35 protein-coding genes, 2 pseudogenes and 2 riboswitches are annotated in these 42,150 nt (G+C 65.2%); of the genes and pseudogenes, 21 read left to right on the forward strand and 16 right to left on the reverse strand.

Annotated features, from left to right (window positions below; all coding sequences use genetic code 11):
* The 8 genes from AB4Y43_RS34690 to AB4Y43_RS34725 all read left to right on the forward strand — a co-directional run.
* On the forward strand, window positions 1-1,036 hold a 1,036-nt coding region (locus tag AB4Y43_RS34690), incomplete at its 5' end, for an MFS transporter (protein WP_368729836.1).
* A gap of 74 nt (window positions 1,037-1,110) precedes the next feature.
* Window positions 1,111-2,091, forward strand: coding sequence for a quinone oxidoreductase (locus tag AB4Y43_RS34695; RefSeq protein WP_069263134.1), 981 nt, complete (start codon window positions 1,111-1,113; stop codon window positions 2,089-2,091).
* Window positions 2,092-2,101: 10 nt separating this feature from the next.
* Entirely contained in the window at window positions 2,102-2,950 is an 849-nt protein-coding gene (locus AB4Y43_RS34700) for a TauD/TfdA dioxygenase family protein (protein WP_368618292.1), read from the forward strand.
* Window positions 2,951-2,972: 22 nt separating this feature from the next.
* Entirely contained in the window at window positions 2,973-3,533 is a 561-nt protein-coding gene (locus AB4Y43_RS34705) for an alpha/beta hydrolase (RefSeq protein ID WP_342948618.1), read from the forward strand.
* A complete protein-coding gene (locus AB4Y43_RS34710; RefSeq protein ID WP_368729837.1) occupies window positions 3,520-4,230 on the forward strand; it encodes a DsbA family oxidoreductase in 711 nt (236 codons plus the stop codon). Before AB4Y43_RS34705 ends, AB4Y43_RS34710 begins: the two co-directional genes overlap by 14 nt.
* A 31-nt stretch (window positions 4,231-4,261) precedes the next feature.
* Complete coding sequence (locus AB4Y43_RS34715; protein WP_368729838.1) at window positions 4,262-4,594, forward strand: Rieske (2Fe-2S) protein; 333 nt, start codon at window positions 4,262-4,264, stop codon at window positions 4,592-4,594.
* 190 nt (window positions 4,595-4,784) lie between these two features.
* Window positions 4,785-5,936: a porin gene (locus tag AB4Y43_RS34720; protein ID WP_368729839.1), complete on the forward strand. Its 1,152-nt coding sequence runs from the start codon at window positions 4,785-4,787 to the stop codon at window positions 5,934-5,936.
* Between the two features lie 33 nt (window positions 5,937-5,969).
* Entirely contained in the window at window positions 5,970-6,350 is a 381-nt protein-coding gene (locus tag AB4Y43_RS34725) for a BON domain-containing protein (protein WP_069263139.1), read from the forward strand.
* Between the two features lie 234 nt (window positions 6,351-6,584).
* Here AB4Y43_RS34725 and AB4Y43_RS34730 read toward each other — a convergent pair whose 3' ends face one another.
* Both AB4Y43_RS34730 and AB4Y43_RS34735 read right to left on the reverse strand, forming a co-directional pair.
* Window positions 6,585-7,394, reverse strand: a complete 810-nt coding sequence (locus AB4Y43_RS34730) for a DUF2182 domain-containing protein (RefSeq protein WP_368729840.1) — start codon at window positions 7,392-7,394, stop codon at window positions 6,585-6,587.
* Window positions 7,395-7,402: 8 nt separating this feature from the next.
* Complete coding sequence (locus tag AB4Y43_RS34735) at window positions 7,403-8,167, reverse strand: DUF899 domain-containing protein (RefSeq protein ID WP_368729841.1); 765 nt, start codon at window positions 8,165-8,167, stop codon at window positions 7,403-7,405.
* Between the two features lie 149 nt (window positions 8,168-8,316).
* On the opposite strand from AB4Y43_RS34735, the pseudogene AB4Y43_RS34740 reads away from it, so the two are divergent.
* Together AB4Y43_RS34740 and AB4Y43_RS34745 are read left to right on the forward strand one after the other, a co-directional pair.
* A pseudogene (locus AB4Y43_RS34740) lies at window positions 8,317-9,535 on the forward strand (helix-turn-helix domain-containing protein).
* Window positions 9,536-9,570: 35 nt separating this feature from the next.
* Complete coding sequence (locus AB4Y43_RS34745) at window positions 9,571-10,212, forward strand: glutamine cyclotransferase (protein WP_368729842.1); 642 nt, start codon at window positions 9,571-9,573, stop codon at window positions 10,210-10,212.
* 57 nt (window positions 10,213-10,269) lie between these two features.
* Here AB4Y43_RS34745 and AB4Y43_RS34750 read toward each other — a convergent pair whose 3' ends face one another.
* Window positions 10,270-12,228 carry a TonB-dependent receptor gene (locus AB4Y43_RS34750; protein ID WP_368729843.1) on the reverse strand — a complete coding sequence of 653 codons (1,959 nt, stop codon included), beginning with the start codon at window positions 12,226-12,228 and terminating at the stop codon, window positions 10,270-10,272.
* A 102-nt stretch (window positions 12,229-12,330) separates the two neighbouring features.
* A riboswitch (cobalamin riboswitch) is annotated at window positions 12,331-12,513 on the reverse strand.
* A gap of 90 nt (window positions 12,514-12,603) precedes the next feature.
* A riboswitch (cobalamin riboswitch) is annotated at window positions 12,604-12,738 on the forward strand.
* A gap of 56 nt (window positions 12,739-12,794) precedes the next feature.
* Here AB4Y43_RS34750 and AB4Y43_RS34755 point away from each other — a divergent pair.
* Window positions 12,795-13,889, forward strand: a complete 1,095-nt coding sequence (locus AB4Y43_RS34755) for a porin (protein WP_368729844.1) — start codon at window positions 12,795-12,797, stop codon at window positions 13,887-13,889.
* Between the two features lie 57 nt (window positions 13,890-13,946).
* Here the strand turns inward: AB4Y43_RS34755 and AB4Y43_RS34760 are convergent, their stop codons facing one another.
* Both AB4Y43_RS34760 and AB4Y43_RS34765 read right to left on the reverse strand, forming a co-directional pair.
* Window positions 13,947-15,908, reverse strand: a complete 1,962-nt coding sequence (locus tag AB4Y43_RS34760; RefSeq protein WP_368729845.1) for a phosphatase PAP2 family protein — start codon at window positions 15,906-15,908, stop codon at window positions 13,947-13,949.
* Between the two features lie 158 nt (window positions 15,909-16,066).
* A complete protein-coding gene (locus tag AB4Y43_RS34765; protein WP_368729846.1) occupies window positions 16,067-17,650 on the reverse strand; it encodes an MFS transporter in 1,584 nt (527 codons plus the stop codon).
* A 317-nt stretch (window positions 17,651-17,967) separates the two neighbouring features.
* On the opposite strand from AB4Y43_RS34765, the pseudogene AB4Y43_RS34770 reads away from it, so the two are divergent.
* From AB4Y43_RS34770 to AB4Y43_RS34780, 3 genes and pseudogenes are all read left to right on the forward strand, one after another.
* Window positions 17,968-18,324, forward strand: a pseudogene (locus AB4Y43_RS34770) (DUF305 domain-containing protein); the annotation flags it as partial.
* 71 nt (window positions 18,325-18,395) lie between these two features.
* Entirely contained in the window at window positions 18,396-19,871 is a 1,476-nt protein-coding gene (locus AB4Y43_RS34775; protein ID WP_368729847.1) for a YncE family protein, read from the forward strand.
* 164 nt (window positions 19,872-20,035) lie between these two features.
* Window positions 20,036-20,431, forward strand: coding sequence for a hypothetical protein (locus tag AB4Y43_RS34780; RefSeq protein WP_368683134.1), 396 nt, complete (start codon window positions 20,036-20,038; stop codon window positions 20,429-20,431).
* 16 nt (window positions 20,432-20,447) lie between these two features.
* Here the strand turns inward: AB4Y43_RS34780 and AB4Y43_RS34785 are convergent, their stop codons facing one another.
* Window positions 20,448-21,359 (reverse strand): CHAD domain-containing protein, encoded by a 912-nt coding sequence (locus tag AB4Y43_RS34785; RefSeq protein ID WP_069263150.1) that lies wholly within the window; start codon window positions 21,357-21,359, stop codon window positions 20,448-20,450.
* 232 nt (window positions 21,360-21,591) lie between these two features.
* On the opposite strand from AB4Y43_RS34785, the gene AB4Y43_RS34790 reads away from it, so the two are divergent.
* Complete coding sequence (locus AB4Y43_RS34790; RefSeq protein WP_069263547.1) at window positions 21,592-21,960, forward strand: NUDIX hydrolase; 369 nt, start codon at window positions 21,592-21,594, stop codon at window positions 21,958-21,960.
* A 110-nt stretch (window positions 21,961-22,070) separates the two neighbouring features.
* On the opposite strand, the gene AB4Y43_RS34795 is transcribed toward AB4Y43_RS34790, so the two are convergent.
* Entirely contained in the window at window positions 22,071-22,559 is a 489-nt protein-coding gene (locus AB4Y43_RS34795; protein WP_069263151.1) for a hypothetical protein, read from the reverse strand.
* A gap of 229 nt (window positions 22,560-22,788) precedes the next feature.
* Here AB4Y43_RS34795 and pstS point away from each other — a divergent pair, with 229 nt between their 5' ends.
* Window positions 22,789-23,814, forward strand: coding sequence for a phosphate ABC transporter substrate-binding protein PstS (gene pstS, locus AB4Y43_RS34800; protein ID WP_368618276.1), 1,026 nt, complete (start codon window positions 22,789-22,791; stop codon window positions 23,812-23,814).
* An 81-nt stretch (window positions 23,815-23,895) separates the two neighbouring features.
* On the opposite strand, the gene AB4Y43_RS34805 is transcribed toward pstS, so the two are convergent.
* Genes AB4Y43_RS34805 through AB4Y43_RS34815 form a run of 3 tightly spaced genes read right to left on the reverse strand, consistent with a single transcriptional unit; the run spans window position 23,896 to window position 26,191 of the window.
* The gene (locus AB4Y43_RS34805) at window positions 23,896-24,024 is read right to left on the reverse strand and encodes a DUF3562 domain-containing protein (protein WP_368618361.1); all 129 of its coding nucleotides are present in this window, start codon (window positions 24,022-24,024) and stop codon (window positions 23,896-23,898) included.
* Window positions 24,025-24,744, reverse strand: coding sequence for a response regulator (locus AB4Y43_RS34810; protein ID WP_368618275.1), 720 nt, complete (start codon window positions 24,742-24,744; stop codon window positions 24,025-24,027). It lies immediately after the preceding gene.
* A complete protein-coding gene (locus tag AB4Y43_RS34815; RefSeq protein ID WP_368618274.1) occupies window positions 24,737-26,191 on the reverse strand; it encodes an ATP-binding protein in 1,455 nt (484 codons plus the stop codon). The genes AB4Y43_RS34810 and AB4Y43_RS34815 overlap by 8 nt, the downstream gene beginning before the upstream one ends.
* A gap of 231 nt (window positions 26,192-26,422) precedes the next feature.
* Here AB4Y43_RS34815 and AB4Y43_RS34820 point away from each other — a divergent pair, with 231 nt between their 5' ends.
* A complete protein-coding gene (locus AB4Y43_RS34820) occupies window positions 26,423-27,172 on the forward strand; it encodes a response regulator (protein ID WP_368618273.1) in 750 nt (249 codons plus the stop codon).
* Here the strand turns inward: AB4Y43_RS34820 and AB4Y43_RS34825 are convergent.
* The 3 genes from AB4Y43_RS34825 to AB4Y43_RS34835 form a co-directional block, all read right to left on the reverse strand.
* Complete coding sequence (locus AB4Y43_RS34825; protein ID WP_368618272.1) at window positions 27,159-28,061, reverse strand: transglutaminase N-terminal domain-containing protein; 903 nt, start codon at window positions 28,059-28,061, stop codon at window positions 27,159-27,161. The two genes, AB4Y43_RS34820 and AB4Y43_RS34825, sit on opposite strands and share 14 nt — an antisense overlap.
* A complete protein-coding gene (locus AB4Y43_RS34830; RefSeq protein WP_368618271.1) occupies window positions 28,058-30,691 on the reverse strand; it encodes a circularly permuted type 2 ATP-grasp protein in 2,634 nt (877 codons plus the stop codon). The genes AB4Y43_RS34825 and AB4Y43_RS34830 overlap by 4 nt, the downstream gene beginning before the upstream one ends.
* 77 nt (window positions 30,692-30,768) lie before the next feature.
* Complete coding sequence (locus AB4Y43_RS34835; protein ID WP_368729848.1) at window positions 30,769-34,218, reverse strand: DUF2126 domain-containing protein; 3,450 nt, start codon at window positions 34,216-34,218, stop codon at window positions 30,769-30,771.
* Window positions 34,219-34,391: 173 nt separating this feature from the next.
* Between AB4Y43_RS34835 and AB4Y43_RS34840 the strand changes: the two genes are divergently transcribed.
* Window positions 34,392-35,465 (forward strand): putative zinc-binding metallopeptidase, encoded by a 1,074-nt coding sequence (locus AB4Y43_RS34840; RefSeq protein WP_368729849.1) that lies wholly within the window; start codon window positions 34,392-34,394, stop codon window positions 35,463-35,465.
* Window positions 35,466-35,502: 37 nt separating this feature from the next.
* Here AB4Y43_RS34840 and AB4Y43_RS34845 read toward each other — a convergent pair whose 3' ends face one another.
* Together AB4Y43_RS34845 and AB4Y43_RS34850 are read right to left on the reverse strand one after the other, a co-directional pair.
* The gene (locus AB4Y43_RS34845; protein ID WP_256094612.1) at window positions 35,503-36,951 is read right to left on the reverse strand and encodes a circularly permuted type 2 ATP-grasp protein; all 1,449 of its coding nucleotides are present in this window, start codon (window positions 36,949-36,951) and stop codon (window positions 35,503-35,505) included.
* Window positions 36,952-37,108: 157 nt separating this feature from the next.
* Complete coding sequence (locus tag AB4Y43_RS34850) at window positions 37,109-37,768, reverse strand: glutathione S-transferase family protein (RefSeq protein WP_368729850.1); 660 nt, start codon at window positions 37,766-37,768, stop codon at window positions 37,109-37,111.
* A 265-nt stretch (window positions 37,769-38,033) separates the two neighbouring features.
* Between AB4Y43_RS34850 and AB4Y43_RS34855 the strand changes: the two genes are divergently transcribed.
* Window positions 38,034-39,374, forward strand: a complete 1,341-nt coding sequence (locus AB4Y43_RS34855; protein WP_368729851.1) for a polyhydroxyalkanoate depolymerase — start codon at window positions 38,034-38,036, stop codon at window positions 39,372-39,374.
* A gap of 19 nt (window positions 39,375-39,393) precedes the next feature.
* On the opposite strand, the gene AB4Y43_RS34860 is transcribed toward AB4Y43_RS34855, so the two are convergent.
* Window positions 39,394-39,831 carry a cupin domain-containing protein gene (locus AB4Y43_RS34860; protein WP_342948642.1) on the reverse strand — a complete coding sequence of 146 codons (438 nt, stop codon included), beginning with the start codon at window positions 39,829-39,831 and terminating at the stop codon, window positions 39,394-39,396.
* Window positions 39,832-40,038: 207 nt separating this feature from the next.
* Between AB4Y43_RS34860 and AB4Y43_RS34865 the strand changes: the two genes are divergently transcribed.
* Window positions 40,039-41,151 carry a BMP family ABC transporter substrate-binding protein gene (locus AB4Y43_RS34865; protein WP_069263165.1) on the forward strand — a complete coding sequence of 371 codons (1,113 nt, stop codon included), beginning with the start codon at window positions 40,039-40,041 and terminating at the stop codon, window positions 41,149-41,151.
* A gap of 26 nt (window positions 41,152-41,177) precedes the next feature.
* Window positions 41,178-41,714, forward strand: a complete 537-nt coding sequence (locus tag AB4Y43_RS34870) for a nucleoside deaminase (protein WP_368729852.1) — start codon at window positions 41,178-41,180, stop codon at window positions 41,712-41,714.
* Window positions 41,715-42,150: the final 436 nt, after the last annotated feature.

Here is a 42,150-nt window from a genome sequence, read left to right on the forward strand (position 1 = left end):
GTGGAGTCTCGCGACGCTTGGTTGCGCGCTCTCGACGAACTACGGCGAAATGCTGCTTGCACGCGCCTTCGTCGGCATCGGCGAAGCGGCTTATGGCAGCGTGGGGATTGCCGTTGTCCTCAGTATTTTTCCGGTGCGCCTGCGTTCCACGATTACGGGCGCATTCATGGCGGGTGGCGCCTTCGGCTCGGTGCTGGGCATGGCGCTGGGCGGTGCGGTGGCTGCGCAGCATGGCTGGCGCGCGGCGTTTGGCGCGATGGCAGCCATGGGGATCGTGCTGGTCGTGATCTATCGCATCGTCGTCACGGAGAAGCGCATTGCCTCGCTGCAGCCGGCGAGCGTGAGCCGCGAGGTGAATGGCCTCGGGATGCGCATGAGCCTGCGCGCGCTGCTCAAGGGCCTGTTTTCCACGCGCTCCGTGGTGTGCGCGTATGTGGGCAGCGGCGTGCATCTGCTCGTGCCGGCGGCCGTGTGGAGCTGGCTGCCGAGCTTCCTGAACCGCTACTACGGCATGGCCACCGGCAAAGCGGCCGGGACCGCCGCAGTGTTCGTGCTCGTGACGGGCGTTGGCATGGTGGTGTGCGGCAATCTCGCGGACCGCTTCAGCAAGGATAACGGCGCGCGCAAATGGAGCATCGCGATTGCGTACTGCCTGATCTGTTTCACGCTGCTCGCGGTCGGCTTGCGCATGCCGGCCGGCCCCGCGCAACTGGTTCTGATCGGCGCGGCCATGTTCTTCTGTGCAGGCGCAGCGGGCCCCTCGGGCGCGATGGTGGCGAACCTCACGCCGCCCTCGATCCATGCCTCGGCGTTCGCCACGCTAACGCTGGCGAACAACCTGCTCGGCCTCGCGCCCGCCGCGGTGCTCACGGGTATTGCCGCCGACCATATCGGCCTGCTTGGCGCGCTGCAACTCGTACCGTTTGCGCCGCTCGTGGCGGCAGTGGTTTTCCTGATCGGCAAGCGCAACTACACCGTCGATCTGGATCGTGTGAATGCCCTGCGCGAAGAAGCCGGTGGTCACGCACAACGATGAAATTGTACAAGTAGTTCTTGTCGGCTTGACTGAGTTCGAGTCAATGCGTTCGAGTAAAGGATAGGAGATTGAACATGGCGAAAGCAGTGCGCTTCCACGAAACCGGCGGTCCCGAAGTCTTGCGCTACGAGAGCGTCGAAGTGGGCGATCCCGGCCCCGGACAGGTCCGCCTGCGCCATGAGGCAGTCGGCCTGAATTTCGCGGATACCTACTTCCGCTCGGGCCTGTACCCCGTTCCGCTGCCTGCCGGCATGGGCGTGGAAGCCGCGGGTGTGGTCGAGGCCGTGGGCCCCGAAGTGAGCAACGTGGCGGTGGGCGAGCGCGTGACCTACACCGGCTTCATCAACACGCTCGGCGCGTACAGCACCGAACGCCTGATTCCGGCGGCCCCGCTCATCAAGCTGCCCGACGCGATCGCATGCGAAACGGCGGCCGGCATGACCATGCGAGGCCTCACCTCGTCGTACCTCATGCGCCGCATTCACGACTTCAAGGCCGGCGACACGATCCTGCTGCATGCCGCTGCGGGCGGTGTCGGTCTGATCGTCTCGCAGTGGGCGAAGCTGCTGGGCCTCACGGTGATCGGCACGGTGTCGAACGAGGCGAAGGGCGAAGTGGCGCGCGCGCATGGCTGCGACCACATCGTGTACTACGGCCGCGAGGATGTCGCGAAGCGCGTGCGCGAACTGACGAACGGCGCGGGCGTGAACGTGGTGTTCGACAGCGTGGGCAAGGATACCTTCGAGGCGTCGCTCGACTCGCTCAAGCGCCGCGGCCTGATGGTCTGCGTCGGCACGGCTTCCGGTCCGATTCCGCCGTTCAATCCGCAGATCCTCGCGATGAAGGGCTCGCTCTATCTCACGCGCCCGGCGCTGGCGGACTATATTGCGGACCCCGCGGAGAAGAACGAGCTGGCCGGCGAGCTGTTCGGGCACGTCGCTGCGGGCCGCATCAAGATCGAACTGAACCAGCGTTACGCGCTGGAAGACGCGGTGCAGGCGCATCGCGACCTCGAAGCACGCAAGACGACGGGGTCGTCGGTCTTCGTCATCTGAGGAGCGCAGCATGCAAGTCGAACAATTGACCTATGCCATCGGCGCGGAACTGACCGGCGTGAATCTCGCCGATGCCGTTCACGACGACGCGCTCTTTGCCGAGATTCGCGCGGCGCTGCTCAAGCACCGCGTGCTGTTCCTGCGCGACCAGAACATCACGCGCACCGAACACGTGGCATTTGCGCGCCGCTTCGGCGAGCTGGAGGATCATCCGGTGGCGGGCAGCGACCCTGAGCATCCCGGCCTCGTGCGCATCTACAAGAATCCGGAGCAGCCGAACGACCGCTACGAAAACGCGTGGCACGCGGACGCCACGTGGCGCGAGGCGCCGCAGTTCGGCGCGGTGCTGCGCTGCGTGGAGTGCCCGCCCGTGGGCGGCGACACGATGTGGGCGAACATGGCGCTCGCCTACGATAAGCTGCCGGAACACGTGAAGGCGCAGATCGCCGGGCTGTACGCGCGCCACAGCATCGAGGCGAGCTTCGGCGCGGCCATGCCGATCGAGAAACGCCATGCGCTGAAGGCGCAGTTTCCCGATGCGGAGCACCCGGTGGTGCGCACGCATCCGGAGACCGGCGAGAAGGTGCTGTTCGTGAGCGCATTCACGACGCACTTCACGAACTATCACACGCCCGAGCGCGTGCGTTTCGGGCAGGACGCCAATCCGGGCGCGGGCGACCTGCTGCGCTATCTCGTGAGCCAGGCCTACATTCCGGAGTACCAGGTACGCTGGCGCTGGAAGCCGAACAGCATCGCGATCTGGGACAACCGCAGCACCCAGCACTATGCGGTGATGGACTACCCGCCGTGCCACCGCAAGATGGAACGCGCCGGCATTATTGGCGATAAGCCGTACTGAAGCGCGCAGGAGACCTGGACGAATGACGCTGAAGACCACACCGACCATGCTGATGGTCCCGGGGTTGCGCGACCACGTGGCGGAGCACTGGCAAACGCTGCTGCAGCAAAAGCTGCCCAACGCGGTCTCGGTGCCGCCGCTCGAGCACGACAAGCTCAGCCGTGCAGCGCGCGTGGCGGCGCTCGACGCGGCGCTCGCGAAGATCGACGGTCCCGTCATTCTCGTGGCGCATAGCGCGGGCGTGATGATCACGGTGCATTGGGCGCAGCAGCACGGCCGCAAGATTCACGGCGCGCTGCTGGCCGCGCCGGCCGACCTCGAAACGCCGCTGCCGCCGGGTTACCCGCCATTCGAAGCACTGGCCGAGCACGGCTGGAACCCGATTCCGCGCAAGCCGCTGCCGTTTCCGAGCATCGTGGGCGCGAGCCGCAACGATCCGCTCGCGCGCTTCGAGCGCGTGGAGGCCATGGCGAAGGACTGGGGCAGCAGCCTCGTCGACCTGGGCGAAGTCGGTCATCTGAATCCCGCAGCGGGTTTCGGCGAATGGCCCATGGCGGAGATGTTGATTCATGAACTTGTCTGATCAAAAGTGGGCGGCGCAGGCGAGTCGCGACGCGGGCGAGCCGCCCGTGCTGACGATCGAAGCCTTCTTCGACTTCATCTGCCCGTGGTGCCTGATCGGCAAGCGCAATCTGGACGAAGCGCTTGCGCGTTTCGCAAATTCGCGGCCCGACGTGCGTGTGCGTGTGCAGTGGCGCTCACACCAATTGCTGCCGTGGACGCCGCTCGAAGGCATGCCGTATCAGATGTTCTATCGCGACCGCCTGGGCAGCGACGAAGCGGTGGCCGCGAGGCGCGCGCAGGTGCAGCGCGCGGGGCGCGACGCGGGTGTCGAGTTCGCATTCGATCGCATCGAAGTGCTGCCGAACACCGCGGCCGCGCACGACCTCGTCACGTTTGCCGCGAGTCGCGGCATGCGCGAACAGAGCGCGGTGCTGATCGACCGAGTGCTCGAGGCGTACTTCATGGAAGGCCAGAACATCGGCGATTACGCGGTGCTCGAGCGTCTGGGGCTCGAATGCGGCCTCGAGCGTGAGCGGCTGGCGGCTCACATTGCCGCATCGAAGCGCCTCGCGGACCCGACCGGTCAGCGCGCGCCGTACGCCGATCCACAGGTGAACGGCGTGCCGTATTTCGTGTTCAACACGGGGTATTCGCTCTCGGGCGTGTACTCGCCGGTCGCGATGGCCGGCACGATGGCGCTGGCGGTCGCGCACTGAGGCAAGCTGAAGGAAGTCGAGGGGAACGGGAATGACACGTGAAGTATCGGTCGGTAGGGCCGACGAACTTGCGCCGGGCGAGCGCAAGCTGGTTTTCGTCGACGGCCGCAGCATCGTTTTGTTCAACATCGAAGGACAGCTGCACGCGATCGACAATTCGTGCCCCCACAACGGCGCCTCGCTCGCGAGCGGCCCACTCGAAGGATGCATGGTGCGCTGCCCCGCGCATGGACTGCGCTTCGACGTGCGCAGCGGCTGTATGCCGGGCGCGGGCGGGCTGAAGGTCACGACATTTCCTGTGCGGACTGCGCAAGGAAAGCTGCTGGTGAGTGTCATGGAAACGCCGGCTCCGAGCCAGGCATAGCCGCGCGCCATCGCACTCAAGAACCGCATACGTACCGAAGTCACTTAGGATAGCAAACCATGCAGGGTCTGATGATGGAGCAGCGGCTTCATGCAGATCATGGATCGCCGCAAGGACGTCATGTAATCCCCCCCAGGCAACAACAAAAGGCGCCGGGACCACCCGGCAGCCACACACACGGAGAGAGGCAATGAAAGTGAAGTTCGGCAGCGTGGCAGCGCTGGTCCTGTTCGCCAGCGCGGCGCATGCGCAATCGTCGGTCACGCTTTATGGCGTGGTCGACACCGGTGTGCTGTACCAGAGCACTTCGGCCGCAAACTTTTCGGGGACTGCGAAGAATCTGGGGAGCGTCTGGCAACTCAAGGACGGCGGCATCTTTTCGAGTATCTGGGGTTTGAAGGGGACCGAGGACATCGGCGGCGGATACAAGATCAACTTCAAGCTTCAAGGGTCGTTCACGTCGAACAACGGCAAGCCGGGCCTGTCCGACACGCCGGGCGTGACGGCGCTGTTCAACCAGATCACGACCATCGGCGGATCGGGTTGGTTCGGTTCGATCGACGCAGGCCGGCAGATCATCCCGATGATCTACGCGATGGCGGACACGGACGTACGCGGCGCGCAGTACTTCGGCAGTATTCTCACCGCGTGGCTGGGCCTCAATCAGGCCGCCGGCTGGCCGGGCACGAGCACGAATGCGCCGATCGGCGCGCTCTATGACAGCAACGCGATCGTCTATAACTCGCCAAAGTTCTATGGCGCATCGCTCGCGCTGGAATACGCGCCGGGTGGTGTGCCGGGGCAGTTCCAGGGCGGCACGCGCGAGTCGGCCGTGCTCAAGTACTCGAACTACGGCCTGAACCTGGCTGGCGTTTACTACAGCGGGCACGACACCAACCCGTACGCGGGCACCTATCCGACGACGCCGGCCGCGCCGGCGACGGGCCGCAACAACAACAATTTCTATTATGTCGGCGCGATGTACACGATCAGCGGATTCTCGATATCCGGCTCGTTCAGTTCGTCCAATTCGTCCAGCCTGTTCACCAAAGCGACCTACAACTTCGAAATGATCTCGGCTGGCCTGGGTTACCAGTTCAGCCCGGTCTTCAAGGTCACTTCGGGCTACTACTATTTGAAGGACCGCAACAACTCGGCGAATCATTCGAGCGAAGTCGCCGTGGGCGCCGAATACAACCTCTCGAAGGCAACCAGGGCCTACGCCCAGGTCGGCTACGTCAGCAACAAGGGGACCATGAACCAGACGATCATCTACGGAGCGCCGGTCGCGCCGGGCCAGTCGACGACGGCGGCGATGGTGGGTATTCGTCACGCGTTCTGATCCTCATAAACTCAAGAAAGAACGGAGCAATTCATGAAGAGAACTACGGTAGCCGGATTGGCGATCGCGACGCTCGTCGCGGCGGCTTCCATGAGTGCGTGGGCGCAGGGTGACGCGAGCGCGGCTGCGGGGGCGCAGGCGGCGTCGACAACGGCTGCTCCTGGCGCGGCAGTTCCCACGGACAGGCAGGCGAATCGTGCCATGCGCCGCAAGGTGTATGCGGCCATCGGGAAGGACAAGTCGATCAACGCGGGCAACATCAGCGTCGGGGCCAGAGGTGGCGCGATTACGCTGAACGGGACCGTTTCGGACACCGCGCAGATCGCCAGGGTCGAGGAGATCGCGAAGGGCGTTCCCGGCGTGGCGTCGGTGACCAACAAGCTGACGGTCAAGAAGTCTTTCGGCGGCATGTAAGCCGCCACAAGAGGCGCGGAGTGCGGCGAGGCCGGGAGTCCCCCTGGTCGCGCCGCGCTTCGCCCGGCAGCACAGAGGTGGAATTCAGCCGGCCTCTTGCTGCTACTCCGGACTGCCAACAACAATCCGGAGCGTCGATCAGACTCGTGTGCAGGCGCGAGTCTGGAGGCGTGAGTTCGACCTTAGAGTCGGAGCGTTTTATCGCCGTTTCGCGGGTGCGGAACGGCGATTTTTTTATGCAGCTACCGCCCGCACCACCATCACAACGCCCGCCGCGATCGCAGCCGCGCCAATCCCGCGTGCGACTCTTGTGCCGCCCGGCATCCACCGCTCCGCTGCGATCGCCGCCGCGACCAGCGCCATCGCAGGCCGATCCATCACGCCTGCCGCAAGCAGCGCCGCCATCAAATTTCCGCAGCAGTACAGGCAATGCCGGCCGAGCCTCGAACCGTGCCGCAGCGCGGCCTGCACGTCGAGCCGCGCATGCCCGCACGACGGCAAGTTCCCGCAGCACGCAAGCCACCGCGCTTTCCACGCAGAGAACTGCAACACGCCCGCCATCACGACGACGACACCGGCCACGGCTGGCGCGGTGTGCGCCAATGCAGGCGCATCGACGGCTAGCGCGGTAAGTTGCGCCCCCGCCGCGAACACGAGCACTCCAACCACGAGCCACACAAAGAAGTAACCCGCCCCAGCCATCACCGTCATCCCACCCGCGCGCGCCGCGCGTGCGTCGCCCAGCGCCTCGAAATATCGCCACAAAGCGGGCGTGACCGCAGGCAACATCATCGCGACCATCATCACATTCCACATGCCGGCAAACGATACGGCGGCGTCGAACCAGGTGCGTCCGCACATGGGCGTCCAGAGCGTGGACATCGTCCAGCCGCCGGGCATCGGCGTGCCGCCCATCGCCTGCATCGAAGCGCACCGGACGAACGTTGCCGCCGCGCTCGCCGCGAAGACCAGCGACGCAACGCCGAAGAAAACCGCGCGCGGTATACCGCCGCGCAGCCGTACCGTCATGCCGACGTTATCCATGATGCGCCTCAGCTCTGTGCGTACTCGTCATGCCGGTGCCACCAGATGCCGGCCTCGTTACGTCCCTTCGGCGCGCGGTCGAGCCACTGGTACATGCCCCACACGCCATCGAGACCGCGGGCATAGGTCGAGTACGTGTGATAGACCACGCCGTCCTCGAGCACGAATGCGCTCAGGCCCGGACGGTCGCGCGTATAGGTCGCCGCGTCGGTGCCGCAACTCGCCGCGAACTCGGCGACGGGCGCGGGCGGCGGATTCATGTCCATGGCGTGGCCGCTGCGCGCATAGTTGTATTCGATGTCGCCCGCGCGCTGCTGCGCCGTGGTGAACGCCACGTTGAAATCGAAGTTGAAGTCGTTGCCGTTCGACGAGGCCCACGGAAAATGCCATCCCATGCGCTTGCGGTAGGCGAGCAGCTTCGCGAGCGGCGCGCGCGACACCGCCACGAGCCGCACGTCGTGATTCGCGAGATGTACCGCGATGCCGTCGAAACCATCCGCAATCGAGGAACACGACGGACAGCCCGCCGCATAGTCCGGCCCGAACATGAAGTGATAAACGAGCAGTTGCGAGCGCCCCTTGAAGAGATCGGCGAGCGTGGCGCCGCCCTCTTCGGTTTCGAAGCGATACATCTTGTCGACGCGCACCCAGGGCAGCGCCTGGCGCTGCTGCGCCAATGCGTCACCGCGCCGTGTGTGCTCCTTTTCGGCCGCGAGCAGTTCGATGCGCGCCGCGAGCCAGTCTTCGCGTGTTCCTGTGGTATGGGTTGCCATTGCCTGGTCCTCCTATGGGTTGACTACGGTGGCGGCGTGCTGGGGGTACTGCCGCGTCGTTCGATCGATGATTCATTTGATCGCCGTGTTAGATTAGGTCCGGACCGAGAAGGAGGGGGAGTGACAAGTGTGGCGGGATTCCCATGACCATGGATTCGCTGATCACGGCTGCCGCGCGCGCGCTCGCGGCCGGTGATCCGCTCGGCGCGCTGAACCGGGTCGCGTTGCGCGACGACGCGCCCGCGCTCGCTGCGCGGCATCGCCATGGCGCAGCTCGGCGACTTCGCGCGCGCCAAAGCGCTGCTGCGCAGCGCGGCGCGCGGCTTCGGCGCGCGCGAGGCCGTCGCTCGCGCGCGCTGCGTCGTCGCCGAGGCCGAAATCGCGCTCGCTTCGCGCGATCTCGGCTGGCCGACCGATACGCTCGCTGCGGCGCGGCAAACGCTCGAAGCCCATGGCGACCGCCTCAATGCCGCGCACGCGCGCTACCTGGAAATTCGCCGTTTGCTGCTGATCGGCCGGCTCGACGAGGCTGGGGGCATGCTTTCCGAAGTCGATCCCGCGCCGTTGCCGCCCGCTTTGCGCGCGGCGCATGAGCTGATCGCCGCCGGCATTGCCATGCGGCGCATTCAAACGCAAGCGGCGCGGCAAGCGCTCCGCGCGGCCGCGCGCGCCGCGCGTGAGGCGGGCATCGCGGCGCTGAGCGCCGAGATCGAGAGCGCAGCGCTGCTGTTGACCTCACCGGCGGCGCGCCTCATCGCGCGCGGTGAAGAGCGGGTGTTGCTGCTGGAAGACGTCGAGGCGCTGCTCGCCTCGAAGGCCCTCGTCGTGGACGCGTGCCGCTACGTCGCGCGCGAGGGTCCAACCGTCATCGAACTCGCAAGACGGCCAGTGCTGTTCGTGCTCGCCCGCGCGCTTGCGCAGGCGTGGCCCGCCGACGTGCCGCGCGATGCGCTCATCGCCCGCGCCTTTCGCACGAAGCACGCCGACGAAACGCACCGCGCCCGCCTGCGCGTGGAAATCGGCCGCTTGCGCACGCTGATGCGCGACGTGGCCGAGATCGGCGCGACCCAGCAGGGCTTCGCGCTGGCGCCGCGCCACGCGAGCGAAGTGGTGGTACTGGCGCGGCCCGTGGAAGAAAAGCACGCCGCCGTGCTGGCTTTTCTCGCCGATGGGCAATCGTGGTCGAGTTCGGCGCTGGCGCTCGCGCTCGGCGCGAGCCAGCGCACCGTGCAGCGCGCGCTCGATTCGCTCGCGGCGGCGGACAAGGTGCAGTCGTTCGGCTACGGCCGCGCGCGCCGCTGGACCACGCCGCCCGTCCCCGGATTCGCGACGACCTTGTTACTCCCCGCCCCGCTGCCAGGCGATTAGGATGAACGCCTGTCCCTTCATTCAACGAGGAAACCATGAAACGAACGACTGCCGAAATCGTCCGCGAGTACGGCCCTTTTCCCGGCATCGAGAAGGTGGGCGGGGTCACGTACGACGGCAAACGGGTGTGGTTCGCCGTAGGCGAGCGCATCGCGTCGCTCGATCCGCAGAGCGGCGAGACGCAGCGCTCGATCGACATCGCGGCGCACGCGGGCACGGCTTTCGACGGCCGGCATCTGTTTCAGATCGCCGAGGATCGCATCCACAAGATCGACCCCGAAACGGGCCGCGTGCTCGCGACGATTCCCGCGCCCGGAGGCGGCGGCGACTCGGGGCTCGCGTGGGCGGACGGGACGCTCTGGGTCGGGGTGTATCGCGAGCGCAAGATCCATCAGGTCGATCCGCAGACGGGCGCGATCCTGCGTACGCTCGAATCGAGCCGCTTCGTCACCGGCGTGACGTGGGTGGACGGTGAACTGTGGCACGGCACCTGGGAAGGCGACAAGAGCGATTTGCGGCGTATCGATCCGGGCACGGGCGAACTGCTGGAACAGCTCGACATGCCGCCCGGCACCGCCGTTTCGGGGCTGGAGTCCGATGGCGGCGAGCAGTTTTTCTGCGGCGGCGGGAACAGTGGGAAGATTCGCGCGGTGCGGCGTCCGAAGCGCGAGGGCTAGGCGAGCGGGTGCGCAAGAAACTTATGAGCACCCGCTCGAGCGCAACGCTCAGAACGCTCAGAACGTATAGGTCACCTTGCCAAACGCCGTGCGCCCCAGCGTGTTGTACCCGTAGGCGGTCACATACTGCCGGTTGAACACGTTTGCCAGCGTGGCCGATAGCGCGAGATGCGCATTGACCTTGTACGACGCGCGCAGGCTCACCGTCGTCCACGAGGGAAGGTAGATCGTGTTGAGCTGGTCGTCGAACGTCGAGCCGTTATACAGCAGCGAAACGCCGGTGCTGAGCGCGTGGAGCTGGAACTCGTCCCACGTGTGATCCACGCTCAGGCTCACCGTCTGGCGCGGGCGGCGATTGAGCCAGGTCTGGTCGGTCACGTCCTGCGGATTCAGAATCCCCACCGTGAGGCTCACCGGCGTGTACTGGCCGAGCGTGCCCTTGTACGAGAGGTCGAGACCCTGAATGTGCGCGCGGCCCACGTTCACGGGCAGGAAGGTATGCGAGTTGTACGTGATGAGATCGTGCACGCGCGTGTCGTACACGGCCGCCGTGAACGTGCCGATGGACGTGGTGGCATCGAGCGCGGCTTCGACCGAGTCGCTGCGCTCGGGCAGCAGGTTGGGATTCGAGTAGCCCGGATAGTAGAGGTCGTTGAACGTCGGCAGGCGGAACGCATTGCCGTACGAAACGCGCGCCGTGTAGACCGGCGTGATGGCCCACGAGAGCGCGACGTTGCCCGTATTCACCGATTGCCCCTGCACGATTTCGTGCCGCCCCGCCAGAAACAGCGTGACGGGTCCGAGCGTGGACGACTGATGCATCGACACGGCCGAATCGTTGCGCGCGGGCAGCCCGCCCGGCACATCCACGGGCAGGAACGCCAGCTCGCGCGTGTAGTCGTAGGCGAGCTTGGTCTCGCCGTCGAGCGGCATGCCGAAGAGCGTATGGCCTCTTTCCTGATGCGTGATCGAGGTGGAGGTGGAAAAGCGCGTCGAGTCGATTTCGTCGGTCGGGATCGTCGGGTCGTTCGAATAGAGGAACTGACGGTCCGTCGCGTAGCCCACCGACTGGTCGAGCTGCGTGGTCGGCGTGATGTCGAGGTGGAACGCGAGACCGGTCGTGAGCTGCGTGTCGCGCTGCCGGTCGTTGCCTCCCGCGTTGTCGTAGGAGAGATCGGAGCGGTGGTAGAGCGCGAAGGTCGAGATCGACCAGTTGTCGTGCGCGTAGCCAAGGCGCGCGTCGAGGTTCTGCGCGTGGTATGGATTGCGGCCGTCTTCGTGGCCGTAGGCCCCGGGCTGCGTCGCGTCGATGCCCGCTGTGTTGTAGTCGTGCAGGCCCAACGAGTAGGTGAGGCCGCTCAGTGCGGAAAGCGGCCCTGTCGAGCCGATCGAGCCCGAGGTGCGCACCTGCGAGTCGAAGGTCTTGTTCGATCCGCCGCCGAACGAGACGGTGGTCTGGTTCGGCTGGTTCGACGCATGGCGCGTGAACAGTTGGACGACGCCGCCCACGGCATCCGCGCCGAACGAGGCGGCGGCGGGACCGGAGATCACCTCGACCCGGTCGAACGAGGCAGTCGCAAGATCGGCCCATTCGGCCGTGCCCGTGGTGACGGAGCCTATGCGTATTCCGTCGATGAACACGGCCACCTGGTCGGCCGACGAGCCGCGGATGCTCACCCCCGTGTACGACCCCGGGCCGCCGGTCTGCGAGACGGTGACACCCGGCAGCGTGGCGAGCGCCTGCGCGATGCTGGGGTCGACGGGGGACACGCGCTCGAGGTCTTCGCGCGTAAGCACCTGGGTGGTTGCATAGCGCTGATCGAACGATTGTGGCAGATGCTGCGCGTCGCCCACGACGAGGATATTGGGCAGCGTGGTGTCGCCGCCGGCTTGTTGCGGCGCCTGGGCGGACGATGCATTGGCGGCATTGGCGGCATTGGCGGCGTCGGCGGCATGCGCGGTTTGCCACGCCCAGGCGAGCGCGGCGGAAGTCAATACGAATTGGCGAAAGTTCATGATGCGGTGGCTGGAAACAGCTCCTGAAATACGGGCTGTCCGTGCAACGGGCGATCGCCACGCGGGCGGTGCTTGCGCATTGGGGATCCCCGCCCGCTGCGGCTGCTGGACTCGGTTGATGGCAGGTCTCCTGGCTCGCGGGTCGACATCCGCAGCCGGCCTTCCCGGTTTCCCAGTGGCCTTCTCTGGCATGGACTCGCCGCTTACAGTTGCGGGGGCAGCCGCAGTCTTGCACTGCGTTCCCTTTTGATCCCGTCGCCGGGAACCATCAGGGCGCAAGGGTAAGGGCCGCGCAATCGGTGCGTCAACCTTTGACGAGCGTCGTGTGGCAAAAACACCCGGTTTGGCTGCTTCCGCAACTTACGCTATCCTTGCGGCTGTTTTTCGCGCGTAGGCGCTGCACAAGCGAAACGCAGCAGGGAAGCCGGTGAGAATCCGGCGCGGTCGCGCCACTGTGACCGGCGGTCAATCGAGCCAGAAGTCAGACCTCGCTACGTCCTCGCCGCATCGAGCGGGGGCGGACGGCGCTCGTCCACGCAATCCCACCTACACAAACAAGAAGACTCATGAACAAGAACATTCTCGCCGTCCTGGGTGGGACGGCATTGGCATTCACCGGCGCTGGCGCCTCGGCGCAGCAGGTCACGTTGTACGGTGAGATGGACGCGAGCGTCGACTATGTCAGCGACGTTGGCGGCCGCACCCAATATCGTGCAGGCTCGGGTCTTGTCGACGGCAGCTTCTGGGGCCTGCAGGGCACTGAGGACCTCGGCGGCGGCAACGCCGCGATCTTTCGCCTCGAGCGCGGCTTCTCGTCCACCTCTGGCGAAGCCTTCAACGACCATCCGTTCTACGTTGGTCTGCAATCCGAACGACTCGGCACGATTACGCTGGGCCGCCAGTACGACACGATGCACGACTACTTCGCCCCGTTCACACTAACGGGCGGCGCAGGCGGCACGGCATTCGCGCATCCGTTCGACAACGACAACGCCAACAATTCGTGGCTCGCCTCGAACGCCGTGAAGTACGCGAGCGCAACGTACGGTGGTTTCAGCGCCGGCGCGATGTACGCGTTTTCGAACGAGGCGGGGCGCTTCGCGCAAAATCGCGCTTACGGCTTCGGCGTCCATTACGAAGGCGGCCCGTTCAGCGCAGGCGTGGCGTGGATGCACATCAACGGACGCGGCGCCTCTTCGGTGGGTGCGTACGATACATCGGTGCTGCCGGGTGCGGGCCTCGTGCCGACCGAGGTCGCGGTGCAGCGCGAAGACACCATCGGCGCGGGCATGAGCTACGCGCTCGGCGACGTCACGCTTGGCGCGGCCTGGTCGCGTTCCATTCATACCCGTGTCAGCGAGGCCGACGGCGGCGCGCCCTTGCCTTCGGTCGCATTCAGCAATTACGAAGTGAATGCGCTATGGCAGGTGACGCCCGCGTTCTCGCTGGCGGGCATGTATGCCTACACGGGCGCGACCTCCGCGCATTGGCATCAAGGCGCGCTGCAGGCCGGCTATCAACTGTCCAAACGCACGGACGTTTATACCGAGGCGATCTATCAGCGCGCGTCGTCCGGTGCGCTTGCGATGATCAACACCTGCGACCCGTCGGGCGGCCGCAACCAGGTGCTCGTGGCCGCGGGCATCCGGCATCGCTTCTGATGCGTAAAAAAGGCCCCGAACCGTTGCGATTCGGGGCCTTTATACTGCGTGGCTACGTCACGAAGCCGAGAGCTTCACCGAAACGCCGGTCGAAGAATAAACCGGCGTGGCCTTGAAGCCATCGACCGTGACCGTCGCGAATTTCACCGATGCGCCGTTGCCGTCGATCACGTCGATCGTGTCGCCCGCTTTCGGCGTATAGCCGTTCACGAACTTCACATGCAGCGTGCCGCCCGCCACCGTGAGCTGGCCGCCCACACGCAGGCGTCCGCCGCCGTTGCCGTCGATATCGAGTTCGAGCGTCGTGCCGTCGAGCTGCGTGTACTTGCCCGCCACCGTCAACGGTGCGCTCGTCGCCACGGTCACGCCGCCGCCGGACCCGACGTACACGTCGCCGTTGCCGAAGGCCGTGGTCGACGCTGCAGCGAGCATGCCGCCGCTCACCTGTGAGCCGCCCGTGTAGCTGTTATTGCCCGCAAGCGTGAGCGTGCCGCTGCCCTGCAGCGTGAGCTTGCCCGTGCCGGCGATGTCGTTGCGCCAGGTGTCGGCGGCGTTGAAGCCGCCCTGGGTCGCGTCCATCGCCACGATCACATTGCCGTTGAACGCACCATAACCATCTGCAGCACTAAACATGTTCAGACGGCCCCAGCCCTCGGCGTCGTCCATGACCGGATAGCCCGAGACGACTTCGGTCGTCTTCAGCACGATGCGGCGCTGGTCGGCGCTCAGGTACGGGAAGCGCGTTTCGAGCAGTACCTCGGCGCCCTTGGGCACGACGGGCTGCGCTTCGGTGGATTCGATCTGGCTGAAACCGAACGTCATGCGGCGCGCGAACTCCGACTTGTTGGTCGCATAGTCGGCAAAGCGGTCGGTCGCGGTCGTGGACGAATGCGCGAAGGCGGGGAAGGTCGTGGCGCTCGTGCCGGTGGCCTGTTCGAGCGCGCTGTGCGCCTGCGCATAGGCCGCGCTCTTGAGCGTGGCGTTCGCGGGATCGTAGAGATTCGCGGCAGTGGCGGCCAGCGCGAACATGCGGCCGCCGATCACGTCGAGCGGCGAATGCATGCCCGCGAGAATGCGGTTTTCGCCGAGCTCGAGGCCGCGGCTCGCCATTTCCTGGTAACGCTCGGGCACGAGGTATGCCATGGTCATCGCGTCGCGCATGGCTTCGGCTTCGTGGCCGCTGATGAAGCCGCCGTCTGTGGACGGCGTCGTGCTGATGGCCGGCACTAGCGTGGGGTCGACCACGACGCTCGTGCTCCATCGGAACGGCCGCGCGTATTTGTAGAAGCGCTTGGCGGGCTCGGTGGAAGCATTGTTGCCCATCGTGTTGAGCAGGTCGACCACCTTGCCGAAGGTTGCGTTGCTCGTGCTGCCCACGCCCGTGTTGTTGCCCGAGTCGTTGTAGAGCGTCGTGGTCGCGTCCGCGGGAATCGACGTGATGCTCGTCGTCTGCTGCGCAGCCGAGCGCCAGGCGGCGGTGAGCGGCCCCATGCCGTCGGTCACGCTGTAGCCCTTGCCGCGGCGATCGTCGTAATAGGCCGCGTCGGCCTGCGCCTGGCTGCGCTGGGTCGTCGCGGTCACGACATACTGGATGTTCGCGTTCAGCACGGTGCTGTTGAGGATCGTGCCGTTGGGCGTGCCGTCGGTGGGGACGCCCGTCCACGTCGACTGCACGACCGCGGGGAATGTGCCGTTGGCGGGCGCGGAGACGCCCGCGTCCACCAGCTGCGTGAGCGGCTGCCAGAGATCGAGAAAGCGCGCCACCACGCGCACGCCCGCATTCGTCGCGAGCGTGGCGTAACGCGCGTCGCCGCGCTGGTTGGTCGCGATGTTGTCGACAAAAGCCGGTACGTCGGGAATCGGTGCGTTGTCCACGAAGCCGGGGTCGGCTGGCGGCGCGGGAATCGCGGCGGTGGTGGCGGGATCGCTATTGCCGCCTCCACAGGCGGTCAGCGCGGCAACGCTGGTAAGCACTGCCAGGTAGACCGGCAGTGCAATTCGGTGGCGTGATGCGGGCATGCTGAGGGCTCCGTCGTCGTGATTGATGCTGTGTGGTTATTTCTACTGACGGCGGCGAATTATGCTTACCCTCGATTACTCCCTAATTACCAATTTATTACGCAGATGTTAAACGGCAATGGAAATGAAGTGCGTATGAAGTATTTTGCGGCGTCCATTTACGGCTGCGCCTCGAGATAACCGACCCGCACGGGCGGCACGAACCACGCGAGACACAGGCCGGCCAGCGCGGCTACGGCAGCGACGAGTAGGCCAATGTGGATCGAATCCACGAGCGCGCTGCGCGCGGAGTTCATCATCGCGTCGCCGGCATGCCCGGCGCTCACGAGGCGGCTGATCAGCGCGGCCTGGTCGGCGCGGTCTACGAGCAATTCGGGACTCGCAAACGACCTGAACCATTGCGTCGCCTGATACGAGTCGAGTGAGCGATTCACGCCCATGGTGTAGACGTGGCCGAGCAACGCGCCCGTCATCGCCGTGCCCAGCATGCCGCCGAATGTGCGCAGCGATTGCAGCATCGCCGTGGCGGCGCCGAGATGGTCGCGCGAGACGATCTGCTGCGAGCAGACCGTGAGGCTCGTGCCCACGAGGCCCAGCCCCAGGCCGCTCGCGCCCATGCACGCCATCCACACGAGATGCGGCTCGTTGCCTCGCAGCACCACCACCGCCAGACTCGCGAATGCCGCCAACGCGAAGCCGACGTAAAGGATCGCATTGGCGCGCCGGATGCGCGTGACCACGCGATTGTTCACGAAACTGCCGACCGTTGTGCCGAGCAGCAGCGGCGTGATCAGCATGCCCGAGGCGCGCGGCGACATCGCATAGCCGCCCTGGAACAGCAGCGGCACGTAGAAAACGAGCGAGAACAAGGCAAATCCGCCGAGCACCGACATTGCAAAGAGCGGGCGGAGTTTGCGGTCGAGCAGCATGTCAACGGGGATGATCGGATAGCCCATGCGCTTTTCCCAGAAGAAAAGCGTCAGCGAACAGACCACCACGATCGCGGCCAGCACGATCGTCGAAGTCGTCCAGCCTTGCCTCGGCAGAAGCTCGATGCCGAGCTGCAGCGCGCCGAACGTGACGGCGACGACGCAAGCGCCGAGCCAGTCGAGACGCAGCCGCGCGCCTTCGCGGGCATGGTGCAGATGCGGCAGGAAAGCATTCACGAAGAAGAGCGCCGCCACGCCCACCGGCACGTTGACGAAGAACACGAGGCGCCAGCTGCCGTGCTGGGTCAGCATGCCCCCGAGCGTAGGCCCCACCACGTTCGCCAGGCCAAACGCGGAGGAGACGAATACCAGCCAGCGCAGGCGTAGCCGCGGATCGGGAAACAGGTCGGCGACGGTCGCGAATACCGTCCCCATCATGATGCCGCCGCCGATGCCTTGCAGGCCGCGCGCGAGCACGAGAAACAGCATGTTGGTCGCGATCCCGCAGAGCACCGAGGCGAGGGTAAAGAGAAGGATGGCTGCCAGCATGAAGGGCTTGCGGCCGAACAGATCGCCCAGACGCCCGAAGATCGGAATCGTGATGACCGACGCCAGCATGTAGGCCGTCGCGACCCATGCATAGAGTTCGAAGCCCTTGAGCTCCGCGACGATGCGCGGCAATGCGGTGCCGACGATGGTCTGGTCGAGCGCGATCAGCATCGAAACCGAAGCGACGCCGAGCATCGCCAATACCGACTCGCGAAACGGCAACAGTTGCCGTCCTTGATCGTGAAGCCCAATGCTCGTGGCCATGTAACGCTCCTTACTGCTGCGACGCGGCTAATCTGCTATGCGGCGCCCGGCAAATAATGAATGGGTCGGGCCCGCGCGTGCGACCTTCATGCGTTGTGCAATGATGGTACGCCCGCATACGCGAATGTCACGGGACGAACACGTCATCGACGAAGTTATTCCACACGACCCGCGCGAGACAGGGGAGATGCGAAGCGTTTGCCAACGTTTCGCGGCTCGTCGCTCTGCAAATCGATTTCGCCCGGCATGGAGTAAATCGGCCAGTCCGTTGTTTGCCTTCATGTCGAATGAGATTCGACCAAAACGGAGGGGACGTCATGAACGCTGCAATTCGACTCGTTTTGCGGGCAACGGCAAGCGTTGCGGCCACGCTTTCCCTGGCCGGTCTATGCGCCGCGTCGGCGAGTGACGCGGGATCGTCTCGCAGCGATGACGAAGCCTCGTTTCTCTCAGAGAACGATGCGGCCATGACGAAGATGATGGCCGGGATGGCGGCCAGGCCGACAGGCGATACCGATCGAGATTTCGTCGCAACAATGATTCCCCATCACCAGGGTGCCATCGACATGGCCATGGCGGAATTGCGGCACGGACACAACGAACAGCTACGCAGGATCGCCCAGGAGATCGTGGTCGAGCAACAGCAGGAGATCGTTGCCATGCGTCTCGCGGTGCATGACCCGAACACGCCGCCGGCGCCGATGTCCCACTGACCCGCTCGCATCAAGACGCAGGAGACAATGTCATGAAATACAACGCCATGCTTGGTGCGGCCCTGACTGCCGCTGCGCTCGCCGCCACGACACTCGCCGAGGCGGGGCAGGTCCCCGGCTCGCTAGCGGCGGCCGATATTGCGGTGAGCCATCGGGACCGGGTGTATTCGTCTGATCAGTTTTCGAATACCGTGTCGATCATCGATCCGGCGGCCAATCGTCTGGTCGGTGTCATCCGCCTCGGGGAGCCCACCCCGGCCAACTTCAGCCCGCTCTATCACGGTCAGTTGCTCGTGCATGGGATGGGCTTTTCGCCCGATCACCGCACACTGGCCATTGTGTCGATCGGCTCGAACTCGGTGACCTTTATCGATACCCAAACCAATGCGGTCAAGCACGTGACCTATGTGGGCCGCTCCCCGCACGAGGCGTTTTTCACGCCCGACGGCAACGAAGTGTGGGTGAGCGTGCGCGGCGAGAACTATGTCGATGTGCTCGACGGCAAGACCTTCGAAGAAAAGACGCGCATTGTCGTGCCGGCCGGGCCGGGCATGCAGATCTTCTCGCCCGATGGAAAGTACGGGTATATCTGTTCGTCCTTCAATCCGGAAACCGACGTCGTTTCGGTCGCCGATCACAAGATCGTGGCCCGCGTCACGCAGGCGAGCCCGTTCTGCCCGAACATCGCAGCGACGCCGGATGGCCGGCAGGTCTGGTTCACGTTGAAGGATGTGGGCAAGACGCAGGTATTCGACGCCCGGCCGCCGTTTGCGCTGCTGAAAACGCTCGACACGGGGCCGATCACCAATCACGTGAACATCGTGCAGAACGCCCACGGGATGTTTGCGTACGTGACGGGGGGCGGCCTGAACCAGATCAAGGTGTTCCGCACCGACGACTTTTCGCAGGTAGCGACGATTGCGGTCGGCAGCCTGCCGCACGGCATCTGGCCGTCCGGCGACGGCACGCGTGTCTACGTGGGCCTCGAAAACGGCGATGCGATGACGGCAATCGACACGCTGACCAACAAGGTCATCGCTACGGTTGCGGTCGGCCAGGCGCCGCAAGCCGTGGCGTATGTACCCGAAGCCGTGCCGGATGGCGACGGCACGGCCAACACGCAGCCGCTCGGCGCGGCGGGGGAGGCCACGCATGTCATGCTGATCCCGGTGGGTGGCGCCGCAGCCGACCATGGCGCTGCGCCGACTTCGGTAGCGTTGTTCGACCAGGGAGTGCTGCAGGTGCTGCAGGCGGCGGTGACGGGATTGCAGGCGGGCCAGCCGTATTTCCTCGGACTTTCGGACCACGCCGACGGCAGTGGCAAAATCGACGTCCTCGCAAGCTTCAAGGCCAACCCGGCCGGCTCCGCAATCGTCAACACGCTGGGCCAGATTCGACAAGTCGTCGCGCCTGGCACGCCCGGCGTGTCCGACCGCCGACGATATCTCGTGATCGCGCCAAGCGTGGGCGGTGCGCCCGGACCCGTAGTGCAGGTGCAAGCCTTGTGAGGATCCCGGGCATCGTCCCGGTCATTTCGAATTCCTTAGTAAAAACTTGCGGCTCGGGGGCGACACTGTTTGTTTGCCCACGTACGCAGGCGCCTGACGCTTGACGCCTGCCTCTGCGGGAAGCTAACTGACGGTGATCGGCACCCGAAAGCGAGGTGGAAGAAATGAGCGCTTCCCGCAATCTGGCTAACAGCCAGCTTACCGTCCTGTTCCTGATCCTTCTGGTGCATGGCACGGCCCACGCCGCCGACGATCGTGCGGTGTCGGCCGCCTCACCCGGCTTCGAGCCGAGCGAGCTTTCGACAGACTGCATCGACCGGGAATATCGCGGGAAAAATGCCAAACTGGGTCTCGACTACACCGACCTGATCAACAACTGCGGTGCATCGGTCATCATCACGTGGCAGTCGTTCAACCACGGCGCGCCGCAAACGGAAGGCGGCGGGGGAATGGGGCAATCGGCATGCATACCGCCGGGCGGTACCATCACCACCGCATCGCGCGAGCGGCTCGGCACGGCGAGTGAGAACCTGCCCGTTAGCGTCGTGACCTGCCAGTGACGGCGGCGCAGCCGGTTCAGCCGGAAATGGCTCTCACCCTCCGCGAGGCAACGTCTATTCGCTGGCACTTCCTTTCTTCCAGCCACTGCAACGACTTCTCGACGACGTCGGCAGGCACCTCGTCGAATGTGGTGTTGCGGATCAAGGTTTCGCTCGCGGCAATGTCGTTGAATTCCCCCAGCGTCTTTTGCACGGAGGTCAGTTCCTTGATGGTGCGATCGTGGTCGCCTTTGATGACGGGTTGAAAAAACTCGAGCAGATAGCGCAGCTTTTTGCCGGCCTTGCGCACGTCATGCAGACTTTCCTCGTGGCCAGCCTCGCTTCGCGCGGCGCGTCTGCTGCGTTTTCGAAGCGTGCGCTGCGCCATACGGACCCGTTGCCTGGCAAACGCGCGGATTGGAAGATCACTGCAACGCGACTGCAGCGTGGTTTGCGCGCGAAGCACCGCGTCGTTCAGAAATGCTTCGACGGCTTCGCTCTTGATCATGGCCTGGCTATGCGCCACCGCTTGCGCGCGTTTCTCGCGCGCGGCGGTCACCAGCAGTTCGATGGATGCGTCTGACTTCTGCGCGGTTTCCAGGAGGTCGCCGGCGATGTCCCAGTCGCGCGTTCCGCCCGCTACGGCGGCCAGACGCTTGAATTCTTCGCTGGCCTGCGCGGTGGCTTCCTCGCCGAGCCAGGGCGAGTACGCCCAATACAATGCACGAAGCTTTCTGAAGGCCACCCGAAGCTGATGAAATGCTTCGGGGTCGACGCCTGAAGACAGGGCTTTCGTCCTTTGCACCGCTTCGATGACCACTGGCATGGCCAATGATGAGAAGGTGCTGGCGATGGAGGTCTTGCTGGTGAGTGACGCATCGGAGCGTCGCCGATCGATTCTGAAGCGAGTGCGCGGCCGTGGTAAAGGCCAGTCACCGTCCATATCCATTCGAGCCTCGAGTCTGACGAAAACAGGTTGCCCCAAACCATACCATACGGCCGGTTGGCAACCTGATCTTCGTGACGATTTGATGAAGTGTGCAAATTCTGACAAGTTGACAGCCTTTGCGTCGCCAGCAGGTTGACCTTCTGATTTTCTGTATTACGATGCTTACCTACGTCAGGCGTTGCTGTGCGGATGCATCGAGAAGCGCCTCCCGGGAACGAAGTGGGAGTTCGAGTTGAAGAAACGGGCCACCGTGATCTGCCGTAGAGGTAAGCGAATTCTCCTGGTAGCACGCAGTCAGTCGAAGTGGGCACTACCGGGTGGCATGTTGAAGCGCGGTGAGCATCTTACGCAGGCCGCGCTTCGAGAACTCAAGGAGGAGACGCGGCTCCTGGGCAAGTCGGCCAGGTACCTGTTCGACATTCGCGGCAAGCAGAAACACCATCACGTGTTCTCCTGTGAAATACCCAGGCAGGCCAAGGCACGGCCGAGCAGCGAGATAGCCAGGTGTCGATGGGTCCACCTCGACGACATCCCGCGCCTGCTCACCAGCGGCCCGACGAACGATATCGTGCGGCTGATCAACCAGCGGCGCAGGAAGTAACACCACGGCCCTCGTGGTGACGGATTGAACGCCCACGGCGTTCAATCCCGATGCATCTGCCTTCCTCAGGCAGCTATCCCAAGCCCAACATCTTCAACGCTTCGCGCCCATCACGCGTTTTCGTCGCCTTTGGCCGGACGCCCCGTCTTGACGGTTTCAAGTGCTTCGATCGCAGCCAGCAGTCGCTTCTGCGGCGCCGCTTCGAGCAATTGAAGGCCGGCGCGCAATAGTTCGCTCTTTCTCACCGCAACGCCGGCCTCCAGGCACTTGCGTTTGAGGAGCGCGATGCGCTGGTAGTCCGTCTTGGGCATCGTGAAGCTGTCGCGCACGACCTTATCTTTCTTCACGCGCTTGGCCTTGACCTTCTCCGCGGGTGCGGCTGCAGGTGCAGGCGCCGGTGCCTGTGCGGCGCCGTTAGCGGGCTTCGCAGGCGCTTTGGGCACGGCCTTCTTGCGCCTGGACTTAACCGCCGCTTCCGCTGGCGCTGCCGCAGCGGGCTTTGCCGTTTCGCTTTGGGCATCCGCGGCTGCCTCGGTTGCCGCGGACTTCGGGAAGTGGAACGCCTTTCTGGTGGGTTTGCGTGTGGTCGCTACAGTCATGTCGATCTCCGGTCTGAAAACGGTATAAACAGTATATCCGGTTTATTGCGACATTCCACTCTGCCGCGAGCCACCTTCGAACCTGCTCAGTGAGTCCTTGCTAACACGTCTTCTGAATGGTGACGCCGGCATCCATAAGCTCTCTTTTGCGATCGATTCCAGTGTCACCCAATCGTCACATTGCGAACGTAACGTCCAGCGCATCAAGAACGATTTGAAGGAGTACGGGATGAGAGTCAGTCTCTTTGCGATTGTCATTCTCGCGCTGGGCTCGGGCATCGCCCAGGCTGCGGATATCACGGGCGCCGGCAGCACCTTCGCTGCGCCGATCTACACGAAATGGGCGGACGCCTATCAGAAGTCGGGCGGCGGCAAGGTGAATTACCAGGGCATTGGCTCGTCGGGCGGCATCAAGCAGATTCAGGCCAAGACTGTCGACTTCGCGGGCTCGGACGCTCCGCTGAAGGATGACCAGTTGGCGAAGGACGGCCTGTTCCAGTTCCCGACGGTGGTCGGGGGCGTCGTGCCGGCGATCAATGTGCCGGGCGTAAAGCCGGGCGAGATCACCCTGTCGGGCCCGGTACTCGGCGACATCTACCTCGGCAAGATCAAGAAGTGGAACGACCCGGCCATCGTCGCCCTGAACCCGAAGGTCAAGCTGCCTGATCTCGACATCGCCGTGGTGCGCCGCGCCGACGGTTCGGGCACCAGCTTCATCTGGACGAACTACCTCTCGAAGGTCAGCCCCGACTGGAAGAGCAAGGTCGGCGAAGGCACGACCGTGAACTGGCCGACGGGTACGGGCGGCAAGGGCAACGACGGCGTGGCCGCTTTCGTGCAGCGTCTGCCGGGCGCGATCGGCTACGTCGAATGGGCGTACGCCAAGCAGAACCACATGGTCTACGCCGCGATGAAGAACGAAGCGGGCACGGTCGTTCAGCCGAGTACCGAAACGTTCAAGGCAGCGGCCGCTGGCGCGGACTGGAAGAAGTCGTTCTACCAGATCCTCACGAACGAGCCGGGCAAGGACGCGTGGCCGGTGGTCGGCGCGACCTTCGTGCTGCTGCATACGGCACAGGACAAGCCTGAGCAGGGCAAGGAAACGCTCAAGTTCTTCGACTGGGCTTTCAAGAACGGCTCGTCCGCCGCCGATAGCCTCGACTACATCTCGCTGCCCGAGTCGGTCGTCAGCGAAATCAAGTCGCAGTGGAAGGAGAAGGTCAAGGACGCGAGCGGCAAGCCGATCGTACCTTGATCGGAAACGCAATCCAGGTGCGCGCATGCATTGCGCGCGCTTGCCTCTCCTGCCACTCAGAGCGTTCGGGGCTTCACGAGCCTAGTGTGCGTCGCTGCGCGAACTCCGAAGATTTTCGCGCACGCGCCGCGCGACCAGCACGCTCAGGTAATCCATGATGCGCGCGCCGTCGCTGAATGCCGCCCAGGTTTCGGGTACAGGCTGTCGAATTCATTCGCCGGCAGGCGCGATCTCCAGGCGATAACCCACACCGTAAATCGAGCGGATCATGTCCTGCTCGGGCCGGATCGACTGGAGTTTGCGCCGCAGGTTCTTGACGTGCGAATCGATCGTGCGGTCGGCCACGACGCGGTGATCGTCGTATAGCGCACGCAGAAGAAAGTCGCGCGCGTAAATGCGGCCCGGGCCCGAATGCAGCAACGCGAGCAAACGAAATTCGATGGGTGTGAGGTGCAGATCCCGACCATCCAGGCGCGCGGCGTGTTGCGCGACATCGATCGAAAACGGCGAGGCCACGCTGCCTTCCGCTTCCTGGTGCGCCCGCGCAAGCAGTTCGGCCCGGCGCAGGATCGCCTTGACGCGCGCGACGACTTCACGCGGACTGAACGGCTTGCACACGTAGTCGTCGGCACCCAGTTCGAGCCCGAGCAAACGGTCGATTTCGTCCACGCGCGCCGTGATGATCATCACGGGAATGGCGGAGAACGTGCGCAGTTCGCGGCACACGTCGAGGCCGCTGCGCCCGGGCAGCATCAGGTCGAGCAGCACCATCGACGGTTGGTGTTCGCGCACGTACGGCACGACCTCGCGGCCGTCCGCCAGGATCGTCGTGGCGAAATCCTCTTTCGCGAGATAGTCGGCGAGCAGGGCCGCGAGCTTCGGCTCGTCTTCGACGATGAGGATGGACGGCCGCATGGTCGGATCAATCATGATGCGTGTGCAGGCGAGGAAGTTGGACCAGGATCCGCAGCCCGCCGAGCGGCGAGCGCGATGCCTCGATCGTGCCGCCGTGTTGCTCCACGATGTGCTTGCACAATGCGAGCCCGAGACCCGCGCCGCCGCTTTGACGGCTGCGCGATGGATCGACGCGGAAAAACCGGTCGAACAGATGCGGCAGTAGCGGAGCAGGAACTGGCGGAAACGAATCTTGAACGTCGACATGGATGTCGTTGTCGTTCGACGTGACCGAGAGCCTCACGCGGCCGCCGGCGTTGGTGTAGCGCAGCGCGTTTTCCAGCAGGTTTTTCCACAGCTGCGTGAGGCGATAAGGATCGCCCGAGAGCGTGGCGTGAGCGTCGTCGGGATCGAATTCCAGCGTGATGTCCTTGGCGGCGAGGCGCTCGCGAAATACGTCGCATGCGGCCTCCACGATGGGTACGAGGTCGAGCGGCACTGTTTCGAACGAAAGCTGGCCGATGTCGGCCAGCGAAAGTTCATAGAGATCGTCGATCAACTGGCTGAGCATCGCTACTTCGGACTGCAGAGAAGTGATGGTCGCCGCGTCGGGCCGGCGCACGCCGTCCTCGATCGCCTCGAGTTCGCCGCGCAGCACCGAGAGGGGCGTACGCAACTCATGCGAAATGTCGGCGATAAAGTCGCGCCGGTCGCTTTCGGCTTTTTCGAGCGACGCCGCAAGCCGGTTGAAATCGCTCGCGAGCATCTGCAACTCATCGCTGCCTTTGGCCGGCACGCGCGTAGCGTAGTCGCCGCCCGCGAGGCGATGCGTGGCCGTGACGATCCGCTTGATTGGTGTGAGCAGCGTGCGCGCGAGGATGATCGACATGGCGGCGGAGAGCAACGCCGTAAAGCCCACGATGATCCACGTCGCCTGCAGCTGGCGGTCCTTGAAGCGCTGCTCCGCCTGATTGATGAGCGAGGTGGGTCCCCCCACCGCGATCCAGCCGACCGTTTGACCCTCGACGCGCAGCGGATGGCGCACGGCGTCGGGCGGCGGGGGCGGGCCCGCGCTCGTGACGAGTTTCATGTTCGCGTCGTAAAGCGTGTAAGGCGGGCGAAACGGCCGCGAGTGCCCGGTAGCGCCGGGGCCGAAGGGGCCACCGTTGCCGTCGTTGCCGTGGAAGCCGCCCGGCGCATCGGGCGGGCGGCCGTCGTCCGGCGGCGCGCCTGGCGGCGGCCCGCCGTCGAATGGAGGCCGGTCTGGCGCGGTCTCACGAGCGAAATCCCAATTGCCATGCTGGGCGTATGAGGCTTCGAGTTCCTGCTGGAGCGCCGCCAGTTCGCTTGCACTTTGTTCCTGCAGAAAATCCACGAAACCGAATTCGAAACTCGTCCGGATCGCGACGCCCATGGCCACGGCGGCGAGCACGCAGGCCGAAAGAATCGCGAGGAAGAGCTTGGAGGTGACGCTGACTTTCATGACGGGTTCAGCAGGGAGCAATAAAGGCGAGTGCGAATTTATTCGGCACTATTTTCGCCCGAAGCGTACCGTAAGGTGTACGTGGCCCGTCCGAATCCACACTTTCTCCAGATTTCCCTTCTTTTTCCTGCACCGTTGTTCCGTATGATCCGCTGCAGATCGAAGCGCATCCCTGCGTTCGTGCGCGGGATCGGAATGGAAGACGCGCATCTCAGAGGAAGGGACAGGTCGATGGACATCCACGTGCTGCTTGTCGAGCCCGATCAGGCGTATCGGGACGACCTGCGTACTTATTTGCAGCGTCAGCAGATCGCGGTGTCGGTGCTGTATGGTGTCGAGCGGCTGGAGCAGCGTCTCGCGCGAGAAACGCCCTCGCTCATCATTCTGCGGCACGATGCGCTCAAGATCGACGGCATTGCAGCGCTGCGCACGCTGCGTGAACGCGGATGGCTGACGCCCGCCATCATCGTGAGCCAGTCCGCCGACGTGGCCGACAAGGTGCTCGCCTTCGAATTCGGCGCCAACGACTACATGGTCGATCCGTTCGACCCGCGCGAACTGCTCGCACGCCTGCACCATGCATTGCGTTGCAAGATCGATTACCCCGCGTCGCCGCGCAGGGAGACGAAGTACGTCTTCGACGGATTCGAACTCGACGCCATCGATAATCAACTGTTCAGGGACGGCCTCAAGATTCCTGCCCCGCCGCTGGTGCTCGCCGTGCTCGCGGTGTTCGCTGCGAACCGCCTGCGGCCGCTTTCGCGCGAGCGCATCGTGAGCATGATCGATCGCAATTCGTCGCTTCACGCGCGCAGCGTCGACGTTGTCGTCTTTCGTCTGCGCAAGCTGCTTGGCCTGTCGCCTTGCGGCCGCCAATATATTCAAACGCGTTACAGGGATGGTTATGTTTTTTGCCCTGACGACGCGCTTGCCGATCTGGACCTCGCTGCCAGCGTAAGCGCGGCAGTCAATCCGCGCTGACATTGACCGCGACATCCACCTGATGCGCGCCCCCGCCGAGGATGACGCCGCGCAGGAGCGACACGTCGGTGTAATCGCGGCCGATGGCGAGCGTGACGTGGCCCTGGTCGGCGAGCACGTCATTGGTCGGATCGAGGTCGATCCAGCCGGCAGAGGGCGCAGACGGCACCGAAGGCACGTAGAGCGACACCCACGCATGCGAGGCGTCCGCGCCGATCATCGGTTGGGCGCCTTCAGGCGGGTCATTGCGCAGATAGCCGCTCACGTAGCGCACGGCTAGCCCGATCGAGCGCAAGCAGCCGATCATCACCTGGGCGAAATCCTGACACACGCCATGGCGCAGTTCGAAGGCGCGCGCGGCGGGCGTGTCGAACGACGTTGCCGAGGGGCGGTACGCGAAATCGGCGTGGATGCGATGCATCAGGTCGATCGCGCCGGCCAGAACCGGGGCGTCGGGCCCAAAACTCTCCAGCGCGTAGGCGCGCAATTCCGGCAGCAACGCGATATTCGGCGAGGCGAAACAAAATTCGGACTCCGCATGGAAGGCTTCCCCCGCCGTGTAACGCAGCATGTGCGCGACGTCTTCCCAGGCCGGCGTGCCGTCTGCGTCGAGCGTCGCGTAGCGCGGCGAGAGCAGCACGCTCGTTTCGCTCGTCATCTGCAGATAGTCGTGCGGCGCGTCGAACGAGAAGTAGAGCACCTCGTTGCCGAAGGCGTCGCGGCGGCTCGTCTGATACGACGGTGCGGGTTCGATACGCTCGCGGTGCGCGAGCACGCGCTGCCAGGGAAGGTCGAGCGGGCGGATGGTCGCGAGATGCTGGGCGGTCTCGACGAGCGTCGAATAGCGGTAGGTCGTGCGGTGCGTGACCGCGAGGCGGGTGCCGTTCATGACCAGACCTGCGCGGCGAGCGGCACGGCGTGGCTGAACCAGCGCGCGCTGATCTCGTTCGACATCGCGGCCATACGCTCGGCGAGACTGTCGCACAGTGCGGTGAGCGCGGGGTAGCGGCCGTCTTCGCCGGGCTCGCAGAGCGCCTCCAGCGTCGGCAGTGCCTCGATGGGCGCGAGCTGCGAGGCGAACGGCTCGCGCTTCGGGCCGCGCGCCGCCTGGGCGATTTCGTCGAGTCGCGCGCGCAGCCGCGCGTAGACGCCGTAGAGGCCGCGCGGATTGGTCGGGTCGGTCACGATCACGTCGAGCAGGGCCGGCACTTCGAGTCGCCCCGGATACAGCGAGCGATACGTGAGCGTGCTGTCGAACAGTTGCAGCAGCACGTCGAAGCCCGCGGGCGTGGCGAGCGTGCGTTCGTGCGCGGCGATGCGAAGCATGGTGGCCAACGCGGCCACGCGCTCGATATGGCGCCCCGCGAACAGCAGGCGCCAGGCTTCGTCGCGGGTCATGCGGTCGCCCTGGCAGCCGCTGATGGCGCTCAACTGTGTTGCGAGCGCATCGAGCGCGCCCATCAGCGCCATGCGGTCGTACGGCGTGGGACGCCGGAATTCGATCGCCGCTCCCTGACGCGCGGCCGCAGGCACGAGTGAAAGCGCCTGAAGCGCATCGCGGAAGTCGTTGCGCGAGGCAAGCACGGTACGCCAGTGATCGTTCGACAGCCGGCCGCGAATCTCACCGCACGCATACGCCTGGCTCGCGAGCGTGCGGCCGATGCCCGTTGCGCCGGCATTTTCGTGCAGATTGGCCACGAGTGAGCGCTCGAAGTCGTCGAGGCTGCGCCGGGCTTCGCTGACTGTGGCGGGCACGAGTCCGTTGGCGGCGGCCAGTTCGACGAAGGTGCCGAACAACTCTTCGGCGTCGCTGCCTTCGAGCGAGCCGAGAATCAGCCGGCACAGGCGCACGCCGTTTTCGGCGCGCTCGCCGTAACGCCCGGCCCAGAACAGGTTCTCCGCCGAACGGCTCGGCACGCGGCGGCGCTCGCGGCGCAACTCGCCGGGCTTGATGGGGCTCGGCAGGAGCGTGAAGGTCGATCCGGGCTGGCTCGACAGCACCCAGGTATCCACGCTGCTGCCGCCCATCTGCATCGACACGGATTCCTGATGTTCGGCCGCGAGGCGCGTGAAGCCGCCAGGCAGCACGCGCCAGCCGTATTCCTGATCGGCAATCGCGTAGACGCGCAGCCCGGCGGGCCGCGCGCCGAGCATGCCCGCGCCGGTCTCGTAGCGCGGCGTATAGCTGTAGCGCAGCGGCTGCTGGACCGTGAAGGCGTCGGGCAACTGCTCGATGCGCTCGCGCCAGTCGGCGAGCGTTTGCACGCCGGCGGCGAGTCCGGGCGGCGCGGACGACCCGTTCGCCGCGCCGGGCCACGTCGGCACGAGCAGCGCCTCGGGCACCTGCGCGAGCGCGTCGCGCCAGGCCGCGTCTTCGCCGCACCACCAGGTCGCGATGCCGGGCAGCGCAAGCTCCTCGCCGAGCAGCGCCCGGGCGATGCCGGGCATGAAGCCGTGCAGCGCGGGCGATTCGACGAAGCCCGCGCCGGGCACGTTCGAGACCATCACGTTGCCCGCGCGCATGACCTGTAGCAGTCCCGGTACGCCAATGGTCGAGTCGGCGCGAAGCTCGACCGGGTCGCAAAACGTATCGTCGAGGCGGCGCAGCACGGCGTGCACGCGCTCCAGCCCGTCCAGCGTCTTCAGGTACAGCATGTCGTCGCGCACCGTGAGGTCCTTGCCCTCGACGAGCGTGAGGCCGAGGTAGCGCGCGAGGAACACGTGCTCGAAGTAAGTCTCGCTGAACGGCCCCGGCGTGAGCAGCACGATATGCGCGGACGCGCCGCTCACGCTGCGCTCGTCGGCGCTCATGATCGCGCGTGCGGCCGCCGCGAGCGTGGCGATGAGCTGCGAATAGGACGGTGCGAGACGATGCACCCGCATGGTGCGAAACGGCTCGGCGAAGAGGCTCGAGACGATGAGCCGGTTTTCCAGCAGATAGCCGAGCCCCGAGGGCGCTTCCGTGCGGTGCGAGACGACGGTCCACTGACCTTCGGGCGAGCGCGCGAGGTCGAGCGCGACGATCTGCAAGTACTGGCGGTCGGCCGGCACGAAGCCTTTCACCGCACGCAGATAGCCCGGGTGGCCGAACACCAGCGCGGGCGGCAGCAGGCCGCGCGCGAGCAGCGTTTGCGGCCCGTAGATATCGGCGACGATCTCGTTGAGCAGGCGCGCGCGCTGCGCGGCGCCGCGCTCGATCTGCGCCCATTCGGCTTCGTCGATGATGAACGGCAGCACGTCGAGCGCCCACGGGCGCGGGCCGCCCGCGTCCGCATAGACGTTATAGGTGATGTCGTTCTCTCGCACCTGGCGCGCGACCGACGCCGCGGCGCCGTCGAAACCCGCCACGCCCGGCTTGCCGAGCTGCCCGAAGAACTGCCGCCACGGCTCGCGCAGCTCGCCTTGCGCCGTCTGCAGCTCGTCCCAGTGACCGGCGCGCACCGGCAGCGTGCGCAGCGGCGCGCCCGCCGGGTCGTCGCTGGCGGAGGAATCGAACGGCAGGGTGGATTGGGTCGGCAAGATCGTGGGTCGGGGCAGCGCGCCTCGCTCGCGAGGCACGCCTTCGGTTAGGGCGCTTGACGGGTTATCGGCCGCAATCAGCCGCAGCGTAGATCCAGTGTGAACGGAAACTCGAGGCTGCGCTCGGGGGGCGCCACTTCCACGGGCCCCGGCGTGTGGCCGGTCGTGAAGAAGCGCGCGCGCCGCCGGCTCTCGGCCTCGTAGGCGTTGACCGGAAACGTCTGATAACTGCGGCCGCCCGGATGCGCAACATGATACTGGCATCCGCCGATCGCGCGCGCACTCCAGGTGTCGACGATATCGATCGTGAGCGGCGCGTGCACGCCGATGGTCGGATGCAGCGACGCCGCCTGTTGCCACGCGCGAAACCGCACGCCCGCCACGCTCTCGCTTACGCGTCCGGTCGGCTGAAGCGGCAGCGCGTGGCCGTTCACGCTCACGACGTGGCGGCTCTCGTTGATGCCGAGCACCCGCACTTCGAGCCGCTCGACCGACGAATCGACATAGCGCACCGTCGTGCCGGCTCCGCCTTCTTCGCCCATCACGTGCCACGGTTCGAGCGCATGGCGCACCGAGAGCGCAATGCCGCTCGTCTGCAGCTCGCCGACCAGCGGGAAGCGGAATTCGAAGTGCGGCGCGAACCAGGCGGGATCGAGCGCGAATCCCGCTGCGGACGTTTCGGCGAGCACGTCGTCGAAATCCATCTGCACGAAGGTCGAGAGCATGAAGCGGTCGTGCAGCTCGGTGCCCCAGCGCGTGAGGCGCTGCGTGTATGGCGTCTTCCAGAAGCGCGCGACGAGCGCGCGCAGCAGCAGTTGCTGTGCGAGGCTCATGCGCGCGTGCGGCGGCATTTCGAAGCCGCGCAGCTCGAGCAGGCCGAGGCGGCCGGTCGGGCCGTCGGGCGAGTAGAGCTTGTCGATGCAGAACTCGGCGCGATGCGTGTTGCCGGTCACGTCGATGAGGATGTTGCGCAGCGTGCGGTCGATGAGCCAGGGCGGCACGCGCGGGCCATCGTCGAAGGGGCTCCCGAAGCCGCGCAGCAGATCGACCTGGCGCTGGATCTCGGCGAACGCGACTTCCAGTTCGTAGACCTGATCGTTGCGCGCTTCGTCCACGCGCGGCGCCTGGCTCGTCGGCCCGATGAAGAGGCCCGAAAACAGGTACGACAGCGAGGGATGGTTGTGCCAGTAGGCCACGAGGCTCGCAAGCAGGTCGGGGCGGCGCAGGAACGGGCTGTCGGCGGGCGTGGCGCCGCCGAGCACGAGGTGATTGCCGCCGCCGGTGCCGGTGTGCCGGCCGTCGAGCATGAACTTCTCGGTGGAAAGCAGCGTTTCGTGCGCGGCCTGATAAAGGAATTCGGTGCGCTCGACCAGTTCGTCCCAGTTCGACGACGGGTGGATGTTCACCTCGATCACGCCGGGGTCGGGCGTGACCTGGAGCATCTTCAGGCGCGCGTCGCGCGGCGGCGGATAGCCTTCGATCACGACGGGCAGCGCCAGCTCGGCGGCGGTGGTTTCGACGGCGGCCAGCAGATCGAGGTAATCGTCGAGTTCGGCGAGCGGCGGCATGAACACGTGAAGCTGGCCTTGCGCGCGGCCAAAGGAGGCGGCTTCGGCTTTTGGCCCGGCGGCGCGCGCGGGGTCGCGTGCTTCGACGCACAGCGCGGTGCGGTGGATCCAGGCGGCGGATTCGCCGCGCTCCGGATAGCGGTTTGTTTCAGGTCCGTTCGCGCTTCCCGTGCCCTCCACCTGACGCGATCGCGCGCTGGCATCGAAGCCTGTTTCGTACTGCATGCGAAGCTCGGCGGCACTGCGCAGCGGCGCCGGGGCGGAGAACGGATCGCGGGAATGCTGCCACGGGTAGTCGCCCTCTGCGACCCACGGCAGCGAATCGAGCGGCAGACGGTAGCCCATCGGCGAGTCGCCGGGGAGGAGGTACATGCGCGCGTCGCGGAAGAACCACGGGCCGCTCACCCAGCGCGGGCCCTGCAGGGCGGGTTGGGCCGCAGGCAGCTCGCCGCGCTCGCACGCGAGCGGCAGCACGTAGCCGGTGACGGTATCGAGGCCCGCGTCGAACACGCGGCGCAGCCGCATGCGTTCGAGCTCGTCGTCGAGGCGCGAGTCGAACGGATCGACGTTCACGGGCAGCCGGCGCTCGCGCCACAGGTAATACCAGGTGTCCTCGTAGCCGGGCTGCACGTGTTGTGGATCGACCGCGAGCTTCGCCGCGAGGTGTTCGATGAAGCGCTGCGCGTCCTGGGCCGTGTGGTGGGTCGGCGAGCGCTCGTCGGCGAAGAGCGCGGGATCGCGCCAGCACGGTTCGCCGTCCGCGCGCCAGAAGAGCGAAAGCGCCCAGCGCGGCAACTGCTCGCCCGGATACCACTTGCCCTGGCCGATATGCAGAAAGCCCAGCGCGCCATAGTGCGCGCGCAGCTTGTCCATCAGCGCGATGGCGTAGCGGCGCTTGGTCGGGCCGAGCGCATCGGTGTTCCATTCGGGCGCGTCGCGGTCGCCCGCCGCCACGAAGGTCGGCTCGCCGCCCATCGTGAGGCGCACGTCCTGGTTGGCGAGCGCGGCGTCCACCTGGACACCTATGGCGTGCATGTCGGCCCATTGCGCTTCGGTGTAGGGCTTTGTCACACGCGGCGTTTCGAGCACGCGCGAGATCGACATCGAATGCGAGAACTCGACTTCGCATTCGTCGAGCGCGCCCGAGATCGGCGCCGCGCTGCCGGGCTCCGGGGTGCACGCCACCGGAATATGGCCTTCGCCCGCGAGCAGGCCCGAGGTCGGATCGAGCCCGATCCAGCCCGCGCCGGGCAGATAGACCTCGCACCAGGCGTGCAGATCGGTGAAGTCGGCCTCGGCGCCGCGCGGGCCGTCGATCGCCTTGACGTCGGGCGTGAGCTGCAGCAGATAGCCCGACACGAAGCGCGCCGCGAGCCCGAGCTGACGCAGCGTCTGCACGAGCAGCCAGCCCGTGTCGCGGCAGGAGCCGGAGCCTTTCTCCAGCGTTTCCTCGGGCGTCTGCACACCCGGCTCCATGCGGATCAGGTAGCCGATCTCGCGTTGCAGGCGCTGGTTCAGATCGACGAGGAAGTCGATGGTCACGCGCGGCGTGCGATCGATCGTCTCGACGAACGCGGCGAAGCGCGGCGTCGGCTCGCTGTGCGCGAGATATGGCGCCAGCTCCGCGGCCAGCTCGGGCGCGTACGTGAACGGGAAGCGCTCGGCGCTCGGTTCGAGAAAGAAGTCGAACGGGTTGTAGACCGCCATTTCCGCGACGAGATCGATCGTGACGCGGAATTCGCGCGTCGGCTCGGGAAACGCGAGCCGCGCCTGATAGTTGGCGAAAGGGTCCTGCTGCCAGTTGACGAAATGACCGGCGGGTTCCACGCGCATCGAGTACGAGAGGATAGGCGTGCGGCAGTGCGGCGCGGGGCGCAGGCGCACCACGTGTGGCGCGAGGCGCACGAGCCGGTCATAGCGATACTGCGTGACATGGTTTAACGCGACACGGATGGACACACCCGACTCCTCGATCGACGTGGATGGAACGGCTGAAAAGGCGCACGGCGCAGCGTGCCTATGATGCGCATGGCGCGAGTGCAGGATGTGACAGCGGCGGCCACGCGAGTGCGAGGCACGCGGCGTGCTGCGCGAGGCACAGCGGAACGCGCGGCCATCACGGGAATGCGGCAATGAAGACCTTTCACTGCGATCACTGCAATCAGCTGGTGTTTTTCGAAAACGAGCGCTGCGAGCGATGCGAGGCGCGCCTCGGCTATGTGCCGCAGACGGGGGAGATGCACGCGTTCGAGGATGCGGGCGGGGGGCGCTGGCGCAGCCTGAGTGCGCAGGCAAACGGTGCGCTCTTTCGTCAGTGCCACAACTACGCAGTCGAAAAGGTCTGCAACGGCATGATTCCGGCCGATTGCGACGACACGCTTTGCCGCGCCTGCCAGTTCACGCGCACGATTCCCGACCTCTCGCGGCCCGAGAACCGTCTTTACTGGTATCGCCTCGAGACGGCCAAGCGGCGCCTGCTCTACACGCTGGGGGCGCTCGGCCTGCCGCTCGTCACGCGCGCCGAAGACCCGGAACACGGCCTGCAATTCGAGTTTCTCGAAGAGACGGGCGACGGCCAGCGCATCATGACGGGCCACGATCACGGGCTCATCACGATGAACATCGCCGAGGCCGACGACGCGCATCGCGAGCGCACGCGCATTTCGCTGCACGAGCCGTATCGCACCTTGCTGGGGCATTTTCGCCACGAGGTCGGCCACTACTATTTCGATCGTCTCATCGCGCAGGAGCCGACGGGGCGTTGGCGCGAACCGTTTCGCCGCCGCTTCGGCGACGAGCGCGCCGACTATGCCGCCGCGCTCGCCGCGCACTACGCCGACGGCCCCGCGCCCGACTGGGCCGAGCGCCACGTGAGCGCGTATGCGTCGGTGCATCCGTGGGAGGACTGGGCCGAGACGTGGGCGCATTACCTGCATATCGTCGATACGCTCGATACGGCCACGGCCTGCGGCCTCGCGCTGCTGCCCGAAAGCCCCGACGAGCCCACGCTGGTCGACCAGACGCCGGTGGACGAGGCGAGCTTCGACAGCCTGCTGGCGCGCTGGTTTCCGCTCACCTACGCGCTGAACAGCCTGAACCGCAGCCTTGGCATGCCCGACGGCTACCCGTTCGCGCTGGCTTCGCCCGTCATCGACAAATTGCGCTTCGTTCATCGCGTGATCTCGGCTTCGTCTTCGCGGTCGTGAACGTCCACGCGCCGCGCGAGTTCGTTGAGGCGCCGGCTCAGCGCTCCAGCACCCAGGTGTCCTTCGTGCCGCCGCCCTGCGAGGAATTGACCACGAGCGAGCCCTCGCGCAGCGCGACCCGCGTGAGCCCGCCCGGCACCATGCGCACTTCCTTGCCCGAGAGCACGAACGGACGCAGGTCGATGTGGCGCGGCGCGACGCCCGTTTCGACCCACGTCGGGCAGGTGGAAAGCGAGAGCGTGGGCTGCGCGATGTACTTGTCCGGGTTCGCGACCAGCGCCGCGCGAAACGCCTCGATCTCGGCGCGCGTGGCAGCGGGACCGATCAGCATGCCGTAGCCGCCCGCGCCGTGCGTTTCCTTCACGACCAGCTCCGGCAGATGGTCGAGCACGTAGCGCAGGTCGTCGGCCTTGCGGCACATCCACGTGGGCACGTTCTTGAGCAGCGGCTCCTCGCCCAGATAGAAGCGCACCATGTCCGGCACGTAGGGGTAGATCGACTTGTCGTCGGCGACGCCCGTGCCCACCGCGTTGCACAGCGTCACGTTGCCCTTGCGGTAGACGTTCATGAGGCCCGCCGCGCCGAGCGCCGAATCGGACCGGAAAACGTGCGGATCGAGAAAGTCGTCGTCCACGCGCCGGTAGATCACGTCCACGCGCTGCGGGCCCTTCGTGGTGCGCATATAGAGGTGATCGTTCTCGACGAACAGGTCCTGGCCTTCCACGAGCTCGATGCCCATTTGCTGCGCGAGGAACGCGTGCTCGAAGTAGGCCGAGTTGTACATGCCGGGCGTGAGCAGTACGACCGTCGGATTGTCGGTGCCGGGCGGCGCGGCGGCGCGCAGCGTGTCGAGCAGCAGGTCGGGGTAGTGCGCAACGGGCGCCACGCGATTGCGCACGAACAGATCGGGAAAGAGCCGCATCATCATCTTGCGGTTTTCCAGCATGTACGAGACGCCGGAGGGCACGCGCAGGTTGTCCTCGAGCACGTAGAACTCGCCCTCGCCGGCGCGCACGATGTCGATGCCCGCGATATGCGCATAGATGTCGTGCGCGACGTGCACGCCCTGCATCTCGGGGCGGTATTGCGCGTTGCGCAGGATCTGGTCGGCTGGCACGATGCCGCGCTTGACGATCTCCTGCTCGTGATAGATGTCGTGGATGAAGCGGTTGAGCGCGTTCACGCGCTGGCGCAGGCCGCGCTCGAGCGTGTTCCACTCCTGGCGCTGGAAGATGCGCGGGATCACGTCGAACGGAATCGTGCGCTCGGTGCCCGCACCCGTTATGTCCTTTTCGCCATAAACGGCGAAGGTGATGCCCACACGCCGGAAGATGGCATCGGCTTCGGCGCGCTTCTTGAGCATCTGCTGCTCGCTCTGCCTGCGCATCCAGGCGAAGAATTCGCGGTAGTGGGCGCGCGGCTCGCCGGCCTGCGCGAACGCCGTGGCGGCGAGGCCGCGAACGTCGAAATCCCCGTACTCGAACATCTCGTTGAAGGCTGTTGGCTTCATGTGCGTTTTTTCCGTTCGCTGCCTTTTTGCGCGCGATTGTTCGTGTTTATTCGTGCCGGGCTGGGTAGGGGCAATGCAACTTCCATGCCGAATGCCGCGGCACGACATGCTCGATGTTGGTGCGCGGCGACGCTCAGAACTCCATATCGAGTTCGTCGATGTCCTCCGTTTCCGACTGGGCCGCCGCGATCCATTCGGCGACGTACGGCTGCTTGAGCACGCGCATGGAGTAGTCGCCGATGTCGGGGTCGATCGGCACGTCATAGGTGAGCAGGCGCGTGACGACGGGCGCATACATCGCATCCGCCGCGCCGATCTCGCCGAAGAGCCAGGGGCCACCGTACTTCTGCAGGCATTCGCGCCAGATAGTCACGATGCGCGCGATGTCGTCCTGCGCACGCGACCAGACGCGAAAGTTCGGAAAGTGGCCGCGCAGGTTCATCGGCAGGGCGGAGCGCAGGGCGCTGAAGCCCGAATGCATTTCCCCGCACACCGAGCGGCAGTGCGCGCGCGCCGTGCGGTCCGCGGGCAACAGCTGCGCCTGCGGCTGGATCTCGTTGAGGTACTCGCAAATCGCGAGCGTGTCCCAGACCGTGATGCTGTCGTGGCGCAGGCAGGGAACGAGGATCGAAGGCGAGAGCAGCAGCAGTTCGGCGCGCGTGGCCGCGTCGTCGAGCGGCACCGTCACCGTGTCGAATTCGAGTCCGGCGAGTCTGGCAAGCAGCCAGCCGCGCATGGACCACGACGAATAGTTCCGGCTGCTGATCGTCAGGGTCGTATTCGTCTGACTCATCGAGTGCTCCTGAACGGTGAGGACATGGCGGCTAACAGTGCGACGCGCAGGAACCCGCATGCACCGAATGCGCGCATCGCACCTGCATGCACCGCTCGCGCCGATTCGACGCACTACATTGCAGCATGCAGGAAGGCGCAACCGCCGCTTTGTGCGAAGCGCCCGCGCGCCTGGCCGTGCAGGTGCAAGCACTGTGCCAATGAACGTTTCTGGCATACGTATTGCCTGCTTCGCTTCGCGTTCAAAACAATCGAGAGCTGCGCCCATGAACCTGCTCGCCTATCTTGCCTACCAGACGATCGCGGACTTGACGAGGTTCGGGCGCGCCGGCGCGTCGTTCTCGCGCGCGGCGCTCGCGGCGTGGCCTGCGCTCGCGTGTGGCTTCGACGCGCGCTATCTCGACGCCTGGTGGGAGCAGATCGAGCTTGCCGGGCTCTCGCACGCGCGGCCGCCGTTCGAAATCGATGGGGTGGAGGTGGATGGCGTGCGCACGCCGGTGACGGAAGCCGTCGTCAAGCGCACGCCGTTCGCCTCGCTGCTGCACTTTCGCAAGGACGTCGCCACGCCACAGCCGCGCGTGCTGCTCGTCGCGCCGATGTCGGGGCACTTCGCGACGCTGCTGCGCGGGACCGTGCGCACCATGCTCGCCGACCACGACGTCTATATCACCGACTGGCACAACCCGCGCGACGTGCCCTTGTCGGCGGGGCGCTTCGGTTTTGACGAATACGTCGAGCACGTCATGTCCTTCATTCGGAGAGTCGGCCCCGATGCGCATCTGGTGGCGATCTGCCAGCCGACGGTCGCGGCGCTCGCGGCCGTCTCGCTGATGGCCGCCGACAACGATCCCGCGCAGCCCGCGAGCATGACGCTGATGGCGGGACCGATCGATTGCCGCGTGAATCCCACCAAGGTCAACGAACTCGCCAACAGCAAGCCGATCAAGTGGTTCGAGCGCAATCTCATCAGCGCGGTGCCAGGCGGTTTTCCGGGCGCGCAGCGGCGTGTATATCCTGGCTTCGTGCAGCTCAGCGCGTTCATGTCGATGAACCTCCAGCGCCATCTCGCTTCGTTCGAGGAGATGCGCCACGAGCGGGCGAAGGGCGACCCCACGAGAGCGGATGCGCTCAACGTGTTCTATCGCGAGTATTTCGCCACGTCCGATCTCACGGCCGAGTTCTACCTGGAAACGGTCAGCTCGGTGTTTCAGGAATACGCCCTGCCGTTAGGCAAGCTCAAGGTGGGCGAGCGTCTCGTGGAACCGCACGCGATCCGCCGCACCGCGCTGCTCACGATCGAAGGCGAGAAGGACGACATCTGCGCGGTTGGCCAGACCGTGGCCGCCCATGACCTGTGCCGGGGGCTGCGCCCCTATATGAAGACGCATCATGTGCAGACGGGCGTGGGTCACTACGGCGTATTCAACGGCCGTCGCTGGGACACGCAGATCTATCCGCTGGTGCGTTCGACCATTCACGACCACGAGCCGCGCGCGCGGCGCATCACGGCGCCGGAAGCGATGAGCGACGATCGGGTGACCCTGCGCGCGCTGCTCGATGCCGACGCGCATGCGGCAACGGCAATCAGCCGCGCCGCCGCAACGTAGCCCGACCAGGTCGAGCGCCCTAGATTGCGGGGCTCGCCTGCCAGGGTGTCGGCGCGGGCACGGCGCAGGGCGCTTCCACATCGATCGACTTGAAGTCGGCGGGGCTCACGATTTCGAGGTACTCCATGTCGGGCGAGTAGTCGAAGAGGTAGTGGGCGATGCCCGGCGCCTGATGCACGCAGTCGCCCGCTTCGACGAGCGTTTCCTTGTCGCCGTACATGAAGCGCGCCCAGCCCTTGAGCATGATGACGATATGAAACTCTGCCTCATGCCGGTGCCAGCCCGTGCCCCGTTCCGGCGCAAGATTTGCCCGGACGAGTTGCGCAACCACCTTGCCATGCGTGGCCCTGGCGATGCCCAGGTCGCGATAGACAAAGAAGTCGCGCAGCCCGCCGCCCGTGAATGAAGTGTCCTGCGGCTTGACGTGCGAAAAGTCAGTAGCGAGTGCGGTTTGCATGGCAGGGCTCCGGAGCGCAGCGGTTGAAGGGGCAACGGGTTCGGCAAGCACGACGCGTTCCATCGTGAAGCCATTGGCGATAGCGTGCGCCAACGGCGCGTGGAGCGTTATATCGATTCCGTTATCCATCACATAATGAATCGACATTTCGGCCTCGATTTTGACTGACCACTATTTGACCTTTCCATTCCCTGTTCCGGAGACCACATGGCAACAAGATTCGCTCGCACGTCAGTGCGCTCACTGCGTCTCGTGGCTACGCTGTTCGCCACGCTCGGCGCCTGGGTCGCGTTCGGCCCCACCGCCGCCGCAGCGGCCCCGATGGGCGTCGCCTTCGTCTATCTCGGCAACCCCGGCGACGCAGGCTGGACCTACGCGCATGAACAGGGCGTGAAGGCGATCGAAGCGAAGTTCGGCGACAAGATCAAGGTCACGCGTGTGGAGAACGTGCCCGAATCGGCCGACTCGGAGCGCGTGTTTCGCGATCTCGCGAACAAGGGCAACAAGATTATCGTAGGCTCGAGTTTCGGCTTTCAGGACTTCGAACTGAAGACCGCAAAGGATTATCCCGACGTCGTCTTCGAGCATGCGACAGGGTACAAGAAGGCCGCGAACTTCGCGACCTATGACGTGCGCACGTACCAGAGCGCATATCTGGCCGGCCTCGTTGGCGGCTATACGACGAAGACGAATACGCTCGGCTTCGTCGCCTCGGTGCCGGTGCCCGAAGTAGTGCGCAACATCAACGCCTTCACGATGGGCGCGCGTTCGGTCAATCCGAATGCGAAGGTCAAGGTCATCTGGATCAATAGCTGGTTCGATCCGGGTAAGGAGAAACAGGCCGCCGAAACGTTGATCGGCCAGGGCGCGGACGTGCTGATCCAGAACACCGATTCGACGGCGACGATGCAGACGGCAGAGCAGAAGAAAGTGCATGCGTTCGGATGGGACTCCGACATGAAGAAGTTCGGGCCGAATGCCCAGTTGGGGGCTTGCGTGAGTTACTGGGGCGTCTATTACTCTCACCTGATCGACCAGGTGCAAGCCGGCACGTGGAGCAACACGCCGACGTGGTGGGGCCTCAAGGAAAAAGCCATCGACCTCGCCGACATCAATACCGCAACCGTCTCGCCTGCCGCGCAAAAGGCGCTTGCGCAAAAGCGCGACGACATCATCGCCGGCAAATTCGATCCGTTCGCCGGCCCGATCAAGGATCAGAGCGGTGCGATCAAGGTGGCAGCGGGCACGTCGCTGCCCGACGCCGAGTTGCTGCGGCTGAACTGGTTCGTGCAGGGCGTGGACGGCGCGTTGCCGAAATGAAATTGCCCGCAAGGAGGAGACAAGCTTTGAGCTTGACCATGTCCCCACAACAGAACGCTTCTGAATTCCCCGAGCAAGGGCTCGCGCCGACGCGCGAACAGATCGTCCGCCATTTGCGGCACGCAAGCGTAGTCGCGGAACGCGCGACGCAGTTGGGCCATCACCCGTTTGGCGCCATTCTCGTCGGACCCGATCAGGAATCGGTTCTCATCGAACAGGGCAATGTCGATACCGTCAATCATGCGGAAGCCGTGCTCGCACGCGTCGCCGCCCTCAACTTTACGCCGCAATACTTGTGGAGTTGCACGCTCTATACGACGGTCGAGCCGTGCTGCATGTGCGCGGGCACGGCCTATTGGGCGAACATCGGGCGCGTGGTGTTCGGCATGACGGAAGAGCGGTTGCTGCAGGCCACGGGCGATCACGCGGAGAATCCGACAATGAACGTGTCGTCGCGCTATGTTTTCGATCATTGCCAGAAGCGTGTTGACCTGATCGGGCCCGTAGCGGAGGTCGAAGAGGAAGTGATGCAGGTGCAGCGCAGGTTTTGGGAACACGCTTGAGCCAGAATTTCTGGTCGTAATCACGCGAAATTGCTCTTTAAGTCACCTGACCTATCCTTAACCTACCGGCGTCCAATTGAACAGGAGAAACGCAAATGAAAGCTCGGCGCATCTTTGCAGCCCTGTTGGCTCTATCGCTAGTGCTGGCGCTGCCAGCCACCGCAAGTTACGCATGCGACGGTACGGGTTATAACCAGCCAGGCTCTGGAAAATGAAGCGGTTATGTAATTAGCCGCGTGACTGTGCTTGCCTGGAAAACCGCCACCAAAAATCTTTTTTGCACCGCCGCATCGGGTATGCTCATCCCATCCATCTTGTATCTTTCTGCTCACGGACGGCGGTCATGCAGCCTGATAACCATCATGGGCCTGAAAGCCCGTTAATGAGCATTCGGCGTATGACCGCTACCGTTCTTCGATAAGCCCGAACAGTTGCT

The organism is Paraburkholderia sp. BR10872 (assembly GCF_040965835.1).
Taxonomy (GTDB): Bacteria; Pseudomonadota; Gammaproteobacteria; order Burkholderiales; family Burkholderiaceae; genus Paraburkholderia; species Paraburkholderia nodosa_A.

What these genes read in the sequence shown, in the direction of transcription:
- AB4Y43_RS34695 (WP_069263134.1), top strand. Translation starts at nt 1,111, where the DNA reads ATGGCGAAAGCAGTGCGCTTCCACGAAACCGGCGGTCCCGAAGTCTTG.
- AB4Y43_RS34700 (WP_368618292.1), top strand. Translation starts at nt 2,102, where the DNA reads ATGCAAGTCGAACAATTGACCTATGCCATCGGCGCGGAACTGACCGGC.
- AB4Y43_RS34705 (WP_342948618.1), top strand. Translation starts at nt 2,973, where the DNA reads ATGACGCTGAAGACCACACCGACCATGCTGATGGTCCCGGGGTTGCGC.
- AB4Y43_RS34710 (WP_368729837.1), top strand. Translation starts at nt 3,520, where the DNA reads ATGAACTTGTCTGATCAAAAGTGGGCGGCGCAGGCGAGTCGCGACGCG.
- AB4Y43_RS34715 (WP_368729838.1), top strand. Translation starts at nt 4,262, where the DNA reads ATGACACGTGAAGTATCGGTCGGTAGGGCCGACGAACTTGCGCCGGGC.
- AB4Y43_RS34720 (WP_368729839.1), top strand. Translation starts at nt 4,785, where the DNA reads ATGAAAGTGAAGTTCGGCAGCGTGGCAGCGCTGGTCCTGTTCGCCAGC.
- AB4Y43_RS34725 (WP_069263139.1), top strand. Translation starts at nt 5,970, where the DNA reads ATGAAGAGAACTACGGTAGCCGGATTGGCGATCGCGACGCTCGTCGCG.
- AB4Y43_RS34730 (WP_368729840.1), bottom strand. Translation starts at nt 7,394, where the DNA reads ATGGATAACGTCGGCATGACGGTACGGCTGCGCGGCGGTATACCGCGC.
- AB4Y43_RS34735 (WP_368729841.1), bottom strand. Translation starts at nt 8,167, where the DNA reads ATGGCAACCCATACCACAGGAACACGCGAAGACTGGCTCGCGGCGCGC.
- AB4Y43_RS34745 (WP_368729842.1), top strand. Translation starts at nt 9,571, where the DNA reads ATGAAACGAACGACTGCCGAAATCGTCCGCGAGTACGGCCCTTTTCCC.
- AB4Y43_RS34750 (WP_368729843.1), bottom strand. Translation starts at nt 12,228, where the DNA reads ATGAACTTTCGCCAATTCGTATTGACTTCCGCCGCGCTCGCCTGGGCG.
- AB4Y43_RS34755 (WP_368729844.1), top strand. Translation starts at nt 12,795, where the DNA reads ATGAACAAGAACATTCTCGCCGTCCTGGGTGGGACGGCATTGGCATTC.
- AB4Y43_RS34760 (WP_368729845.1), bottom strand. Translation starts at nt 15,908, where the DNA reads ATGCCCGCATCACGCCACCGAATTGCACTGCCGGTCTACCTGGCAGTG.
- AB4Y43_RS34765 (WP_368729846.1), bottom strand. Translation starts at nt 17,650, where the DNA reads ATGGCCACGAGCATTGGGCTTCACGATCAAGGACGGCAACTGTTGCCG.
- AB4Y43_RS34775 (WP_368729847.1), top strand. Translation starts at nt 18,396, where the DNA reads ATGAAATACAACGCCATGCTTGGTGCGGCCCTGACTGCCGCTGCGCTC.
- AB4Y43_RS34780 (WP_368683134.1), top strand. Translation starts at nt 20,036, where the DNA reads ATGAGCGCTTCCCGCAATCTGGCTAACAGCCAGCTTACCGTCCTGTTC.
- AB4Y43_RS34785 (WP_069263150.1), bottom strand. Translation starts at nt 21,359, where the DNA reads ATGGATATGGACGGTGACTGGCCTTTACCACGGCCGCGCACTCGCTTC.
- AB4Y43_RS34795 (WP_069263151.1), bottom strand. Translation starts at nt 22,559, where the DNA reads ATGACTGTAGCGACCACACGCAAACCCACCAGAAAGGCGTTCCACTTC.
- pstS (WP_368618276.1), top strand. Translation starts at nt 22,789, where the DNA reads ATGAGAGTCAGTCTCTTTGCGATTGTCATTCTCGCGCTGGGCTCGGGC.
- AB4Y43_RS34810 (WP_368618275.1), bottom strand. Translation starts at nt 24,744, where the DNA reads ATGATTGATCCGACCATGCGGCCGTCCATCCTCATCGTCGAAGACGAG.
- AB4Y43_RS34815 (WP_368618274.1), bottom strand. Translation starts at nt 26,191, where the DNA reads ATGAAAGTCAGCGTCACCTCCAAGCTCTTCCTCGCGATTCTTTCGGCC.
- AB4Y43_RS34820 (WP_368618273.1), top strand. Translation starts at nt 26,423, where the DNA reads ATGGACATCCACGTGCTGCTTGTCGAGCCCGATCAGGCGTATCGGGAC.
- AB4Y43_RS34825 (WP_368618272.1), bottom strand. Translation starts at nt 28,061, where the DNA reads ATGAACGGCACCCGCCTCGCGGTCACGCACCGCACGACCTACCGCTAT.
- AB4Y43_RS34840 (WP_368729849.1), top strand. Translation starts at nt 34,392, where the DNA reads ATGAAGACCTTTCACTGCGATCACTGCAATCAGCTGGTGTTTTTCGAA.
- AB4Y43_RS34845 (WP_256094612.1), bottom strand. Translation starts at nt 36,951, where the DNA reads ATGTTCGAGTACGGGGATTTCGACGTTCGCGGCCTCGCCGCCACGGCG.
- AB4Y43_RS34850 (WP_368729850.1), bottom strand. Translation starts at nt 37,768, where the DNA reads ATGAGTCAGACGAATACGACCCTGACGATCAGCAGCCGGAACTATTCG.
- AB4Y43_RS34855 (WP_368729851.1), top strand. Translation starts at nt 38,034, where the DNA reads ATGAACCTGCTCGCCTATCTTGCCTACCAGACGATCGCGGACTTGACG.
- AB4Y43_RS34860 (WP_342948642.1), bottom strand. Translation starts at nt 39,831, where the DNA reads ATGCAAACCGCACTCGCTACTGACTTTTCGCACGTCAAGCCGCAGGAC.
- AB4Y43_RS34865 (WP_069263165.1), top strand. Translation starts at nt 40,039, where the DNA reads ATGGCAACAAGATTCGCTCGCACGTCAGTGCGCTCACTGCGTCTCGTG.